The 54,158-nt window shown below is 65.4% G+C and carries 47 protein-coding genes and 1 pseudogene; 14 read left to right on the forward strand and 34 right to left on the reverse strand.

Annotation, left to right across the window (positions count from 1 at the left end; translation table 11 throughout):
• The first annotated feature begins 132 nt into the window (after window positions 1–132).
• Window positions 133–729: a hypothetical protein gene (locus DKT70_RS13575; RefSeq protein WP_233490586.1), complete on the forward strand. Its 597-nt coding sequence runs from the start codon at window positions 133–135 to the stop codon at window positions 727–729.
• On the opposite strand, the gene folD is transcribed toward DKT70_RS13575, so the two are convergent.
• The 3 genes from folD to DKT70_RS13590 are packed head-to-tail and all read right to left on the reverse strand — an operon-like array spanning window position 726 to window position 2,396.
• Window positions 726–1,601: a bifunctional methylenetetrahydrofolate dehydrogenase/methenyltetrahydrofolate cyclohydrolase FolD gene (gene folD, locus DKT70_RS13580; protein WP_111559654.1), complete on the reverse strand. Its 876-nt coding sequence runs from the start codon at window positions 1,599–1,601 to the stop codon at window positions 726–728. The genes DKT70_RS13575 and folD overlap by 4 nt on opposite strands.
• Window positions 1,598–1,900 (reverse strand): chorismate mutase, encoded by a 303-nt coding sequence (locus DKT70_RS13585; protein ID WP_111559655.1) that lies wholly within the window; start codon window positions 1,898–1,900, stop codon window positions 1,598–1,600. The genes folD and DKT70_RS13585 overlap by 4 nt, the downstream gene beginning before the upstream one ends.
• A gap of 49 nt (window positions 1,901–1,949) precedes the next feature.
• On the reverse strand, window positions 1,950–2,396 hold the full coding sequence (locus DKT70_RS13590) for a MarR family winged helix-turn-helix transcriptional regulator (protein ID WP_111559656.1): 447 nt from the start codon (window positions 2,394–2,396) through the stop codon (window positions 1,950–1,952).
• 98 nt (window positions 2,397–2,494) lie between these two features.
• Between DKT70_RS13590 and DKT70_RS13595 the strand changes: the two genes are divergently transcribed.
• The gene (locus DKT70_RS13595) at window positions 2,495–2,923 is read left to right on the forward strand and encodes an organic hydroperoxide resistance protein (protein WP_111559657.1); all 429 of its coding nucleotides are present in this window, start codon (window positions 2,495–2,497) and stop codon (window positions 2,921–2,923) included.
• Window positions 2,924–2,989: 66 nt separating this feature from the next.
• Here DKT70_RS13595 and ftsH read toward each other — a convergent pair whose 3' ends face one another.
• From ftsH to dnaE, 15 genes are all read right to left on the reverse strand, one after another.
• Entirely contained in the window at window positions 2,990–4,879 is a 1,890-nt protein-coding gene (gene ftsH / locus DKT70_RS13600; protein WP_111559658.1) for an ATP-dependent zinc metalloprotease FtsH, read from the reverse strand.
• A 57-nt stretch (window positions 4,880–4,936) separates the two neighbouring features.
• The gene (tilS, locus tag DKT70_RS13605) at window positions 4,937–6,175 is read right to left on the reverse strand and encodes a tRNA lysidine(34) synthetase TilS (protein WP_111559659.1); all 1,239 of its coding nucleotides are present in this window, start codon (window positions 6,173–6,175) and stop codon (window positions 4,937–4,939) included.
• 7 nt (window positions 6,176–6,182) lie between these two features.
• Window positions 6,183–7,091 carry a tol-pal system YbgF family protein gene (locus DKT70_RS13610; protein ID WP_233490587.1) on the reverse strand — a complete coding sequence of 303 codons (909 nt, stop codon included), beginning with the start codon at window positions 7,089–7,091 and terminating at the stop codon, window positions 6,183–6,185.
• Window positions 7,088–7,624: a peptidoglycan-associated lipoprotein Pal gene (pal, locus tag DKT70_RS13615; protein ID WP_111559692.1), complete on the reverse strand. Its 537-nt coding sequence runs from the start codon at window positions 7,622–7,624 to the stop codon at window positions 7,088–7,090. Before pal ends, DKT70_RS13610 begins: the two co-directional genes overlap by 4 nt.
• A 10-nt stretch (window positions 7,625–7,634) precedes the next feature.
• The gene (gene tolB, locus DKT70_RS13620; RefSeq protein ID WP_111559660.1) at window positions 7,635–8,963 is read right to left on the reverse strand and encodes a Tol-Pal system beta propeller repeat protein TolB; all 1,329 of its coding nucleotides are present in this window, start codon (window positions 8,961–8,963) and stop codon (window positions 7,635–7,637) included.
• A gap of 60 nt (window positions 8,964–9,023) precedes the next feature.
• On the reverse strand, window positions 9,024–10,952 hold the full coding sequence (locus tag DKT70_RS13625) for a hypothetical protein (protein WP_111559661.1): 1,929 nt from the start codon (window positions 10,950–10,952) through the stop codon (window positions 9,024–9,026).
• A gap of 3 nt (window positions 10,953–10,955) precedes the next feature.
• A complete protein-coding gene (gene tolR, locus DKT70_RS13630; RefSeq protein WP_072298434.1) occupies window positions 10,956–11,405 on the reverse strand; it encodes a protein TolR in 450 nt (149 codons plus the stop codon).
• A gap of 3 nt (window positions 11,406–11,408) precedes the next feature.
• Window positions 11,409–12,101, reverse strand: a complete 693-nt coding sequence (gene tolQ / locus DKT70_RS13635; protein WP_111559662.1) for a protein TolQ — start codon at window positions 12,099–12,101, stop codon at window positions 11,409–11,411.
• A 116-nt stretch (window positions 12,102–12,217) separates the two neighbouring features.
• Window positions 12,218–12,940: a sulfotransferase-like domain-containing protein gene (locus DKT70_RS13640; protein ID WP_111559663.1), complete on the reverse strand. Its 723-nt coding sequence runs from the start codon at window positions 12,938–12,940 to the stop codon at window positions 12,218–12,220.
• Complete coding sequence (gene ybgC / locus DKT70_RS13645) at window positions 12,937–13,329, reverse strand: tol-pal system-associated acyl-CoA thioesterase (RefSeq protein ID WP_111559664.1); 393 nt, start codon at window positions 13,327–13,329, stop codon at window positions 12,937–12,939. Before ybgC ends, DKT70_RS13640 begins: the two co-directional genes overlap by 4 nt.
• Window positions 13,330–13,371: 42 nt before the next feature.
• The gene (ruvB, locus tag DKT70_RS13650; RefSeq protein ID WP_111559665.1) at window positions 13,372–14,403 is read right to left on the reverse strand and encodes a Holliday junction branch migration DNA helicase RuvB; all 1,032 of its coding nucleotides are present in this window, start codon (window positions 14,401–14,403) and stop codon (window positions 13,372–13,374) included.
• Window positions 14,403–15,320, reverse strand: a complete 918-nt coding sequence (gene htpX / locus DKT70_RS13655) for a zinc metalloprotease HtpX (protein WP_111559666.1) — start codon at window positions 15,318–15,320, stop codon at window positions 14,403–14,405. Before htpX ends, ruvB begins: the two co-directional genes overlap by 1 nt.
• A gap of 17 nt (window positions 15,321–15,337) precedes the next feature.
• Entirely contained in the window at window positions 15,338–16,057 is a 720-nt protein-coding gene (ruvA, locus tag DKT70_RS13660) for a Holliday junction branch migration protein RuvA (protein WP_111559667.1), read from the reverse strand.
• A complete protein-coding gene (gene ruvC / locus DKT70_RS13665; protein WP_111559668.1) occupies window positions 16,054–16,563 on the reverse strand; it encodes a crossover junction endodeoxyribonuclease RuvC in 510 nt (169 codons plus the stop codon). Before ruvC ends, ruvA begins: the two co-directional genes overlap by 4 nt.
• A 54-nt stretch (window positions 16,564–16,617) precedes the next feature.
• Window positions 16,618–20,091, reverse strand: coding sequence for a DNA polymerase III subunit alpha (dnaE, locus tag DKT70_RS13670; RefSeq protein WP_111559669.1), 3,474 nt, complete (start codon window positions 20,089–20,091; stop codon window positions 16,618–16,620).
• A gap of 95 nt (window positions 20,092–20,186) precedes the next feature.
• Between dnaE and DKT70_RS13675 the strand changes: the two genes are divergently transcribed.
• From DKT70_RS13675 to DKT70_RS13695, 5 genes are all read left to right on the forward strand, one after another.
• Window positions 20,187–21,707 carry an ABC transporter ATP-binding protein gene (locus DKT70_RS13675; protein WP_233490588.1) on the forward strand — a complete coding sequence of 507 codons (1,521 nt, stop codon included), beginning with the start codon at window positions 20,187–20,189 and terminating at the stop codon, window positions 21,705–21,707.
• The gene (locus DKT70_RS13680; protein WP_111559670.1) at window positions 21,704–22,780 is read left to right on the forward strand and encodes an ABC transporter permease; all 1,077 of its coding nucleotides are present in this window, start codon (window positions 21,704–21,706) and stop codon (window positions 22,778–22,780) included. Before DKT70_RS13675 ends, DKT70_RS13680 begins: the two co-directional genes overlap by 4 nt.
• On the forward strand, window positions 22,777–23,664 hold the full coding sequence (locus DKT70_RS13685; RefSeq protein WP_111559671.1) for an ABC transporter permease: 888 nt from the start codon (window positions 22,777–22,779) through the stop codon (window positions 23,662–23,664). Before DKT70_RS13680 ends, DKT70_RS13685 begins: the two co-directional genes overlap by 4 nt.
• A gap of 37 nt (window positions 23,665–23,701) precedes the next feature.
• Window positions 23,702–24,778, forward strand: a complete 1,077-nt coding sequence (locus tag DKT70_RS13690) for a BMP family ABC transporter substrate-binding protein (protein ID WP_111559672.1) — start codon at window positions 23,702–23,704, stop codon at window positions 24,776–24,778.
• 170 nt (window positions 24,779–24,948) lie between these two features.
• The gene (locus tag DKT70_RS13695; RefSeq protein WP_111559673.1) at window positions 24,949–26,052 is read left to right on the forward strand and encodes a glycosyltransferase family 8 protein; all 1,104 of its coding nucleotides are present in this window, start codon (window positions 24,949–24,951) and stop codon (window positions 26,050–26,052) included.
• A gap of 6 nt (window positions 26,053–26,058) precedes the next feature.
• Here the strand turns inward: DKT70_RS13695 and purU are convergent, their stop codons facing one another.
• The 3 genes from purU to DKT70_RS13710 all read right to left on the reverse strand — a co-directional run bounded on the left by purU (window position 26,059) and on the right by DKT70_RS13710 (window position 30,135).
• Window positions 26,059–26,943: a formyltetrahydrofolate deformylase gene (gene purU / locus DKT70_RS13700; protein ID WP_111559674.1), complete on the reverse strand. Its 885-nt coding sequence runs from the start codon at window positions 26,941–26,943 to the stop codon at window positions 26,059–26,061.
• 137 nt (window positions 26,944–27,080) lie between these two features.
• Complete coding sequence (locus tag DKT70_RS13705) at window positions 27,081–28,247, reverse strand: M20 aminoacylase family protein (protein WP_111559694.1); 1,167 nt, start codon at window positions 28,245–28,247, stop codon at window positions 27,081–27,083.
• 55 nt (window positions 28,248–28,302) lie between these two features.
• On the reverse strand, window positions 28,303–30,135 hold the full coding sequence (locus tag DKT70_RS13710) for an ABC transporter ATP-binding protein (protein ID WP_111559675.1): 1,833 nt from the start codon (window positions 30,133–30,135) through the stop codon (window positions 28,303–28,305).
• 256 nt (window positions 30,136–30,391) lie between these two features.
• On the opposite strand from DKT70_RS13710, the gene DKT70_RS13715 reads away from it, so the two are divergent.
• The 3 genes from DKT70_RS13715 to DKT70_RS13725 all read left to right on the forward strand — a co-directional run bounded on the left by DKT70_RS13715 (window position 30,392) and on the right by DKT70_RS13725 (window position 34,146).
• On the forward strand, window positions 30,392–32,095 hold the full coding sequence (locus DKT70_RS13715; RefSeq protein ID WP_111559676.1) for a peptide ABC transporter substrate-binding protein: 1,704 nt from the start codon (window positions 30,392–30,394) through the stop codon (window positions 32,093–32,095).
• An 85-nt stretch (window positions 32,096–32,180) separates the two neighbouring features.
• Window positions 32,181–33,188, forward strand: a complete 1,008-nt coding sequence (locus tag DKT70_RS13720) for an ABC transporter permease (protein ID WP_111559677.1) — start codon at window positions 32,181–32,183, stop codon at window positions 33,186–33,188.
• Window positions 33,181–34,146 carry an ABC transporter permease gene (locus tag DKT70_RS13725; protein ID WP_083554495.1) on the forward strand — a complete coding sequence of 322 codons (966 nt, stop codon included), beginning with the start codon at window positions 33,181–33,183 and terminating at the stop codon, window positions 34,144–34,146. Before DKT70_RS13720 ends, DKT70_RS13725 begins: the two co-directional genes overlap by 8 nt.
• A gap of 35 nt (window positions 34,147–34,181) precedes the next feature.
• On the opposite strand, the gene DKT70_RS13730 is transcribed toward DKT70_RS13725, so the two are convergent.
• The 4 genes from DKT70_RS13730 to DKT70_RS13745 are packed head-to-tail and all read right to left on the reverse strand — an operon-like array spanning window position 34,182 to window position 38,396.
• Entirely contained in the window at window positions 34,182–36,518 is a 2,337-nt protein-coding gene (locus DKT70_RS13730) for an aldehyde dehydrogenase family protein (RefSeq protein ID WP_111559678.1), read from the reverse strand.
• A gap of 9 nt (window positions 36,519–36,527) precedes the next feature.
• Window positions 36,528–37,469, reverse strand: a complete 942-nt coding sequence (gene deoC / locus DKT70_RS13735) for a deoxyribose-phosphate aldolase (protein WP_199559603.1) — start codon at window positions 37,467–37,469, stop codon at window positions 36,528–36,530.
• Window positions 37,469–38,050 (reverse strand): DUF1523 family protein, encoded by a 582-nt coding sequence (locus DKT70_RS13740; protein ID WP_111559680.1) that lies wholly within the window; start codon window positions 38,048–38,050, stop codon window positions 37,469–37,471. Before DKT70_RS13740 ends, deoC begins: the two co-directional genes overlap by 1 nt.
• 13 nt (window positions 38,051–38,063) lie before the next feature.
• The gene (locus DKT70_RS13745) at window positions 38,064–38,396 is read right to left on the reverse strand and encodes a hypothetical protein (protein WP_233490589.1); all 333 of its coding nucleotides are present in this window, start codon (window positions 38,394–38,396) and stop codon (window positions 38,064–38,066) included.
• Between the two features lie 90 nt (window positions 38,397–38,486).
• Here DKT70_RS13745 and DKT70_RS13750 point away from each other — a divergent pair, with 90 nt between their 5' ends.
• Window positions 38,487–39,266 carry an EcsC family protein gene (locus DKT70_RS13750; RefSeq protein ID WP_233490590.1) on the forward strand — a complete coding sequence of 260 codons (780 nt, stop codon included), beginning with the start codon at window positions 38,487–38,489 and terminating at the stop codon, window positions 39,264–39,266.
• Here DKT70_RS13750 and DKT70_RS13755 read toward each other — a convergent pair.
• From DKT70_RS13755 to DKT70_RS13785, 7 genes are all read right to left on the reverse strand, one after another.
• Window positions 39,263–41,629, reverse strand: a complete 2,367-nt coding sequence (locus DKT70_RS13755) for an ATP-dependent helicase (protein ID WP_111559683.1) — start codon at window positions 41,627–41,629, stop codon at window positions 39,263–39,265. The two genes, DKT70_RS13750 and DKT70_RS13755, sit on opposite strands and share 4 nt — an antisense overlap.
• Window positions 41,630–41,695: 66 nt before the next feature.
• A complete protein-coding gene (gene folE2 / locus DKT70_RS13760) occupies window positions 41,696–42,739 on the reverse strand; it encodes a GTP cyclohydrolase FolE2 (RefSeq protein ID WP_407672215.1) in 1,044 nt (347 codons plus the stop codon).
• A 36-nt stretch (window positions 42,740–42,775) separates the two neighbouring features.
• The gene (gene metZ, locus DKT70_RS13765; RefSeq protein WP_111559684.1) at window positions 42,776–43,960 is read right to left on the reverse strand and encodes an O-succinylhomoserine sulfhydrylase; all 1,185 of its coding nucleotides are present in this window, start codon (window positions 43,958–43,960) and stop codon (window positions 42,776–42,778) included.
• Between the two features lie 31 nt (window positions 43,961–43,991).
• On the reverse strand, window positions 43,992–45,317 hold the full coding sequence (locus tag DKT70_RS13770) for a sigma-54-dependent transcriptional regulator (protein WP_111559685.1): 1,326 nt from the start codon (window positions 45,315–45,317) through the stop codon (window positions 43,992–43,994).
• A gap of 22 nt (window positions 45,318–45,339) precedes the next feature.
• Window positions 45,340–47,115, reverse strand: a complete 1,776-nt coding sequence (locus DKT70_RS13775) for a sensor histidine kinase (RefSeq protein ID WP_111559695.1) — start codon at window positions 47,113–47,115, stop codon at window positions 45,340–45,342.
• An 80-nt stretch (window positions 47,116–47,195) separates the two neighbouring features.
• Complete coding sequence (gene purQ, locus DKT70_RS13780) at window positions 47,196–47,864, reverse strand: phosphoribosylformylglycinamidine synthase subunit PurQ (RefSeq protein ID WP_111559686.1); 669 nt, start codon at window positions 47,862–47,864, stop codon at window positions 47,196–47,198.
• A 126-nt stretch (window positions 47,865–47,990) separates the two neighbouring features.
• Complete coding sequence (locus tag DKT70_RS13785) at window positions 47,991–49,202, reverse strand: NADP-dependent isocitrate dehydrogenase (protein WP_111559687.1); 1,212 nt, start codon at window positions 49,200–49,202, stop codon at window positions 47,991–47,993.
• A gap of 204 nt (window positions 49,203–49,406) precedes the next feature.
• Here DKT70_RS13785 and DKT70_RS13790 point away from each other — a divergent pair, with 204 nt between their 5' ends.
• Complete coding sequence (locus tag DKT70_RS13790; protein WP_233490591.1) at window positions 49,407–50,546, forward strand: Hint domain-containing protein; 1,140 nt, start codon at window positions 49,407–49,409, stop codon at window positions 50,544–50,546.
• 34 nt (window positions 50,547–50,580) lie between these two features.
• Here DKT70_RS13790 and DKT70_RS13795 read toward each other — a convergent pair whose 3' ends face one another.
• Together DKT70_RS13795 and DKT70_RS13800 are read right to left on the reverse strand one after the other, a co-directional pair.
• Window positions 50,581–51,714: an HD domain-containing protein gene (locus DKT70_RS13795; protein ID WP_111559688.1), complete on the reverse strand. Its 1,134-nt coding sequence runs from the start codon at window positions 51,712–51,714 to the stop codon at window positions 50,581–50,583.
• Between the two features lie 13 nt (window positions 51,715–51,727).
• On the reverse strand, window positions 51,728–52,390 hold the full coding sequence (locus tag DKT70_RS13800; RefSeq protein ID WP_111559689.1) for an alpha/beta hydrolase: 663 nt from the start codon (window positions 52,388–52,390) through the stop codon (window positions 51,728–51,730).
• A gap of 178 nt (window positions 52,391–52,568) precedes the next feature.
• On the opposite strand from DKT70_RS13800, the gene iscR reads away from it, so the two are divergent.
• Together iscR and DKT70_RS13810 are read left to right on the forward strand one after the other, a co-directional pair.
• Window positions 52,569–53,027: a Fe-S cluster assembly transcriptional regulator IscR gene (gene iscR / locus DKT70_RS13805; protein ID WP_072298463.1), complete on the forward strand. Its 459-nt coding sequence runs from the start codon at window positions 52,569–52,571 to the stop codon at window positions 53,025–53,027.
• 123 nt (window positions 53,028–53,150) lie between these two features.
• Window positions 53,151–54,158, forward strand: a pseudogene (locus DKT70_RS13810) (hypothetical protein); the annotation flags it as partial.

Consider the following 54,158-nt stretch of genomic DNA (forward strand, 5'->3'; position numbering starts at 1 on the left):
TGGCCGACGGCGTCACCGAGGAGGAGATCCGGGCCGCAACGCAGGCGAACATCGTCGAATGACAGGATGTCTGCACCGGGTCCTTCCGGTGCACACATACAGCCGGAAAAGCAACAAGAGGGAACAGCCCCCATGCATCAGGACGCACCGATGACCGCCAACCGGATCGAGGCCTTGTTCACCCAATCCGATCAGCGCTTTCTTTGCGCCCGTTGGGGACGGCCCGTGGCACCGGTCATTTTCGGCCTGGCCGATGAATCACTGGACATCTTTCGGGCCGCCATCAAGGCCGGCTTCGCCCATGCTGGCCACCCGGTGATCGAGACCGATCCCGAGATGGGCGCCAATCTGATGGTCTTCTTCCTGCGCAGCTGGGACGAGCTGAAGGATATCCCCGACCTTGCCCATCTGACCGGCGTCGCGGACCTGCCACAGCGGTTGGCCGGGGGCACGGCCGATCAGTACCGACTGTTCCGCTATGACGACCATGGCGGCATCCGGGCCTGCCTGACCTTCCTGAACATGTCAGGTCCGCTGGCCGAGGCGCATCCCGGCCTTTTGGCCGAACGCGTGATGATGCAATCGGCCCTGACCTTCGCCAAGGATTTCACGGCTGACGGGCAGATGGCCGCGCTGATCCGCGCGGCCTATGATCCGGTCCTGCCCGTGGCCTCCGATCAGCCGACCCACGCATTGCGCCTTGCAGCGCGCGTGGCCGCGCAGGCCTAGGGGGTCAGACCTTCGGGGTCGGGCAGTCCATTGGCGCGCGCCGTGGCCGTCAGGGTATTGGCCAGCAGGCAGGCGATGGTCATGGGGCCGACGCCCCCCGGCACGGGTGTCAGGGCGCCCGCCACCTGTTCGACCGATGCCTGATCGACATCGCCCACCAGCCCGTTTTCGGTCCGGTTGATGCCCACATCGATGACCGTTGCACCGGGTTTGATCCAATCGCCCTTGACGAAACCGGCGCGACCGACCGCCGCCACCACGATATCCGCCTGACGGCACAGCCCCGGCAGGTCGGCGGTGCGCGAATGGGCCACGGTCACCGTCGCACTGTCGCGCAGCAGCAACTGGGCCATCGGCTTGCCGACGATATTGCTGCGCCCGATCACCACCGCGTTCTTGCCCGACAGCGAACCCAACCGGTCGCGCAGCAGCATCAGGCAGCCCAAGGGCGTGCAGGGCACCATGGCCTTCTGCCCGGTGGCCAGACGCCCGACATTCAGGATATGGAACCCGTCCACGTCTTTTTCGGGGGCGATGGCATTGATGACCGCGGCCTCGTCCATGTGATCCGGCAGCGGCAGCTGCACCAGGATGCCATTCACCGCCGGATCGGCATTCAGGCGCGCGACCAGCGCCAGCAGGTCGTCCTGCACGGTGTCGACGGGCAGCCGGTGTTCGAACGACTCCATGCCCACTTCGCGCGTCATCCGCCCCTTGGAGCGGACATAGACCTGGCTTGCCGGATCCTCGCCCACCAGAACCACCGCCAGACCGGGCGTGATGCCGCGTTCGGCCATGTTGGCCACCTCGGCTGCGATGCGCTTGCGAAGACGGGCGGCAAATGCCTTGCCGTCGATGATCTGAGCGGTCATGGGCGATCCTTGTTCAAGTGGCGTTCTTCCTGCGCGATGGCGGCCTCGATCAAGGCGCGCCACAACCGATCATAGAGATCGGGGTCAAGCCCGTGTCGCAGGGCATGAGCGCGGATGTTGGCCACGACCTCCTCTACCCTTTCGGGAATGCGGGCGGGCCAGCCATTTCCCGCCTTGATGCGGGCCGCACGATCAATCAGCGCGTGGCGACGGGCCAGAAGCGCCATCAATTCGCTATCCAGCGCATCGATTTCCAGGCGCAGGGCGGGCATATCCGGAATGTCATCGGTCGGTGTCATGATGGCGACCCATTGCACTTTCGGACGCCGAATCGCAAGGGCCTCGGCCCTAGTCCCGGTCCTGCGCGACGATGGATTTGCGCAGTTTCCGGATCATCGCCTGCAGCTGCTGCAATTCCTCCAGCGACATCCCCAATCCGGACACCACGCAGGACCGGATGTGGCTGGAATGGGCCTGCAGCGCCCTTCCCTGATCCGTCAGCGACACGATGACCCGCCGTTCGTCCAAGGGATCACGATTGCGCACGACAAGACCTGCAGCTTCGATGCGCTTGATCAGCGGAGTCAGGGTGCTGCTGTCCAGCCCAAGACTACCCCCGATCTGGCCGACCGTCTGGTCATCCTGCGTCCACAGCGACATCAACACCAGATATTGCGAATAGGTCAGGCCAAGAGGGTCCAGCAGCGGCTTGTAGATCCGCCCGAAGGCCAGATTGACGGCATAGACGTCAAAGCAAAGCATGTCGTCGAACGGGGATTCTTTGATCTGGTTCATTCGCGCATTTTAGGTGGCGCACGATTGGATCGCAACGATTGCTTTTATTCGCAAAGCCATTATATGTCGCGCAATAAATTATCGCGAAAGGTTAATTCATGGTTACCAAGGTCCTGTATCGCACCGCTGCTGTCGCCTCTGGCGGGGGTCGCGACGGCCACACCGCCACCCTTGATGGCAGCGCCGGGTTCGATCTGACCGTCCCCAAGGAACTGGGCGGCATGTCGGATGCAGGGATGAATCCCGAAAAGCTGTTTGCCCTAGGGTATTCGGCCTGCTTCATGGGGGCATTGCGCCATTACGCGGCCTCGCAGAAGGTGCAGGTTCCGGCGGAGACATCGGTCAAGGTTTCGGTGGGAATCGGCCCGCGCGACGATAACGGCTTTGGCCTGGACGTGCAGATCATCGTGGACCTGCCGGGCATGGACCGTGATCAGGCGCAGGACCTGATCCAGGGGGCGCATCACGTATGCCCTTATTCGCATGCCGCCGCCAGCACGTTGGCGATCGCACCGGTCCTGGCCTGAGGCTATGAAAAAGCCCCCGATCCTGTCCGGATCGGGGGCCTATTGCTGTCAAAGCTTTTTCGGGCGTCACGCGGGCGCCGGATCGCCCCCGGGGTTCGGACCGGTTTTTGGCACCGCCGTCACCGATGGGATCTTGGTCTTGGGTGTATCATCGTCATTACTGTCCAGGGAATCGCCGCGGACGATCTTGCCGATCTCTTCGCCGGTCAGGGTTTCGTATTCCAGCAGGCCCTTGGCCAGACGCTCGAACTCGACCTCTTTCTCGATCAGAATGCGGCGGGCTTCCTGGTAGCCGCTCTCGATCAGTTCGCGCACTTCCTGCTCGATCAGCTCCTTGGTCGCTGCCGAAACAGAAAAGCCGCCGGTGCTGCCGTTATAGCCCTCATGGGCTTCGGCGTAATCAACGGCACCGACCTTGTCGGACATGCCCCACCGCATCACCATCGCGCGGGCCAAGGCGCTGGCCTGCTGGATGTCGCCGGCAGGACCGTTGGACACGCCTTCCTCGCCATATTTGATGATCTCGGCAGCCTTGCCGGCCATCGTCATAATGATCTTCTGCTTGGCCTCGTCCTTGTGGAAATTCAGCCGGTCCATTTCAGGCAGGCTGACAACCATCCCCAAGGCACCACCGCGCGGAATGATCGTGGCCTTGTAGACCGGATCGCATTTGGGCAGCGACAGGCCGACGATCGCGTGCCCAGCCTCGTGATAAGCGGTCTTTTCCTTCTGCTCGGGCGTCAGGACCATGCTGCGGCGCTCGACACCCAGCATCACCTTGTCCTTGGCGCTTTCGAAATCTGCCATGCTGACGAAACGGCGGCCGATCCGGGCGGCGGTCAGGGCGGCTTCGTTCACCAGGTTCATCAGATCCGCACCCGAAAATCCGGGCGTGCCGCGGGCGATCAGGCGCAGATCGACGTCGGGGCCCACGGGGACCTTGCGTGCATGGACCGACAGGATTTTTTCGCGGCCCTTGATGTCGGGGTTCGGCACGTGGATTTGACGGTCGAAGCGGCCAGGACGCAGCAGCGCGGGGTCCAAGACGTCCTTGCGGTTGGTGGCCGCGATAATGATGATGCCTTCGTTGGCCTCGAACCCGTCCATCTCGACCAGCAGCTGGTTCAGCGTCTGTTCGCGTTCATCATTGCCGCCGCCGATGCCCACGCCGCGCGCACGGCCCACGGCGTCGATTTCGTCGATGAACAGGATGCAGGGCGAGGATTTCTTGGCCTGCTCGAACATGTCGCGCACGCGGCTGGCGCCGACACCCACGAACATCTCGACGAAATCCGACCCCGAGATGGTGAAGAACGGCACGCCAGCTTCGCCCGCGATGGCGCGCGCCAGCAGCGTCTTACCGGTGCCCGGAGGGCCGACCAGCAGCGCACCCTTCGGGATCTTGCCCCCAAGGCGGCTGAATTTCTGCGGATTGCGCAGGAATTCGACAATCTCTTCCAGCTCTTCCTTGGCCTCGTCGATGCCCGCGACGTCGTCGAAGGTCACGCGGCCATGCTTTTCGGTCAAAAGCTTGGCCTTGGACTTGCCAAAGCCCATCGCGCCGCCCTTACCACCGCCCTGCATGCGGTTCATGAAGAAGATCCACACCCCGATCAGCAGGATGAACGGCAGCCAGACGCCGATCAGCGACATCAACCCCGAGCTTTGCTGCTTGACCACGCGGACATTGATGCCCTGTGCGATCAGCTTGTCGGTGATCTCCTCGCCCATCGGGCGCACGGTGGTGTATTCCTGACCATCCGCGCCGGTCATGGCGACATCCTCACCATCGATGGTGACCGAGCTGACCTGTTCGTTCTGAACGCGCTGGATGAAGTCGGAATAGCTGATCTGGCGGCCATTCATGGCGGTCGAGCCGTCGCTGAACAGATTGAACAGGGCCAGAACCATCAGGAACAGAACCACCCAGAAGGCGAAATTTCGTGCGTTGCCCAAAACGGGTCCTCCGGCGGAATGCGGTTTGAATTGAAAATAGGGATTATCGCGACAGGTTCAATGCGCCTTCACCAGACTGCGGAAATCTGCCGCGCCCCTGAGGGCCGAAACCGTGATCCCCGGCACCTGTCGCAACAGCGGCGCGCCGATCAGGCGGTCCCTCTGCCATATCGCGGGGCTTGCGGCGGCCTCGTCCCGCAACAGACCCGAATCACGCCAGCCAAGCTGCGGCAGCAGATCCGTCCCCAACATGGCCACATGCTGTCCGGGCTGCAAACCCGTGATCCGCCAACGGCGGTCCCAGGTCTGCGTGACCGAACCCATCTGATGCACAGCATCCGCCCGCGCGGCCGCGGCGGCTTCGCGGGTCAGGCGCAGGCGTCCCCCGGCAGGTGACAGCATCACCCCGTCCAGCGTCACTCGCCCCTGCGCCATCATCGCTTCCAGCGCATGCAGCAGCGTCGCGCGGCGTGGTGGATAATCGGCGCCCGTCACCCACCGACAGCCCGCAACCAGAATGCGGCGGCGGATCTCGGGCGGTGCCTCGCGCAACTCCGGCAGGGGCAGCGACAGGCTGCCGCGGTCGAACTGGACGTCACGCGCGACCATCAGCGCGAAATCGCACAGGGCGTCGCGGGCATCCGCAATATGCTGCGCCGACCGCGCCAGCCCTGCGACATCCAGCCCCAGGATGCCGATGGTCTGGCGCACGCGCACCCGGTCGAACTCGGCATTGTCATTGCTGGGGTCGTCGATCCAGGAATGGCCTTTCCGGTGCAGCCATTGCCGCAAATCATCACGCCCGACCCCCAGCATTGGCCGCAGCCAGCGCATGTCGAAAGCATCGCGCCAAGTCGCCATCGCCGCCAGCCCGTCGATGCCCGATCCACGTTCCAGCCGCATGATCAGCGTTTCGGCCACGTCATCGGCCGTGTGCCCCAAGGCCACGGCGGGCAGGTTGTTGCGATGCGCCCAACCCGACAGCAGCCGCAGCCGCGCATCGCGGGCTTGAGCCATCAGGTTGCCGACATCGGTCTGGCGCTGCCACAGCAGGACAGCGTGGGGCAAGGACAGGGCGCGGGCGGCCCGGGCGACGGCCTGCGCCTCGGCGGCGCTTTCAGGGCGCAACCCGTGATCGACGGTGGCGACCATCAGTTTGCGCCCCCTGGCCCAATCGGCGGCGACATGCATCATCGCGATGGAATCCCCACCCCCCGACACCGCCAGCCCAAGCGCGGGCAGATCCCCCGCCAGCTTGTCCAGCGCGGCTTGGATCGTGGCGACGGGATCGGTCATCGCGGGGTCACTGGTATTCGGCCATGTCCGCAGCAGCCTCGGCGTTCAGCGAGGAGTCTAGAAGCGGGTCCAGCGCCCCCAGGTCATCGACGCCGCAGCCCAGTTCCGACACGCGCTGTTGCGCTGTGGCGGCCTGGGGCGTACCGGGAAAGCGTGCGGGTACTTCGGCCAAATACAGACAGGCGGCGGTGGCATCGCCCTGCCCCTCGATCACCGTGGCAATGCCCAGCAGGCTTTCGCCTGCGCGCGGGCCATCAGGATCGGCCGAGAAGCCTTCCAGCCATGCGGCAGCGGCCTCACGCGGCTGACCAGCCAGCTGCAAGGCCTGCCCCCGCAGGAACAGAGCCTCGGCGGTCAGAGGACCACCAGCATGTGTCTGTGCGACATCGGCAAACATCTGCGCTGCACGGGCGTGATCACCCTGATCCAGAACGGCACGGGCAGCGTCGAAATCTTCCTGTTCGCTGCGGGTCGTCGCGGGATCATCGCCAGATGACGGTGCAGGCGCGGCGGGGGCCACCTCCGGATTGCCGCCCGCATGCGGGACGGTCGTCGTCAGGCTGGACAGATCGCAGGTCTCGTCAATCTCGCACAGGCGAAATTCCAGATCGGCCAGCTGACGGTCGGTGTCGCGGGACATGCTGTTGATGCGGTTCTGCAGACGCTCGGCCTGGTTGGTCAGCTGCATCAGGTGGCTTTCCATCGCGTTCATGCGATCGATGGCCGATGCCCCGCCCGCCGCCTGAAAGCCCGCCGTCCCCGAGGCCCGCAATTCCGACCGCAGGGATTGCAACTGGCCGCGCAGATCCGACAGCTGGCCACGCAGATCGGCCAGCGTGGCCGCATCGGGCGCAGCCCAGGCCCCCCCGGCCAGCGACACCGCCAGCATCACCGAAAGCGCGGCCCGTCGGATCATGCGCCGACCCCGCTGTCGTTGACGACGGTCACGGCGCGGCGGTTCTTGGCATAGCAGGCTTCGTCCGAACAGGTCTCGGCGGGGCGTTCCTTGCCGAAGGACAGCGTGCGGATGCGGCCGGGATCAACCCCTTGGGCCACCAAATATTCTTGCACCGCGCTGGCTCGACGGGCACCCAAGGCCAGGTTGTATTCGCGCGTACCGGTTTCCTCGGCATGGCCCTGGATGATGGCCGTGAAATTGCCGTTCTGCGACAGCCAGGCCGCCTGGCGCGCCAGAACCGCGCGGGCATCGGATGTCAGGGTCGTCTGATCGACAGGGAACAGCACGGTATCGCCGACGGTCCCCTGGAAATACTGCGCCGTCGCCTGCGACCCAAGCGTTCCACCATTCAGATCGCCCTGGAACACCGCGCCCCCGCCGACCGCGGCATAGGGGTCGACCACGGGCGGTGCCGCCGGCGGCGCTGGCTGGGCGCAGGCGGCCAAGGCCAGCAGGCACCCCGTCAATGCGGTCTTCGTCGCGATGTTCATCATGTCATCCTCATGGCATCAGGGGGCCCCAGGACGGATCCGAGGCGGCAAAATCGAGGTTCATCGGTCGCATGTTCCGCCCGGTGATGTCCACGGAATGCAACCTCGGCTGACCATTTCCCCCGGGGGTGACGCGCGTGAACATCACCACGCGGCCATTGGGCGCCCAGGTCGGGCCCTCGTCCAGGAAGGATTGGGTCAGCATTTTCTCCGACGACCCGTCCGTGCGCATCACGCCGATATGGAAGGTGCTGCCCATCTGCTTGGTAAAGGCGATCATGTCGCCCTTGGGGGACCAGACGGGTGCACCGTATCGCCCGTCGGCAAAGCTGATGCGGGTCGGCTCTCCACCCTCGATGGGCATGATGTAAAGCTGCGGCGTGCCCGAACGGTCGCTTTCGAAGACGATGCGCTTGCCATCCGGGCTGAAGCTGGGCGATGTCTCGATCGAGGGCGACGTCGTCAGCGGCCGCTCCGCGCCGGTCGCCACATCCATCAGCCAGATGTCGGTATTGCCGCCGTCTTCATGCGAATAGGCCACCCACCGCCCGTCGGGGCTGAAGGACGGCGAAAACGCCATCGTGCCCTGGTCGATCGTCAACGGTCGCGACGTCACCGTGGCCACATCCATCAACTGGATCTGCGGAAACCCGCTGTCATAGCTGGTATAGAGCAGCTTGCGCCCGTCAGCCGAAAACTTGGGCGCCAGCACAAGGGACGAACTGTCCGTCATCCACAGGATGTTTGCGCCGTCGTAATCCATGACGCCGATGCGCTTGATGCGGGCGTTCTTGGGCCCGGTCTCCTGCACGAAGGCCACGCGGCTGTCGAAATAGGGCTTTTCCCCCGTCAGCCGGGCATAGACCTGATCGGCAATCTTGTGGGCGGCGCGGCGCCAATCGGCGGCGCGGGCGTCAAACTGCATCCCGTCGCCCTGCGGCTGGCCCGACACGACGTCGTAAAGCCGGAACCGCACGCTGATGTTGTCACCGTTCTGCGTCACTTCGGCCGAGACCATGGCCTGTGCATCCACCGCGCGCCAATCCTCATAGCTGACGGCTTCGGCAAAGCTGGCGGGCTTGGCGACATGGCTTTCGGCGGGGATCTCGCGGAACAGGCCCGTGCCGGTCAGATCGTCGGCGACGACTCCGCGCACCTTGGCCGCCAGTTCGGTCGAACCGTGGAACTGCGGGATTGCGATGGTCATCGGCTCGATGACGCCATCGGTGATCTCGATGCGAAGGGGGGCGTCCTGTGCATGGGCCGCGCTGCCGATCACGCCGGTCGAAACCGACAGGGCCATCAGCAAGGCGGGTGCGAGGATAAGCTTGCGGAACATGACGTCCTCATTACCTTGGGTCGGGCGAAAGCGAAAGGCCGCCCTCGTCCCTTGTTATACTTAAAATTCAACGCCGTCGGGGCGGAAATCCACCACGACATCACGCCAGCGCCCGTATTTGGACGCAGGCAGGTCGAAACCCGCGCGCCCGCACATCAAAATGGCACGGCGGGCAACCTCGAAGGCCTGCTGGGCTCCCGTTTCCGAACCACCCCGATAATCCACGATGCGCAAGCTGTTCTGGTCGGGCACCCCCTGCGGGGTCAGGCTGAAGCCCACCGACACGGTCATCCGCGACGCTTCGACCGACAGCGCCCCGACATTCCAGCAGTTCTGGATGGCAAAGCGCAGGCCTTCGCGTTCCGCAAATGACATCGGCTGGCCCATCGGCGCGGCGTTGGCATCATCCTGCCCGTCGCGGGTCTCGGGGGTGACGGGCACCAGCTGCATCAGGTCGCGCGGCGGACCCGAGACGTCATTCTCCGTCCCCTCGCCGCCATTGCCGGCCATGGCGCCGGCCAGCGCCGCCGCCAGCGGGTCCTGCCCCGCCGAAGCGCCGCTGCCGCCTTCAATCGACTGGCGATCCCCGCCAAAGGCATCCCCGGACGAGGCGCTGTCCTGCCCCTCGTTGCCCGCGCCGCCTTCCTGCGCCTCGCGCAGCGCATCCTCCAGCGCGCGCTGGTTCGCCTCCGCCTGCCGCGCGGCCTCGCGGGCGGCTTCCGCCTCGGCCTGGCGTTCTGCCTCAGCTTGGCGTTCTGCCTCGGCCTGGCGCTCCGCTTCCGCCTCTCGGGCAGCCTCGGCCTCTCGCTCGGCTTGGGCCTGACGCTCGGCTTCGGCGCGGCGCTCCTCCTCGGCCTGACGGTCGGCCTCGGCCTGACGCTCGGCTTCTGCTTGGCGTTCGGCTTCGGCCTGACGCTCTTCCTCGGCAAGGCGTTCGGCTTCTTCCCGTGCAGCTGCCGCGCGACGCTCTTCGGCCTCCCGCTCGGCGTCCGCCTCGGCCTCGGCCTCGGTTTCTGCCTGGCGGGCCGCTTCGGCTTCTCGCTCGGCCTGAGCCTGACGCTCCGCTTCTGCGCGGCGCTCCGCCTCTGCTTCCTGCTCTGCCGCGGCGCGACGCTCGGCTTCCGCAGCCGCAGTTTCGCGTGCCTCTTCGGCGCGACGCTCTTCGGCGGCCTGCTCGGCGGCCTCAGCAGCGCGGCGTTCGGCCGCCTGTTCCTCGGCTGCCGCCGCAGCCGCCCGTTCTGCCGCCTGCTCTGCCGCCTCTTGGGCCGCAAGGCGGGCTGCTTCCTCGCGGGCGGCCTCCTGCGCAGCTTGCCTTTCGGCCTCCGCCTCGGCGGCGCGTTCGGTGGCGGCGCGCTGTTCAGCCGCGCGGGCCGCCTCTGCAGCGGCCTGACGTCGGTTGAATTCCTCGACCAGACCAGCCGGGCGATCCTGCGGTCGCGGCGAGGCATCCAGTGCCAGCGCCGAACGCGGCGCAACCGGGGCCGCTGCCGCATCAGGGGCCGCCGCGACCGGCTGGCTGGGCTGGGCCGCGGGTGCGGGCGCCGACGGCGCGGCGGGAATGCGCGGCGCATCCTCGGGCTGCTGATCGGCAGCCGTTGCAGGCAGATCGGTCGCGACCTCGACCGGATCGGCAGCATCGAAATCGCTCAGATCCGGCACGGGCTCGGATCCGTCCGGCTCGGCCAGTTGCGCCGCATCGGCGGGCTGCGGGGGCTGGGCATCCACGGGCCGCGCAGTGCCGTTGACATCGACCTGCTGTTCGGACTGGTCGGCCACGGCCGAGGCATCGGCACCCACCGGCCCTGCCCCCCGCGACGCCGCCGCCAGCCTTTCGAAATCGGACCCGCTGATCGTCGAAACCTGGGTCGAGCGCACCGGCGTGCTGGGCTGGGGACGGAACAGTGCCCCGCCCACGATCGCCCAGAGGATCAGCGCCGCATGCGCGACCCCGGAAACCCAATAACCGGTGCGGCTCTCACGCTCATCCATGGGTTAGCCATCCATCCGGGGGCCGCCGGCCTCGGTGACAAGGACGATGTCGGTGATGCCGGCGGCGTTCAGCGCGCCCATGATCTGGACCACCCGCGCATAGGGGATCGCCCCGTCGGCGCGCAGGAAGACACGGCCCGACTGGCGATCGGCCAGCGCGGTGCGCAGCGCGGCCACGACCTGCGTGTCCTCGACCGGCTGATCCATGACCAGCATCTGCCCCTCGGCGGGGATCGAGATGACCAGCGGTTCCTCCTGCTCGGTCGGAACGGCATTGGCGGCGGTCTGCGGCAGGTTCAGCGGCACCCCCGCCGTCATCAGGGGTGCGGCGACCATGAAGATGACCAGCAGCACCAGCATCACGTCCACGAAGGGCGTGACGTTGATCTCGGACATCGGCTGGTTGCGCCGGCGCCCCTTGCGGCTGACCCGTTTGACGACCGAGGATCCCATGACCTAGGCCTCGTCCATCTGGCGCGACAGCAGGGTCGAGAATTCGTCCGAGAACGCCTCCCACCCGCCAGTGATGCGTTCCGCGTCGCCCGACAGCTTGTTGTAGAAGACGACCGCCGGGATGGCCGCGACCAGGCCCAATGCGGTGGCCAGCAGCGCCTCGGCGATGCCCGGCGCCACGACGGCCAGGCTGGTATCCTGGGACAGCGCGATCCCCTCGAAGGCGGTCTTGATGCCCCAGACGGTGCCGAAAAGACCGATGAAGGGCGCGGTGGACCCGACCGTCGCCAGGAAGGACAGGCCGCGGAACAGGCGCTGTTCCTCGCGCTGGATGGCGACGTTCATCGCCCGGTCGATGCGGCTGATGCCACCGGCGATCAGGCGGCCGTCGTCGCGATGGCTGCGGCGCCATTCGGTCATGCCGGCAGCAAAGATCCGTTCAGAGGCCCCCTTGGGACGATCCCCCAGACGGTCATAGAGGTCGTCCAGCGGTTCACCCGACCAGAAGGCGCGGTCGAAACGGGCGGCCTCGGCGCGGGCGCGGGCGAAGACCATGAATTTCTGCACGATGATCGCCCAGGCCCAGAAAGAGGCCGCGATCAGGATGATCATGACGACCTGAACCGTCAGGGATGCGCGGAAGAACAACGCCATTGCCGAGAAATCGAGGGCCTCAGCGGCCTGAATGGGTTCCATAATCACTGCCTTATCATCAAGGATCGTCGGCCGCTTGCCGCAGCCTGCTGTTGCGCGTCTTTTACCGCGTTCCTAGCAACTGTTTCAGCCCCCGGCGCAACACAATGGCGTCACTTTTACGCAATGCGCAGCCGATATGCCGCAATCGCGCGATAGGAGGGGCGCAGCGCATCGGCCATTTCGGCCAATGCGCCCTGCAACACGGGCAGCGGACCTTCGGGTCCGCCAAAGCCGGTCGAACGGTTCACGGCCTCGTACCAGACCGCGCCCCAGACCCCATCCTCGGGGTGGGGACCGGGGGTCCAGGTCAGCATCGCGGGCGTGAATTCGATCCCGATGGCGGCGCAGAGGGCGCGCAGCGCGCGGTCCGGGTCGCGGCGGATATCGGCACTGTCGATCACCACCGGGGCGGGGCCGCGTTCGGACATCTCGCGGAACATCTGCCACTGGCGGTCAAAGCCCAGTTCGGCCGGATCGGGCAGACCGCGTTTCTGCGCGAAGGACGCAACCACCCGTTCGGGTTCGCGAATCAAAAAGACATTGGTCAGGCCATCGGTCCAATCCAGATTCATGTCGGGCAGCATGTGCTGGACCATGTGCTTCTGGTATTGCAGGGGCGCCGTGGCCTGCGTGGTCAGGTCTGGCAGCACGTCCCGCCAATTCGTCGGCTGACTGGCGATGATGTCGTCGCGCATCGGGTGCGGCAGACCCGTGCGCATCAGGTAATGCGCATAGAAGGGCTCGTCCACGCAGGCGCAATCGCCACGCGCGCCGAAACTGCGCATCATCGCCGTGGACAGGTTGCGCGGCCCCGACCACATGGCGATGCGCCGGGTCATGACAGCAGCGCCCCTGCCAGACCCGCAGGCAGGCGCACGGGGCGGCCCTTGCCGTCCAGGCAGGCGATGGTGACGCGGGCGGTGAACAGGGTTTCGTCACCGCGCAGAACCCTCTGATCGACGACGACACGGGCCGCACTGCCCTGCGCCAGGTCTGTCGTGACCGTCAGCAGGTCGTCGAACCGGGCGGGGCGCAGGTAGTCGGCCTCGACCCGCCGGACGGCAAAGACATGGCCCGTGGTCCGCTGCATCGCCAGCTGGTCAACTCCCAGTGTCCGCAGCCATTCGCTGCGCCCGCGTTCGATGAATTTCAGATAGTTGGCGTAATAGACGATACCGGCAAGGTCGGTATCCTCGTAATAGACGCGAAGAGTGATGTCATGGCTCATGGCGCGCAGGCTAAGGGGCCGAAGGCGCCGGTGCAATCGGCCTTACTCGGGGAACAGCGTCGCCTGACCGGGCGGGGTCGGCACGTCCAGCCCCAGATGCCGCCATGCGCGGGTCGCCAGCTGACGCCCGCGCGGCGTTCGGGCGACCAGGCCCTGCTGCAGCAGATAGGGCTCGATCACCTCCTCGATGGCGTCGCGGCTTTCCGACAGCGCCGCCGACAGCGTCTCGACCCCGACCGGCCCGCCGGCATAGTGCTGGGCCATCAGCGTCAGATAGCGGCGGTCCGCCCCGTCCAGGCCCAGATCATCCACTCCAAGCCGGTTCAGTGCGATATCCGCGATCTCGCGCGTCAGGCGGCCGTTGCCTTCCACCAGCGCAAAGTCCACCACGCGGCGCAGCAGGCGGCCCGCGATGCGGGGCGTGCCACGGGCGCGGCGGGCGATCTCCATCGTGCCTTCGGGGTCGGCGCTGATCCCCATCAGGCGCGCGCCGCGCTGTACGATCAGGTCCAGTTCAGCGATTTCATAAAATTGCAGGCGCGTGGGAATGCCGAAGCGGTCGCGCAGCGGCGTCGTCAGCAGGCCAAGCCGAGTTGTAGCCCCGACCAGCGTGAAGGGCTGCAATTCGATGCGGACCGTACGGGCGGCGGGGCCCTCACCGATCACCAGGTCCAGCTCGAAATCCTCCATCGCGGGGTACAGGACCTCCTCGACCGCCGGGTTCATGCGGTGGATCTCGTCGATGAACAGGACGTCGCGTGCCTCGAGATTCGTCAGGATCGCCGCCAGGTCGCCCGCCCGCGCGATGACCGGCCCCGAGGTCATGCGGAAATTCACGCCCAGTTCGCGTGCCATGATCTGCGCCAAGGTCGTCTTGCCCAGACCCGGAGGGCCAAAGAACAGCGTGTGGTCCATGGCCTTGCCGCGCATCTTGGCGCTTTCGATGAACACCTTCAGGTTGGCGCGGGCCTCTGCTTGACCGACGAATTCGGACAGGTTCTGCGGGCGAAGGGCGCGGTCCTCGGCATCACCCTCCAGCTTTTCGGGGCGCAGATCGGGGTCGGGATGGGTCATCAATCGCTCCAGGGACCCTCGCGGCGGCTGGTGCCGCTGCGGGGAATGCGGGTGCCGGCCGAAGGTGCGGAGGGGCCAGGCGTCTTCGTGTCCCGCATCGCCATCAGCCGGGCAATGCGCTCCTCGGTCGGGGGATGTGTTGTGAACAGCTTGTCCATCCGCAGGCCGGACAGAGGGTTGATGATGAACATCGCCGCCGCGGCAGGATTGCGTTCGGCAGGCATGTTGACCGTGCGCCCCGCCGCGGTCGCGATGCGCTGCAAGGCAGACGCCAAGGCCCGCGGCTGGCCGCAGATCTGGGCGCCGGTGGCGTCGGCCTCGTATTCGCGGGCGCGCGAAATGGCCATCTGCACCATGGTCGCGGCCAAAGGCGCCAGGATCATCGCGGCGATCGAACCCAGCATCCCGCCCCGGTCGTCCCGCCGGGTGAAGATCATCATGTTCCCCATCATCGCGATGGCACCGGCCATCGTGGCCGTGATCGTCATGGTCAGCGTATCACGATGCTTGATATGGGCCAGCTCATGCGCGATCACGCCAGCCAGTTCGTCGGCCGTCAGCGTATTCACCAGCCCCTGCGTCACGGCGACGGCGGCATTTTCGGGATTTCGTCCCGTGGCAAAAGCATTGGGCTGTTCGGTCGGCAGCAAATAAAGCCTGGGCATGGGCAGGCCCGCCCGATCGGCAAGGTCGGCCGTCATCCGGTGCAGGGCGGCGCCCTGCGTCGGCGACAGTTCGACGGCACCCTGCTGACGCAGCACCATCTTGTCGCTGTTCCAATAGCTGAAGAAGTTCATGCCCCCTGCGATCAGGAAGGCGATGATCACCCCTCCCTGCCCGCCCATCATCCAGCCCAATGCCATGACCAGGGCGGTCATGGCGGCCATCAGCAAGAAGACCTTCGCGTTACCTGCCATCTGTGCTTCCCCTTGGATCAATCCTTGGGCGCCAAGGCCCTCAGCGCCGCGCGGATCAACGCCTGCATGGATGCCGCGGGTTCCCGTGCCTGCGCCTCGGCCACGGCGCCAGCCGCTTCGGACGGACCATAGCCCAGGTTCGTCAGCGCCGACAGCGCATCCGCCATGGCCTGCCCCGCATGCGCATCGTCGGCGGCCGGGCGCGCCTTGGTGCCGGGGATCGACCCCGGCGCCAAGGCGGCGGGCGCGCCGGGCTCGATGCCCGGCTCGTCCGCACCCCCGCCTGCCATCTGTGCGCCGGCATCGACCGTGAAGCTGCCGCCCAAGGCCATCACCGAAGGCGCCTTGTCCTTCAGTTCCAGCACGATGCGTTGCGCCAGTTTGGGCCCCACTCCGTTTGCCTTGCGCACGGATGCCCAATCGCCCAACGCGATGGCCCGGCCCAAACCCTCGGGACCAAGTGTCCCAAGGATCGCCAGCGACACTTTGGCGCCCACGCCCTGCACGCTGGTCAGCAACCGGTGCCATTCCTTTTCCAGCATGGTGGTAAAGCCGAACAGCTGCAGCAGATCCTCGCGGACAACCAACTCGGTATAGAGGGCCACCGCCTGCCCGACGGGTGGCAGCCCCGCCCCCGTCCGTTCGCTGACATGCACGATGTAACCCACGCCCCGCACATCAATCAGCACGTTATCCTGGGCGCGGTGGATGATGATCCCGGCGATCCGACCGATCATGCCGCACCGGCCTTGGGTTGCGCCACGCGCAGGCTGCGGCCCTGCAGATGCCGGGCATGACAGATGGCAATGGCCAGCGCATCGGCGGCATCCGCGCTTTCGAACTGCACCCCTGCCAGCTGGACGCGCACCATATGCTGCACCTGCTCCTTGCCGGCATGCCCCACGCCCACGACCGTCTTCTTGACCGCGTTCGGGGCATATTCACCGACCGTGATCCCCGCCTCGGCCGGGGCCAGCAATGCGACGCCGCGGGCCTGTCCCAGTTTCAGCGTTCCGGTCGCATCCTTGTTGACAAAGGTCTGTTCCACGGCGGCCTCGTCGGGCTGATGCGTGGCGATCACCGCGCAAAGCCCGCGGAACAGGACCGACAGACGCGCGCCCAGAGTTTGATCGCCGTCCGAGTGGATGACGCCATTGGCGACATGGCGGATGCGGGACCCGTCCACCTGGATGATCCCCCATCCCATGTTGCGCAGACCGGGATCGATGCCCAAGACCTTCATGCTGCCCCCTTTTTTTCTCATGACTAGCACGAAGCGCGAACATCCGCCAAGGCGCTATTCTTCCAGCACGTCCAGCACGCCGGGAACGGCCCGCAGCGCCTGACGCGCCGGGGTGCTCAGGGGGGCGTCGTTCGCGATTTCGATCTCGATGACCTCGTCGCCTTCGCGCAGGCGCAGACGCACCGGGCCGCGCGACCGCGAGGGCACGATGATGTCGCTACGGATGCGGCCCAAGACCTCGGCCAGGCGCGGAATGGTGTCGGCGCCCTGCATCTCGACGGCCAGGCACCCGGCACCCGCATCCGCCACCGCGTCTTCCAGCGCCGTCACGGAATTGGCCAGCATCTTGACCTGATCGCCCGATGGTTCGACCTTGACCTGCAAGACCACGTTCTGCCCCGGTTCCAGCCGGTCACGCGAGGCGTTCAGCAGGTCGGAAAACACCGTGACCTCATAGAGCCCGGTCGGGTCGGACAGGCTGACAAAAGCGTATTGCGTGCCCTTGGCAGATTTGCGTTCCATGCGCGCGGCGACGGTGCCCGCGATCTGGGCCACCAAGGGACCGCCCAAGGCCTCCTGGCTGATCTCGGCCAGCGTCTGGACCTTCTTGCGGCGCAGGGCCGGGATGTAATCGTCCAATGGATGGCCGGACAGATAGAAACCGACGGCCTTGTGTTCTTCGGCCAGTTTTTCGGCCGGCAGCCAGATGCCCGCGATTGGCGCGCGCGGCGGCGGCAGATCCTCTCCGCCTCCGAACAGCGATGTCTGGTTGGAACTGGCCTGTTCCTGCACCGCCGCCGACCAGGCGACCAGCCCGTCCAGCGACTTCATCACCCGCGCCCGGTTATCGTCCAGCTGGTCGAAGGCGCCCGCCCGGGCCAGCATCTCCAGCGGGCGCTTGCCGACGCGTTTCATGTCCACCCGGCGGGCGAAATCGAACAGGTCGCGGAACGGCTCGTCGCCCCGCGCGGTCTCGATCAGCTTCATAGCGTCCAGACCGACGCCCTTCAGCGCGCCAAGCGCATAGTGGATGCGGCCTTCCTTGACGGTAAAGGTGGGCGCAGACCGGCTGACGCAGGGGGGCACGATCTCGATCCCCATCCGGTCGCATTCGCGTTTGTAGATCGCCAGCTTGTCGGTCAGGTGGATGTCGCAGTTCATTACCGCGGCCATGAATTCCACCGGGTGGTTCGCCTTCAGCCAGGCCGTCTGATAGCTGACCACGGCATAGGCCGCCGCGTGCGATTTGTTGAAGCCATAATTGGCGAATTTTTCCAGCAGGTCGAAGACCTCTCCGGCCTTCTTTTCAGGGACCTTGTTCTCGATCGAACCCTTGATGAATTTCGGGCGTTCCTTGGCCATCTCCGCGGCGATCTTCTTGCCCATGGCGCGGCGCAGCAGGTCGGCACCGCCCAGGGAATATCCCGCCATGACCTGGGCGATCTGCATCACCTGCTCCTGATAGACAATGATGCCCTGCGTTTCGGCCAGGATGAAATCGATGCTGGGATGGACCGATTCCAGATCGCGCAGCCCGTTCTTGACCTCGCAATAGGTCGGGATGTTCTCCATCGGGCCAGGACGGTACAGCGCCACCAGCGCCACGATATCCTCGATGCAGGTGGGCTTCATGCGGCGCAGCGCGTCCATCATGCCGCTGGATTCCACCTGGAAGACCGCAACCGTGCGGGCGCTGGCGAACAGGTCATAGCTGGCCTTGTCGTCCAGCGGGATCAGGTTGATCTGATTTTCCGTCCCCGGCGCGGGGTCGTAAAGCTGCCGCCCGTCGGCCGCGATGTGCAGAGGACGCCCGCCCCCGTTGATCAGATCGACCGCGTTCTGGATGACGGTCAGGGTCTTCAGACCCAGAAAGTCGAACTTGACTAGCCCGGCCTGTTCCACCCATTTCATGTTGAACTGCGTCGCCGGCATGTCGGACGCCGGATCGCGATAGAGCGGCACCAGCCGGTCCAGCGGACGGTCCCCGATCACCACCCCCGCCGCGTGGGTGGATGCGTTGCGGTAAAGCCCCTCCAGCTGTTCGGCGTAATCCAGCAGGCGCTTGACGACCTCCTCGCGGGCTGCCTCGCGCAGGCGGGGTTCATCGGCACGGGCCTTGGTGATGCTGACGGGCTTAACGCCCTCGACGGGGATCATCTTGGACAGGCGGTCCACCTGACCGAAGGGCAATTGCAGCACCCGGCCCACGTCGCGCACGGCGGCCTTGGACAGAAGCGCACCGAAGGTGATGATCTGGCCGACCTTGTCGGCACCATACTTGCCTTGAACATAGCGGATCACTTCTTCGCGGCGGTCCATGCAGAAGTCGATGTCGAAATCCGGCATGCTGACCCGTTCTGGGTTCAAAAAGCGTTCGAACAGCAGGGAATATCGCAGCGGGTCAAGGTCGGTGATGGTCAGCGCATAGGCGACCAGCGATCCCGCGCCCGAACCCCGTCCCGGCCCCACAGGGATGCCCTGATCCTTGGCCCAGCCGATGAAATCGGCCACGATCAGAAAATATCCGGGGAAGCCCATCTGCTCGATGATGCCCAGCTCGAAATCCAGGCGGGCGTGGTAATCCTCGACGCTGACGGCATGGGGGATGACCCTCAGCCGCGCCTCAAGGCCTTCACGCGCCTGCCTGCGCAGCTCGGCGACCTCGTCATCGGCGAATTTCGGCAGGATCGGCGCGTGCTTGGCCACGGCAAAGGCGCAGCGGCGGGCGATCTCGACGGTGTTCTCGATCGCCTCAGGCAGGTCGGCGAAGAGGACCACCATTTCCTGCGGCGTCTTGAAATAATGCTGCGGCGTCAGGCGGCGGCGGGGCTGGGACTGGTCGACATAGGCCTTTTCCGCAATGCAGATCAGCGCGTCATGCGCCTCGTACATGGTCGATTTCGGGAAATAGACGTCGTTCGTCGCGACCAGCGGCAGGTCGCGCGCATAGGCCAGCTCGATCAGCCCGGCCTCGGATGCGGCTTCGGCCAGCATCAACTGGCCGTTTTCGCCCGGATGGCGTTGCAATTCGACATAGAGCCGCGTGGGGAAGGCCTTGGCCAGCCTGTCGGCCAGCGCGGCGGCCTTGTCGGCCTGCCCCTGCGCGATCAGCAACCCCAAGGGACCCATCGCGCCGCCGGTCAGACAGATCAACCCTTCGGAGCGTTCGCACAATTCCTCGACCGTCACATGCGGCAAGGCCCCCCCCCCGTCCCGCAGGTAAAGACACGAGGACAGCGACATCAGGTTCAGCCAGCCTGCCTGGTTCTGCGCCAACAGGACGACCGGCCCGGTGGTCTCGGCCTGCAGCGTCACCTGACAGCCGACGATGGGCTGCACGCCCTTGTCGCGGGCCTTCACGCTGAATTCCAGCGCCGCGAACATGTTGTTGCTGTCGGTCAGCGCGACCGCCGGCATGCCGGCATCTGCCGCCAAACTGGGCAGCTTGCCTACGGGAATGGCACCTTCCAGCAAGGAATGCTCGGAATGTGTGCGAAGGTGGATGAATCGAGGGGATTTTTCGGCCATGATCGGGACAGTATCTCAGCCTGACCAAACAGCGCAATTGCCCTGACGGGGATTTGCAGTCTAAGCAGGTCAGGTTTTGACCAAGGGGACGAAATTTGAACAGCACCGCCGTCTTTCGCGCCGAGGGGATCGGCAAGTCCTATCCCGGCGTCCGCGCCAATGACGACGTGTCCTTCCAGGTCGATGCGGGGCAGATCCATGCGCTGCTGGGCGAAAACGGCGCGGGCAAATCGACGCTGGTCAAGATGATCTATGGCCTCGTGCGCCCGGACCAGGGGCGGATGTCGCTGATGGGCGCGCCCCATACGCCCGCCGATCCGCGTGCCGCGCGTGCGGCGGGCGTAGCGATGGTGTTCCAGCATTTCAGCCTGTTCGACGCCCTGACCGTCGCCGAAAACATCGCCCTGGGGATGGAGAACCCGCCCCCGCGCCGTGAACTCTCGGCGCGCATCACCAAGGTCAGCCATGATTTCGGCCTGCCGCTGAACCCAGCACGGCGCATCGTCACCCTGTCGGCGGGCGAACGCCAGCGGGTCGAGATTATCCGCTGTCTGCTGCAGAACCCGCGCCTGCTGATCATGGACGAACCCACCAGCGTCCTGACCCCGCAAGAGGCCGAGTTGCTGTTCGCCACCCTGCGCAAGCTGGCGGGCCAAGGCACCGCCATCCTTTATATCAGCCACAAGCTGGACGAGATCCGCACCCATTGCGACTGCGCCACCATCCTGCGTCATGGCCGCGTCGTTGACAGTTGTGATCCCCGCGCCCATTCGGCCCGCGAACTGGCCGCGATGATGGTCGGAGGCGAGATGCGCGACATCGACCGCTCGGGTCGTCAGGCGGGCGACGTGCTGCTGACCGTCCGCGACCTGTCGCTGCCCGCCCCCAGTGCCGAAGGGACGGCGCTGAAATCGGTGTCGCTGGACCTGCGCGCCGGTCAGATCCTGGGGATCGGCGGCGTGGCGGGCAACGGCCAGGAGGAATTGCTGGCCGCCCTGACGGGCGAGGTCCGCGCCCGCCCTGGCACCATCACGCTGGAGGGGGCCGACCTGTCGCACCTGCCCCCCGAACAACGCCGCAAGGCCGGGCTGCTGACCGCCCCCGAGGATCGCCTGGGCCATGCCGCCGTCCCCGATTTCAGCCTGACGGAAAACACGCTGCTGACCGCAGGGGCCCGCAAGGGTCTGGTCAGGAACGGAATGGTCGACCACCGCGCCGCGCGCAGCTTTGCCGAAAGCGTCATCTCCGCTTTCGACGTCCGCACCCCCGGCCCCCATGTCGCGGCGCGCGCCCTGTCGGGCGGCAACCTGCAGAAATTCGTGATCGGGCGCGAGGTGCTGCAGGATCCCCGCGTGCTGGTCGTCAACCAGCCCACCTGGGGCGTCGATGCCAGCGCCGCCGCCTTCGTGCGGCAATCGCTGCTGGATCTGGCGCGGCAGGGGGCGGGTGTCATCGTCATTTCTCAGGACCTGGACGAGCTTTTGGAACTTTCCGACCAATTCTGCGCCCTGAACGAAGGCCGCCTTTCCGAACCCCAGCCTACCGAGGGGCTGACGCTGGACCAGATCGGCCTGATGCTGGGCGGCGCGCATGGCATGCAGGAAGCGGCGCTATGATCCGGCTTGTTCCGCGCAGCACCGCATCGACCTTCTGGCAGATCGCGACGCCGGTCATGGCGGTCCTGGCCACGATGATCGCGGGCGGCATCCTGTTCGCCATCATGGGCCATGATCCCGTCACGGCCATCCGCACCATCTTCTGGGACCCGCTGTTCGGGCCGGCGGCCTCCTATTCCCGCCCGCAGCTGCTGGTCAAGGCGGCGCCGCTGATCCTGATCGCCAGCGGTCTGGCGATCGGTTTCCGCGCCGGCATCTGGAACATTGGCGCCGAGGGTCAATACATCATCGGCGGGCTGACCGGGGGCGCCGTCGCCTTGGCGGCCTATCCCGCCGAAGGGGCGTGGATCTTTCCGGCCATGGTCATCGCGGGCGCTGCCGGGGGCTGGGCTTGGGGCATGATCCCCGCCCTGCTGCGCAACTGGTTCGGTGCGTCGGAAATCCTGGTGTCGCTGATGCTGGTCTATGTCGCCCAACGCGTGGCGGCCTGGATGGCCTTCGGGCCGATGAAGAACCCCGAGGGCTTCGGCTTTCCCGGATCGCGCAACCTGCAGCAATATCCCGCCGCCTCGAACCCCGAACTGATCGCGGGCACCGGCGCGCATTGGGGCGTCGTGGCCGCCGCCGTCGCCGTGCTGGTCACCTGGGTGCTGGTCAGCCGTCATATCCGCGGGTTTCACATCCGCGCGGCCGGTTCCGCCCCCCGCGCGGCGCGTTTCGCGGGCGTGAACCCCGCCACGCTGGTCGCCTTCTGCCTGGGCCTGTCGGGCGCATTGGCAGGTATGGCGGGCCTGTTCGAGGTCGCGGGCCCGGCCGGTCAGATCACCGACAAGCTGGGCACCGGATACGGCTTCACCGCTATCATCGTGGCCTTCCTTGGCCGCCTGCACCCCCTGGGCATCCTGCTGGCGGGGCTGCTGCTGGCGCTGACCTATATCGGCGGCGAACTGGCGCAGCTGACCATGCAGCTGCCCGCCGCCACCGTGCAGGTGTTCCAGGGGATGCTGCTGTTCTTCCTGCTGGGCTTCGACGTGCTGACCCGGTTCCGCATCCAGCGAAAGGGTCAATCATGATCGATCCACTTTCGATCTTTCTCCTGCTGCTGTCGGCATCGACGCCGATCCTGTTCGCGGCCCTGGGCGAACTGGTCGCGGAACGCGCGGGCATCCTGAACCTGGGCGTCGAGGGGATGATGATCGCAGGCGCGCTGGCGGGTTTCGCCGCCGCCTATGCGACCGGCAATCCTTTCCTGGGCTTTGCCGTCGCGGCGCTGGCGGGGGCCGCCATATCGTTGCTCTATACCCTGCTGACGCAAGTGTTTTTGGCCAACCAGGTCGCATCGGGCCTGGCGCTGACCCTGTTCGGGCTGGGTCTTGCCGCCATGTTCGGCAAACCCTTCGAGGGCGTGAAGGCACCGCCCATGCCGGACGGCCCCTTCGGCATCAACTGGATCGTCTGGCTGGGCCTGCTGATGGTGCCGGTCATCTGGTGGTTCCTGAACCGCACCCGCCGCGGGCTGATCCTGCGCGCGGTCGGCGAAAACCACGAGGCCGCCCATGCCCTTGGCTATGACGTCCACCTGACGCGCACCGCGGCCATCGCTTTCGGGGGCGCCATGGCGGGCGTCGGCGGCGCCTTCATCAGCATCGCCACCGTCCTGCAATGGACCGAGGGCATGACCGCGGGCGCGGGCTGGATCGCGCTGGCCATCGTGGTCTTTTCCAGCTGGACGGCCTTCGGCGTCCTTGCGGGGGCCTGGCTTTTCGGCGGCGTCACCGTTTTGCAGCTGCGCCTGCAGGCGGCCGAGGTCGATGTACCGGTGCAGCTGTTGTCGATGGCCCCCTATCTTGCCACGATCATCGTTCTTGTGCTGATCTCGGCCCGGCAGACCTACAGCCGCAAGGCTGGCGGCGCGGCCCCCGGATCACTGGGCAACAACTTTCACGCGCTGCGCTGAACGCGGCCGGATACCCTTCCAACAGAGGATACATTCCATGCAACGCAGAACCCTTCTTGCCTCGGCCTCCGCGATCCTGATGGCGCTGGCCGTCCCCGCCATGGCGCAGGACGAACCGCTGAAGGTCGGCTTCATCTATGTCGGTCCCGTGGGCGATGGCGGCTGGACTTATCAGCACGACTTGGCCCGTCAGGCCGTCGAGGCCGAATATGGCGACAAGGTCGAAACCACCTTCATCGAAAGCGTCCCGGAAGGTGCGGATGCCGAACGCGCGCTGACCCAGCTGGCGCTGGCCGGCAACAAGCTGATCTTCGCGACCAGCTTCGGCTTCATGGACCCGGTGATGAACGTCGCCGCCAAGTTCCCGGACGTCAAATTCGAACATGCGACCGGCTACAAGACCGCGCCCAACGTCGCCACCTATGACGCGCGCTTCTATGAAGGCCGCGCCGTCATCGGCACCATCGCGGGCCACATGACCGAGTCGAACAAGATCGGCTATATCGGGTCCTTCCCGATCCCCGAGGTGATCCAGGGCATCAACTCCAGCTTCATCCATGCCAAGAAGGTGAACCCGGATGTCGAGATGAAGGTGGTCTGGGCCTATAGCTGGTTCGACCCGGCGAAAGAGGCCGACGCCGCCGCCGCCCTGCTGGCCGAAGGCGTGGACGTGATCCTGCAGCACACCGATTCGACCGCCCCCCTGGCCAAGGCGCAGGAGGCAGGCGCCATCGGCTTTGGCCAGGCCAGCGACATGGCGGCCTTCAAGCCCAGCCCGCGCGTGGCCTCGATCATCGACGAATGGTCGCCCTATTACATCAAGCGCGTCGGCGCGATGCTGGACGGCACCTGGGAAACCGGCTCCAGCTGGGCCGGGATCGGTGACGGCGAGGTCGTGATCGGCGAGATCACCGACGCCGTCCCCGCCGAAGTCAAGGCCGAGGCCGAGGCCCTGCGCGACAAGATCGGCGCCGGCGAATACCACCCCTTCACCGGCCCGCTGAACAAGGCCGATGGCAGCGAATGGCTGGCCGAGGGCGAAACCGCCCCCGACAGCGACCTGCAGGGCATGAACTTCTTTGTCGAAGGCATCACCGCGCAGATCCCGCAGTGATCCCCAAGCCGTGACGTCACGCCCCGCCCCGTCCGAAAGGGCGGGGCGTTCAAAATTCCGACGGTCTCGGCCGCCGCGATCTTGCAGATCGAGCAAGCCCCTGCGCATGATGCCGGGACCGTGACCGCCGCAGCCCCCTTTATTGTCTGCGCCCCAAGATACAGGCCCAGATGCTATCCCCGAAGCGCCGCGCGCAAGCCAAAGACATCTATCGCCGCCTGCCCGCCGTTGGACCCATCGCAATCGATGCGCTTCAACGCCGCCGCCATCCCGCCCGGCGCGAACCTGCGCATCTGAACGTCATGACCTCGCTTGGCGGGGATGATGCGGATGTGCTGCAGGTGATGCTGCTGTCGCTGTCGCAAAGCCATTCCGGCGACCAGATCGACTTCTGGCTGTTCCACCTGACCCTGTCGCAGGACAAGCTTCGCGACCTTGCCGCCTTCTGCGACCGCTTGCCGAACCTGACGCTGCACGTGATCGCCGTGCAGGAACGCAAGGATTTCGCCCAGCTGAGCCAATTGGGCAGCCGGCCCTTCGGCGCGCGATTCCTGTGGTATATCGCCCATCAATACCTGCCCGAGACGATGAACAGGGTCCTGTATCTGGATCCCCTTGACACGCTGGTGACGGATGACCTGCTGCCCTTCGCGACCCAGCCTCTACTGGGAAATTACGTCGCCGCCTGCCGCGAGGTGCCCATCACCCCGCCGGTCCTGTCAGGCCCCGTCCCCGAGGCCCATGCCAAGGGCATGCCGAATTACCGGCTGCGCCGCATCTGTGCAGGCATCTTCAACAGCGGAACGATGGTCATCGACCTGCAGCGCCTGCGCAAGGACGGCGTCGGACTTCAGCCCTATCTTCGGACGGCGGCCTGGGCGCAGGAAAAGGGTCTCGAATTCGGGGATCAGGGGCTGTACTCGATGACGCATGGCAGCAATTATCTGCGCGCCCATGACCGATACAACTATCGCTTCCACGATTTTCCGCGGGATTTCACCCCCGCGGTGGTCCATTTCGCAGGAAGGATCGCCAAGCCCTTCCACCTGCGCCTGACCGCCGAACAGGAAGGGCAGATCCGCGACCATCTGACCGCCACGGGCGACCGGGCGCTGCGGATCAACCCGTTCCAGACCATCAAGGCCGAAGACATGGTCTATTACCGCCAGTGGTGGGAGGTCTGCGCCCAGACACCGGTCTTCGACCGCATCGCCCCCATCGCCGCCGAATACACGGATCATGTCCTGAAAGGGCCGCGCCTGCCCCTGTTCTGACGCGTCTCAGCCCATGCGTTCGCTGGCATAGCTGCCCGGAGAGGCCGGGAAGACCACCGTCTTTGCAGCGTTCAGGAACACGCGACCGTGGATATGGGCGTGGACCGCGCGGGCCAGCACCTGCGCCTCGACGTCGCGGCCCAGCGACACGTAATCGCCAGCCGATTGGGCATGGGTCACGCGCACCGTATCCTGTTCGATGATCGGGCCTTCATCCAGATCGGCGGTGACGTAATGGCTGGTCGCGCCGATCAGCTTGACGCCCCGTTCATAGGCCTGCTTGTAAGGGTTCGCGCCCTTGAAGCTGGGCAGGAACGAATGGTGGATGTTGATGATCCGCCCCGACATCTGCTGGCACATCCGGTCCGACAGCACCTGCATGTAGCGTGCCAGAACCACCAGCTCGGTTCCAGTCTGGTCGATGATCTCCATCTGCCGGGCCTCGGCCTCGGCCTTGTTTTCGGGCGTCACGCGGATCATGTGGAAGGGGATGTCGTGGTTCACGACGACCTTCTGGTATTCGTGGTGGTTCGAGATGACGCCCACGATGTCGATCGGCAGCGCGCCGATGCGCCAGCGATACAGCAGGTCGTTCAGGCAATGCCCGAAGCGGCTGACCATGATCAGCACCTTCTTCTTGACGGCGTCGTCACTGATGGCGACCTCCATCTTCAGGCGTTCGGCCACGGGGGCGATATCGGCGCGCAGGCTCTCCAGCGTGGCCTCGCCTTCGGACCGGAAACTGACGCGCATGAAGAAGCGTCCCGTCTCGACATCGTCGAATTGCGCGCTGTCGGTGATGTTGCATTGCGCATCCGCCAGAAAGCCCGAAATCGCCGCGACGATTCCGCGGGTCGAGGCGCAGGTCACGCGCAAGGTATAGCTTTTCATCTGACGTTCGTCCCCTTGATTGCCGTGGCGCGGAATGTCACATCCCGCGCCCCTGCATTTCGAACGATTGCCGGGGAATGACAATCATGTTTGCGACCGCTGACATGCAGGCCGCGACATCGCCATCGGTGGGGGCATCACGCGGCGGGCAGACGGGCCTCGACCATGCCGGCATACCAGCTGGAACCGGCGGGGATCGCCTCGTCATTGAAGTTGTAGGCGGGGTGGTGGACCATCGCCGTGTCGCCGTTGCCGACCCAGATATAGGCGCCGGGACGTTCGTTCAGCATATAGCTGAAATCCTCGCCGCCCATCATCGGCTGCATGTCCATGTCGACGTCGCCACTGATCTGGCGGGCGATGTCGGCGGCCCATTCGGTCGCCTGTTCGTTGTTCATGGTGACGGGATAGCCGCGCTGGTAATCGACCTCGGCCACGGCGCCCATGGCTGCGGCCATGTTGGTGGCGACGCGCTTGATGCCTTCCTCCAGCTGGTCGCGGACCTCGGGGGCCAGGCTGCGGGCGGTGCCCTTCAGCCGGACGACCTGCGGGATGACGTTGTAGGCGGTCGAATCCGTGCTGACCACGCAGACCGAGATGACGGCGTTCTTCAGCGGATCGACATTCCGCGCCACGACCGATTGCAGCGCCACGACGATCTGGGCGGCGGTTAGGGTGGTGTCGATGCATTCGTGGGGCTTGGCGGCATGTCCGCCCTTGCCCGTGACGGTGATGTCGAACTGATCGGCCGCCGCCATCATCGCGCCGGGCCGGATCGAGAACTGGCCCACCGGCATGCCGGGCATGTTGTGCATGCCATAGAATTCGTCGATGCCCCAGCGATCGACCAGACCGTCCTGGATCATCGCCTCGGCCCCTGCCCCGCCTTCCTCGGCGGGCTGGAAGATGACCACGGCGGTGCCGTCGAAATTGCGGGTCTCGGCCAGATATTTCGCCGCGCCCAGCAGCATGGCGGTATGCCCGTCATGGCCGCAGGCATGCATCTTGCCGGGGGTCTTGCTGGCATATTCGACGCCGGTCTGTTCGTTGATCGGCAGCGCGTCCATGTCGGCGCGCAGACCCACGGTGCGGCCTTTGGTGTCGGTGCGACCCTTGATGACCCCCACGACGCCGGTGCGGCCGATGCCCTCGGTCACCTCGTCGCAGCCGAACTCGCGCAGCAGTTCGGCGACCTTGCCGGCGGTGCGATGCACTTCGTACAGCAGTTCGGGGTTTTCGTGGAAATCGCGGCGCCAGGCGGTGATCTCGGGCAGCAGTTCGGCAAAGCGGTTCTTGACGGGCATGTTGTTCTCCTTCGGCGTCAGGTTGGCGCGTTCCTGCAGGTCGTGCAAGTCCGGTTCAGCCATGCGTGACGGGATCGACCAGCACCCGGTGCCCCGGCGCAACCTCGCGATAGACCGACGGCTGGGGCGTGTAATCGACCGGGTGGATCGGCGAGGGGATCGGGCGGAAGTTCAGATCCTCGGAGATCTTCTTCTGCCGCGGATCGGCCACCGGCACGGCCGACATCAGCTGGCGGGTATAGCTGTGCTGGGGGTTTTCAAACACCTGCGCGCGGGTGCCCATTTCGACGATCCGGCCCAGATACATCACGCCGACATGGTGGCTGACGCGTTCCACGACGGCCATGTCATGGCTGATGAACAGCATGGAAATGCCCATGTCCTGCTGCAACTCCATCAGCAGGTTCAGCACCTGCGCCTGGACCGACACGTCCAGCGCCGACACGGCCTCATCGGCGATGATCAGCTTGGGGTTCAGGGCCAAGGCGCGGGCGATGGCGATGCGCTGGCGCTGACCGCCCGACATCTCGTGTGGATAGCGGCGCATGAAATGGCGGGGCAGTTCGACCCGGTCGAACAGGGCCGCGATGCGGTCCTCGCGCTCGCTTCGGCTGCCGATGCCATAGTTCTGCATCGGTTCGGCCACTTGGTCGTACAGCTTCATATGCGGGTCCAGGCTGGCGAAGGGGTCCTGAAAGATCATCTGCATGTCGCGCCGCGCCTTGCGCAGCGCCCGCTGTGACAGCGCCAGGATGTCGGTCCCGTGCAGATCGACCTGCCCCGATTGCGGTTCCACCAGCCGCAGGATCGACCGCCCGCAGGTGGATTTTCCGCAACCCGATTCCCCCACCAGCGACAGCGTCTCGCCGCCGTTGATGGTAAAGCTGACATCCTCGACCGCGTGGACATTGGCCAGCGTTCGCCGCAGCACGCCGCCCTTGACGGCAAAACGCGTGGTCAGGTTCTGAACCGTCAGCAACGGCTTGGGATCGGCGACGATGATCGGCTCGGGGGTGCCATGGGTGCCGTCACGCATCAGGCGCAGGCGTTCGGGGGCGGGCTTGCCGGTCATCTCGCCCAGGCGGGGCACGGCGGCCAGCAGCATCTTGGTGTAATCTTCGCGCGGGTTTTCAAAAATCTGTTCGACCGGCCCTTCCTCGACCTTGTCGCCGCGATACATGACCACGACACGATCTGCCATCTGCGCGACCACGGCCATGTCATGGGTGATGAAAAGAACGGCAATCTGCTTTTCCCGCTTCAGACGGTCGATCAGCGCCAGGATTTCGGCCTGGATGGTGACGTCCAGCGCGGTCGTGGGTTCGTCGCAGATCAGCAGGCGCGGTTCGCAGGCCATGGCGATAGCGATGACGATTCGCTGCCGCATCCCGCCCGAGAGTTCATGCGGATACTGGTCCAGCCGGCGCTCGGGCTCTGGCATGCGGACCTGGCGCAGGATCTCGAGCGCGCGGGCCCGGGCCTGCGTGCGGTTCATGCCGCGATGGGCCATCAGGCCCTCGGCCAGTTGATCTCCCACGGTGAAGACCGGGTTCAGCGCGGTCATCGGTTCCTGGAAGATCATGCCAATGCGGTTGCCGCGGATGTCGCGCATGGCCGGGCTGCCCTGCGTCGCCAGGTCCACCACCTGCCCGTCGCCTTTATCGAACATCAGCCGCCCGCCCGCGATGGTGCCGCCGCCGAATTCCACCAGCCGCATCAGCGACAGCGAGCTGACCGATTTGCCCGACCCGGATTCGCCCACCACGCAGACGCATTCGCCCGGCTTGATGTCAAAGCTGACATCCTTGACGCCCACCACCACGCCGTCATTCGTTTCGAACTCGACACGAAGTTTTTCGATTGAAACGAGCGGTTTGTCGTCAAGCATGCTGTCCCCCGGCAAATGTCCAAGCCCGAAGGCTAGTCGCTGCCCTGCAAAAGTCAAAGCGCAAAGGCGGCGGCCGCGTCTGCGCGATGGGACTTGCTTTCGGATTGGGCTTTGACGGATGATGACCTCATTCCGCAGGGACGGCGACATCACGAACATGCCCAACAAGACCGGGACAACCGAACCAAGAAACGGCCCTCAGAATGGCCGACGATGCGCAGACGCCCCGCGGGTTCATTCCCAACAGGAGAGCCTGATGAAACTGAGAACCGTTCTGATGGGCGCCGTCGCGTCGCTGACGATGGCCCCCGCCGCATTCGCCGAACGCGGCAGCGACGGTCAGCTTGGCCTGATCATGTGGCAGGCGCCCACGACCATGCACCCCTATCTGTCCGGCGGCACCAAGGAGGTCATCGCCAGCAGCCTGACGCTGGAACCGCTGGCCGGCTATGACGCCAAGGGCACCATCTATCCGCGCCTGGCCGCCGAACTGCCCAGTCTGGAGAATGGCGGCATCGCCGAGGACATGACCTCGGTCACCTGGAAGCTGCGCGACGACATCAAGTGGTCGGACGGCACGCCCTTCACCGCCGATGACGTCGTCTTCACCGCCAATTACTGCATGGACCCCGATGGCGGCTGTTCGCAGCTGGCCAAGTTCGAAGGCATCAAGACCATCGAGGCCGTCGATCCCCATACCGTCAAGATCACCTTCAACGCGCCGCGCCCGGACCCGTTCTCGGCCTTCGTGGGGGCGCAGTCGCCGATCCTGCAGAAGGCCCAGTTCGAAAACTGCACCGGCGCCAATGCGCCCACCTGCACGGAACAGAACTTCAACCCCGTCGGCACCGGCCCCTTCCGGGTGACCGAGTTCCTGACGAACGACACCATCTCGCTGGAAGCGAACCCCGAATATCGCGACCCCGACAAACCGGCCTTCGCGACCGTGCTGGTCAAGGGTGGCGGCGATGCGGCGGGTGCCGCGCGTTCGGTCCTGGAAACGGGTGAGTTCGACTATGCCTGGAACACCCAGCTGGCCCCCGACGTCATCGCCGGGATGGAGGCGGCGGGCCGCGGCAAGGTCACGGCCGCCTTCGGCAGCCTTGTCGAACGCCTGCACGTCAACCTGACCGACCCATCGCCGAACCTGCCCGCCGAAACGCGGTCGACGCTGGAACATCCCCACCCCTTCCTGTCGGACCCGGCGGTGCGCAAGGCCCTATCCATGGCCATCGACCGCGAGCTGCTGGTCGAAATCGGCTATGGTCCCGCGGGCAAGGCCACCTGCAACTATGTCCCCGCCCCTGCGGCATGGGCGTCCGAAAACACCGAATGCCTGACCCAGGACATCGAGGGCGCCAATGCCCTGTTGGATGAAGCGGGCTGGGTCAAGGGCGGCGACGGCATCCGTGAAAAGGACGGCGTGCGCCTGTCGATGCTCTACCAGACCTCGGTCAACGCGGTGCGCCAGGACTTCCAGGCGCTGATCAAGCAGTGGTGGTCGGAAATCGGCGTCGAGACCGAGCTGAAGACCATCGATGCCTCGGTCTTCTTCGGATCGGATGCGGGCTCGCCCGACACGCTGCAAAAGTTCTATGCCGATATCGAGATGTATGCCGACAACTTCGACGGCAACAACCCGGCACCCTATCTGTCCAAGCACACCTGCAACAAGGCACCCAGCCCCGCCAACCAGTGGCAGGGTGAGAACACCAGCCGCTTCTGCGATCCCGAATACGATCGCATGGTGTCGGAACTGGAAGGCATCGTCGATGCCGACGAACGCGCCGCCATGGGCCGCAAGATGAACGAGATGCTGACCAAGGATACCAACGCCATCATCCCGCTGGTCTATCGCGGCACCGCCTCGGCCCATTCCAACACGCTGGAGGGCGTTCAGCTGAACGCATGGGACAGCGAGATCTGGAACGTCGCGGACTGGTCGCGCGCGGCCGAGTGACACCAGCGGCCGCCCCTGACCGGGGGCGGCCCCTCTGGCGCAGGGCGGGGCAGGTCCCCGCCCGCAACCCTTCGACCGAGGCACCATGCTCAATTTCACCATACGCCGGCTGCTGCTGGCGATCCCGACATTGCTGTTCATCTCGCTGGTGATCTTCCTGCTGCTGGAAGCATCCCCCGGCGATCCGCTTGGCGATGTCCCCCTGACCGTCCCCCCCGAGGTGCGCGACCGCATGCGCGCCGCCCTGGGCCTGGGCGAACCCTGGCCCATCCGCTATGTCCTGTGGCTGAAGCAGTTCTTCTGGGTCGAGCCGCTTTACTGGTTCGACCAGGCTTTCGGCACCGGCTTCAGCGACGGCATGCAGCGCATCATCAGCTTCCAGTCGCGCAGCCCCGTCTTCGACGTGATCGCGCAGCGCGTGCCGCAGACGCTGACGGTGGTCGGCATGTCCTATGTGGTGGGCATCCTGATCGCGATCCCCATCGGCATCCTGTCGGCCTACAAGCAATACAGCTGGTTCGACCAGATCGGCACCTTCGTGTCGATGATCGGCTTTTCGATGCCGACCTTCTTTACCGGCGTGGTGCTGATCATCATTTTCGGCGTGAACCTGCAATGGTTCCCTTCGGTCTATGACACCACCCTTCAGGTGCGGGACTGGGACAGCTTCATGGCGCAGGTCCGCCAGATGGTCATGCCCGTCACGGTGCTGGCCCTGTACAACGCCGCACAGATCAGCCGCTTCATGCGGTCCTCAATGCTGGACAACCTGGGCCAGGATTACGTCCGCACCGCCCGCGCCAAGGGTCTGTCGGAACGCGTCGTCGTGCTGAAACACGTGTTGCGGAACAGCCTGATCCCCGTCGTCACCGTCATCGCGCTTGGCCTGCCGGCCGTCTTCGGCGGCGCCATCATCACCGAGCAGGTCTTCAAGGTAAACGGGCTGGGCCAGCTGCTGATCACCGCCATCCACGGCAACGACATTCCGATGGTGCTGACCCTGACCTTCATCTTCGCGATCCTGATCGTCGTCTTCACCCTGATCGCAGACATCCTCTATGGGGTGCTGGACCCAAGGATCCGATATGACTGACCCTGCCGACAAGACCACCACCCTGACCGCCGGCAACGCGGCAACCCCCGCCGCCGCATCGCCCCCCGTCGCCCCTTCCCCCAACCGCAGCCAATGGGGCGATGTCTGGCGCCAGTTCCGCAGCCATCGTGGCGCGATGGTGGCGCTGGTGCTGTTCGTGGGGATCATCCTGTTCGTGTCGGTGGGGCCGCTGATCTGGCGGATGGACCCGACCTTTGTGGACATCCGTGCGCGCAACCAAGGCTTTTCGCTGGCCCATCCGCTTGGCACCGACCAGCTGGGCCGCGACATGCTGGCGCGCCTGATGGCCGGGGGACAGGTGTCCATCGCGGTCGGGTTGACCGCCATGGCCATCGCCATCTTCATCGGCAGCCTGATCGGCGTGTCGGCGGGCTATTTCCGCCGGTTGGACGGCCCGCTGATGCGCGTGACCGAGCTGTTCCTGGCGCTGCCCTTGTTGCCGCTGTTGCTGCTGATGGTGACCCTGTTCCGCGAACCGCTGTCCCAGACCTTCGGCGCGGCCTTCGGGATCTTCCTTCTGATCGTCTCGGCCATCGGGGCAACCAGTTGGATGCAGGCCGCCCGCATCGTCCGGGGCGAGGTTCTGGGTTTGAAAGAGCGTGAATTCATCCTGGCCGCCCGCTCGATCGGCACGCCCAGCCATCGGATGATCCTGCGCCACATCCTGCCGAACGTCATGTCGCCGATCATGGTGGCGGCAACCCTGGGGATCGCCACGGCGATCATCACGGAATCGGCCCTCAGCTTTCTGGGACTGGGCTTCCCGCCCGATTTCCCGACCTGGGGCCGGCTGCTCTATGATGCGGTGGACCAGATGGTGCTGTATCCGTCGCGGGTGATCTTTCCCGGTGTCCTGATCTCGCTGACGGTGCTGTGCGTCAACTACATCGGTGACGGCTTGCGCGACGCGATGGACCCGCGCATCCGCGGACGGTGATGCGAAAGGGGGGGCCGCGCGGCCCCCCTTATTCGTCAATAGGCCGCGCTGCCACTGCCCGCAGGCAGCGCGCCATAAGGCAGCCAGATCGTCTTTTGCCGCACGGCATGGTTCAGGAAATCCTGCCCCTGCGCGTCATTGCCCGTCCAGTCGCGATGCGGGACGGGCCAGACGGGTTTCAGGTTGCCGCTGGCGGCCTGATCGACGGCCTCGTGCCCTTCGGGGGTGCCGCAATACCAAAGGGCCGCGACCTCATCATGCAGGGCCAGATGCGTGGCCAGCGCGTCGCGCGCGCCCGTCACGATGTTCACCACCCCGGCTGGCACATCCGAGGTATCCAGCACCTGATACAGATCCGCCACCGCCAGCGGATCGTTCTGCGCGGGGATCGCCACGACGCTGTTGCCCATCGCGATGGCGGGCAGGACCAGCGACAGGAAACCTGCCAGCGGGTTCCGGTTCGGACAGGCGATGCCGATGACGCCCATGGGTTCGGGGATGACATTCACCAGATGGCCCGGCTTGGCCTGCACATTGCGCCCGTCGAACTTGTCGGCCCAGGCGGCATAGTGGAAGGCGCGCGCGATGGCGGCCTCGACCTCGCGCTTGTTGGTGCGGGCGTCGAATTCATCGGCGCGGGCGGCCAGGTTCTCGGCCAGGAAATAAAGAACCTGGGCGCGGGCACGTCCGCCCATCGCAGCCCATTTCCCGGCCTTCGAGGCAGCCTCGACCGCATTGCGGATGTCCTTGCGGCCGCCAAGCGGCGCCAGCCCGCCCGGCACGGCATAGCTTGCCCCGCCATCGGGACGCTTCTGCGCGCCGCCGATATACATCTTGGCGGTGCGGTCGATGCCCTGCGGCTTGGCCGCATCGCCGTCGGTCATGGCATCCAGGGGCTTCAGCTTGCCCTCGCCGCCATTCTTGGGGCCGGGGGCGGTCAGGTAATCCAGCATTCCCGCGTGGCCGCCCTCGCGCCCATATCCGCTTTCGCGATAGCCACCGAAAGGCGCGGCCGCGTCGAACATGTTGGCGCAGTTGATCCAGATGACGCCCGCCTTGATACGCGCGGCCATGTCGGTGGCAACCGTCGCGCTTTCCGACCAGACCGAACCGGCCAGACCATAGCGGGTGTTGTTGGCCAGCTCGATCGCCTCATCGGCGGTGCGGAAGGTCGAGAGCGTGGCGATGGGGCCAAAGATTTCGTCCTGCATGCCGGGATTGGCGGGCGCGATGTTCTTCAGATAGCCCGGCGCGATGAAACAGCCCTCCTGCGGCTGACCGCCGACCAGATCGGCCCCGGCATCGGACGCGGCCTTGCAGATCGACAGGATGCGGTCCTTTTGCACCGGATCGACGATGGCGCCGATATCGGTGGATTTGTCCAAGGGCGCGCCGACGCGCAGGCGGTCCATGCGGGCGCGCATCAGGGTCTCGAACCGTTCGGCCACGGATTCCGCCACCAGAATGCGCGAACCCGCGCAGCAGACCTGGCCCTGGTTGAACCAGATGCTGTCCACGACACCTTCGACGGCGGCGTCCAGATCGGCATCCTCCATCACGATGAAGGGCGACTTGCCGCCCAGTTCCAGCGTCAGCCTGCGCCCGGTTCCCGCCAAGGCCCGCGCGATGCCGCGCCCGACCTCGGTCGATCCGGTGAAGGCAATCTTGTCCACATCCGCCGCGACCAGCGCCGCGCCCGTGTCGCCGTCACCGGTCACGATGTTCACGACACCTGCGGGCAGGCCGACCTCCTGACAGATTTCGGCAAAGGCCAGCGCGGTCAGGGGGGTGTATTCGGCGGGCTTCAGCACCACAGTATTACCGGCGGCCAGCGCGGGCGCGACCTTCCACGCCAGCATCAGCAGCGGGAAGTTCCACGGGATGATCTGGCCGCAGACGCCCAGGGGCCCGTGGTCCGGGAACTCCGTGTCGCGCAGCTCGGCCCAGCCTGCGTGGTGATAGAAGTGGCGTGCGACCAAGGGGATGTCCCCGTCGCGCGCCTCGCGGATGGGCTTGCCGTTGTCCAGCGTCTCCAGCACCGACAGAAAGCGTTCGCGTTTCTGAATATGGCGCGCGATGGCATAGAGAAACCGCGCCCGTTCCGTACCCGAGAGGTTGGCCCAGGACTTCTGCGCCTTGCGGGCCGCCTTGACGGCCGCGGCGATGTCATCGGCGGTCCCTTGGCTCACGCGGGCCAGCACGTCGCCGGTCGAGGGGTCGCGGGTGTCGAAGACCTGACCCGGTGTCGTGAAGCTGCCGTTGATGAAATGGCCGAAGGTCCCGCGCCGGGCCAGCCAGTCGCGGGCGGCCGAGGCATCCTCGGACGAGGGGCCATATTCCATGGATTGCATGATGTCGTTCACAAGGCTCATCCCGTTTCCTTACGCAAGTGCCAGGCGATGGGCGGCGGCATAGCGGCCCGTCACGTGATGACTGATCTGTCGTTCGATATCGCCCAGAAGGCTGCTGGCGCCGATCCGGAACAGATCGGGCGTCAGCCATTCGCGGCCCAGCTCCTCGGCCATCAGGATCTGCCAGCTGATCGCGTCCTTGGCGGTGCGCAGGCCGCCCGCAGGCTTGAAGCCCACCTTGTGGCCGGTGCGCATGCCGTGATCGCGGATGGTGCGGCACATGACCAGGCTGACTGGCAGGGTCGCGTTCACGCCCTCTTTCCCGGTCGAGGTCTTGATCCAGTCCGCTCCCGCCTGCATCGCGACATGGCTGGCACGGGCGACGTTTTCCAGCGATTTCAGATCGCCGGTGGCCAGGATCGCCTTCATGCGGGCCGCGCCGCAGGCCTCGCGCATGGCGCGCAATTCGTCGTAAAGCGCCGCCCAGTTGCCCTGCAGCACATGGGCGCGGGTGATGACGATGTCGATCTCATCCGCGCCTTGGTCCAAGGCATAGCGGATCTCGGCCAGGCGCAGGTCCAGCGGCATCAGGCCGGCGGGAAAGCCCGTCGCGACGCTGGCCACCGGAATGCCGGAATTGCCCAGGGCGCGCTTGGCGGGGCCGACCATGGTCGGATAGACGCAGACCGCGCCGGTGGTCAGGCCGGTGACACCCATGGCGTCCAGCAGTTCGGGCGCGATGGGCTGGCGCGCCTTGGCACACAGGCGCGCCACGCGGTCGGGCGTGTCGTCGCCAGCCAGCGTCGTCAGGTCGATGCAGCGCACCGCGTTCAGCAGCCAGGCCGCCTGGTGATCCTGCTTCAGGCTGCGCCGCGTGGGCAGCGTCGCCGCGCGCCGTTCGACGGCGGGGGTGTTGATGCGCAGGTCCGCGAACCAGTCGGTCCGCAGGTCGATGCCGGGGTTCTGGGTCATCACTTGGCCTTTCGGTTCAGCCGGTCACGCATCGGCGTCAGCCCGCGTTCCTGAAATTGTGCCCACATCCGCCAGATCAGCGCCAGCAGCACCAGCATGACCGCGCAGATCACCATGGCGGGCCAGTTCGTGGGGCGTTCGTCGGGGCCCGCGACGGTGTTGATGGAGATGGCGTTGGGATAGGTCGACATCCACGGGATGCGCCAGCCATAACCCGTCACGCTGACCCAGATCGGATCGCTGGCCGAGGATTTCAGGTTCGTCGCCTCGGCGTGCAGGTTCGAGCTGTCGTATTTGAAATAGGGCGGCCAGACCCAGCCGGTGTCTTCGTTGCGATAGACGAAGACGCTGCCGCCGGCACGCACCGTGTCGATGAAGCGCACGTCGCGCTGACCGGATGCGTTTTCCACCGTGCCGGTGCTGTCCGCGGCCCAGAAGATCGTGGCCGAGGGTGGGATCGATGTCAGCCGGTTATAGGTGTTGCTGATCCTGACCGTGTTCTTGGACGGCAGGGTGTAATCCAGCAGCGCAAAGGCCATGATGCCGAACAGAACGCCGATGGCGACGCGAAGGTAATACATGTGACGGCAGCTCCTAGTGCCAGTTGACTAGATAGACGATGACCAGGATGGCCAGCGTCGGCAGCACGAAGACCAGCAGCGTCAGACGCGCCCTCAGGCTCTTTTCAAAGCCCGTCATCGCCTTGGCAATGAAGGCGCGCCGGGCCGCGCTGTCGCCGGGCCGGTCGGGATGACGCCCGTCCCAACGGTGTTCCAGACGTTCGACCTGCTGGGACCGGACATAGATACGCAGCAGCACATAGAAAAGCAGTTGGACCGCCAAGACGAACAGCCACAGCCGGATCAATGCCACCTTGCCCCTGTCCTTCCCTTGGGTCGCGTCGTCCAGCGTAACACGCGGGCGCAAGCGGGGACCAGATGTCGCGTCACGTCAGGCAACCCATGCGCGGGGGGCCGCGTTGGCACTCCAGCCACAACCACCATGGGAATGTCCAAGATGACCCTGCCCGTCCCAGACGATCTGACCCGACAGCTTGACCGCCTGGCCGCCCGGCACCTGCGCGGCCGCAGCCTGCTGATGCGCGGGGTCGAGGCCGTGGGCCGCCTGACCGAAGGGGCCGCGACGACCGTGCTGGGCATGTCGCCCGTCGCGCTGGAGAAGGTCTTGGAAAGTGCCTTCCAGCAGCTTTACGACCTGTCAGGACGGACCGACCAGATCGGCGTCGTCCGCCACGCACCGCTGATCGCCAATCGCGCGGCGGCGGTGGTGTCGGGTGCGACGGGCGGTTGGTTCGGCTTTGCGGGGCTGGTGCCCGATCTGGTCGCATCGACCACGGTGATCTTCAATTCGATCCAGAAGGTCGCGCGCCAGCATGGGTTCGACACCAGCGATCCGCAGGTGCGGCTGGAATGCCTGGCGGTGTTCCAATACGGCGAACCCGGCAAGGATGGCGACGCGGTCGCGCAATCTTTCTTGGCCAACCGCGTGCTGACGAACGGCCAGACGGTTTCGGCGCTGATCAGCCGCTTTGCAGGGACCTTCGCATCGCGTGTGACGGCCAAGCTGGGCGCGCAGACCGTTCCCGTCCTGGGGGCAGCCACGGGTGCCGCCATCAACTATGCCTTCGTCGAACATTACGAAACGGTGGCCGGCATTCATTTCGGCCTGCTGCGCCTGGCCGCCGATCATCCCGATCAGGATATCGACGCGCTTTACGCCGCGGCGCTGGAACGGGCGAGCCACACGCCCCGGATCGGCCGCCGCCGCAGCGCCTAGAAAGGCACGTCGTCGCCGCCACCCGCGGGTTGGACATAAGCGGCCTTGATGTTCTTGAAGCCCGCGGCGAACTGGATTGTCAGCGTGTCCTCGGCCACGCCCATCACCTGGCCTTCGCCGAACTTGGCATGGCTGACCTTGTCACCCACCGCAAAGCGACTGGCGGGGGCGGCGTCGATGGTGACGGGGGTGCGATGGACCGGCGCGCGACGTTCGGCGGCTTTCGCCTGCATCCGCTTCCAGCCGGGCGAGTTATAGACATCGGCCTTGGCCGCCCGGTCATGCATCTGTGCGCTGCCGGCCGATGCCATCGCCGCACCATAGCCGCCGCCGTAAAGACCCGGAGGGGTCAGAACCTCGACGTGCTCCTCGGGCAGTTCGTCAACAAAGCGAGACGGCAGAGAGCTTTGCCACTGGCCGTAAAGCCGCCGGTTGCCCGCAAAGCTGATCGTGGCCAGCCGTTCGGCGCGGGTGATGCCGACATAGGCCAGACGCCGCTCCTCCTCCAAACCCTTGGTGCCCTGTTCGTCCATGGCGCGCTGGTTGGGGAAAAGCCCGTCTTCCCACCCCGGCAGGAAGACCACCGGGAACTCCAACCCCTTGGCACCGTGCAGCGTCATGATGCTGACCTGTTCGGTCTGCTGGCCGTCATCACGGTCCATGACCAGCGCCACATGTTCCAGGAAACCCTGGAGGTTCTCGAACTCCTCCAAAGCTTTGACCAGTTCCTTGAGGTTTTCCAGACGACCCGGCGCGTCTGGCGACTTGTCGTTCTGCCACATGGCGGTATAGCCGGATTCGTCCAGGATGCGTTCAGCCAGTTCGATATGGTTCGTGCCATTCAGCACCTCCATGTGCGAGCGTCCGATCAGCGCCACGAAGTCGCGCAGGTTGGCCAGCCCCTTGCCGCCGACATGCTTTTCCTCAACCACGATGCGCGCGCCCTCCAGCAGGTTCACGCCGTTCTGCCGCGCGGCCAGCTGGATGGTCTGCAACGCCTTGTCGCCCAGGCCGCGCTTGGGGGTGTTCACCACGCGCTCGAAGGCCAGGTCGTCGTCCGGGCTGGTGACCAGCCGGAAATAGGCCATGGCGTCGCGAATTTCCTGCCTTTCATAGAAACGCGGGCCGCCGATGACGCGATAGGGCAGACCGATGGTCATGAAGCGGTCCTCGAACGCCCGCATCTGGTGGGATGCCCGCACCAGGATCGCGATATCGTCCAGCGACACGCGCCCAAGGGCCGCGCGGTGGCCGCCCTGAAATGCCTCGATCTCCTCGCCGATCCAGCGGGCCTCGGCCTCGCTGTCCCAATGGCCGATCAGGCGCACCGGTTCGCCCGGTTCGGCATCGGTCCACAAGGTCTTGCCCAGACGCCCGCTGTTCGCCGCGATCAGCCCCGAAGCCGCCCCCAGAATCTGCGGGGTCGAGCGATAGTTCTGTTCCAGCCGGATCACCTCGGCGCCCGGAAAATCCTTTTCGAAGCGCAGGATGTTGCCCACTTCGGCCCCGCGCCAGCCATAGATCGACTGGTCGTCATCGCCCACGCAGCAGATGTTGCGATGCGATTGGGCCAGCAGGCGCAGCCACATGTACTGGGCGACGTTGGTATCCTGATATTCGTCCACCAGCACATAGCGGAACCGGTCCTGCCATTGCCGCAGCACGTCGGGATGGGCCTGAAACAGCGTCACGCAATGCATCAGCAGATCGCCGAAATCGACCGCGTTCAGCGTCAGCAGGCGATCTTGGTATTGGGCATAGAGCTTGCCGCCCTTGCCGTCAAAGGCCGCACCCTCGCCCTTGGGCAGGTTAGCGGGGGTCAGGCAGCGGTTCTTCCAGCTGTCGATCAAATGCGCCAGCTGCCTTGCGGGCCAGCGCTTTTCGTCGATGTTCTCGGCGCGGATCAGCTGCTTCAGCAGACGAATCTGGTCGTCGGTGTCCAGAATGGTAAAGCTGGGCTTCAGATGCAGCCCGTCGCGTCCGATCAACTCGGCATGGCGGCGCAGGATCTTGACGCTGATGCTGTGGAAGGTTCCCAGCCAGGGCATCCCCTCGACCGTCTCACCCAGCAGCTTGGCGATGCGTTCCTTCATCTCGCGCGCGGCCTTGTTGGTGAAGGTCACGGCCAGCAGCTGACCGGGCCGCGCCTTGCCCTGCATTAGCAGATGCGCGATGCGCGTCGTCAGGGCGCGCGTCTTGCCGGTCCCTGCCCCGGCCAGCATCAGGACCGGCCCGTCCAGCGCCTCAACCGCGGCGCGCTGCGCGGCATTCAGCCCTTCCAGATAGGGCATCGGGCGCGCGGCCATCGCACGGCGCGACAGCGGCACGGGGGTCTTTCCTTCGGAATCGTCGATCACATCCATACCTTCAGCATAGGCGCAGAGCCGTCGCATGAAAAGCCCGCGTTCTTATTTCGTTCTGGATCGCCCTCAGGCCTTCAGCGCCGCGAACGTCGTCGGATCCAGCGATTCCTGCGCGAATGTCGCCCCGCTTGTCAGCAGGCTGACCGCATCATGGGAATGCAGCGATTCCTGGTGGCTGGCGATGACGCGAAAATCCCCGATGCGCGGATCGGCCAGCAATTGCGCGGCAAAGGCGCGCACCGCATCCTCGACGAAGATCGGGTTGGCGGCGTTCAGTTCCGCAAAGGCCTGTTCATCCTCGCGCTTGACCATGACCTGCGTTTCGGTGGGCACCGCGCGGCGGCAGAGGTCGATGACATCCTCGAACCAGATCTTCTCGGCCCCCTCCATCACCAGCGATATCCGCGCGACCGAGCGCTGCGAATGCGGCGTCGCCAGGCGCCCGCGGGTTTCGCGCGCATGCTCGGACAGTTCCAGCGAACAGGGGCAGGTCGAGGAATAGACGTAATCGACATGCATCACCCGCAGGCGCTGGCCCTTGTGTTCGATCACCTCCAGCGCGATGTCGTAATACTGCCAGCCCGACAGGCCTGAACGCAGCGAATCCACCCGCATCGGATAGGAAAATCGCATCTGGATGCGCGCATCCAGCGCGTCCAGGTGGGATTTGTAATCCTCCAGCGCGGCTTCCAGCACCGACAGGCTGAACAGATGTTCGGAATGGCCATAGAAGGACCGCATGATGCGGCTCATGTTGATGCCCTTGCGGTCGGCCTCCAGGCTGACGGTGCCGGTCACGCTGGTCTCCAGAACGATCTCTCCGCCATTCACCCCGTCGTCGCGGGTCTGATAGCGGATCGGCAGCCGGAAGTTCGAGATCCCGACATGCTGGATGGGCGCGCGGGCCCCGATGATCAGGCTGGCAGGACCGTTCTGCAGGTCGGGCAGATCGGCCTTGTAGGCCTCGTCGACCTTGAAATCGGCATCATAGGTCCGCTTCAGCGCGGGATAGGCGGGGGTCAGGGGGCGGGCTTGGGTCATCATGGCCTCCGGGGGCAGCGTCCGGGCCCATATAAGCAACCCTGCGGGAAATGTCAGTGCAAAGCGCATCCCGGCATCATCATGGCCGGGATGCGCAGCAGGGTGTCAGCTCAAAGCGTTCAGCAGGTCGCGGGTCAGATCGCCCGCATCCTCCAGGCCGATGGACAGGCGGATCAGGCCGGGCGTGATGCCCAGATGCGCCTTGTCGGCATCCGACAGACGCTGGTGGGTCGTCGTCGCGGGATGGACCGCGATGGATTTCGCATCGCCCAGGTTGTTCGAGATCTTGATGATCTCCAGCCGGTCCAGGACCGCAAAGGCCGCCTCCTTGTCGCCTGCGACCTCTAGCGCGATCATCGTTCCGCCTGATCCGATCTGGCGCATGGCCAGGTCATGCTGGGGATGGTCGGCCAGCCCCGGATAGATCACCCGCGACAGCGCCGGATGGCCATGCAGGGCCGCAGCGATCGAGGCCGCCGCATCCGCCTGCGCGCGCACCCGCAGATCCATGGTTTGCAACCCGTTCAGCATGATCCACGCGTGGAAGGGGCTGATCGCGCCGCCGGTATGCTTCAGATAGGGTTCGGCCACTTCGCGCACGAATTGGCGCGTGCCGCAGATGACGCCGGCCAAGGCGCGCCCGCCGCCGTCGATATGCTTGGTCGCGGAATAGACGATGACATCCGCGCCCAGTTCGGCGGCCCGCGAAAAGACCGGCGTGGCAAAGACGTTGTCCACGACGACGGTCGCGCCGACGGCATGGGCCATATCGGCCACGGCCTTCAGGTCAATCACCTCCAGCGTGGGGTTCGACACGCTTTCGAAGAAGACCGCATGGGTGTCGGGGCGGATGGCCGCGCGCCACTGGTCCAGATCGGTGCCGTCGACGAAACTCACCTCGACCCCGAATTTAACCAGCAGGTCCAGCACGTAAAGGCAGGACCCGAACAGCGCGCGGGCGGCCACCACATGATCGCCGGGCTTGCACATGGCAAACATCGCGCCGTTGACGGCCGCCATGCCGCTGGCGGTGGCAAAGGCATCCTCGGTCCCTTCCAGCGACGCGATGCGATCCTCGAACATGCGGCTGGTGGGGTTGCCATAGCGGGCATAGATGAATTCGTCCGGCCCCGTCCCCTGGAAGCGGCATTCTGCCTGGGCGGCGTTGTCATAGACGAAGCCCTGGGTCAGGAAGATCGCCTCGGCCATCTCGCCGTACTGGCTGCGGCGGGTGCCGTGATGGACGGCACGGGTGCGGGGGCTGAGGTCCTTGTCGGACTTGGCGGTCATAAGTTCTGCCTTTCGATGACGGCTGCGGGCTTTACAGGTAATCGCCGCGCTGCAATCCGTATTTTGCCATTTTCTCGTTCAGGGTCCGACGCGGCAGGCACAGTTCGTCCATGACGCTGGCGATGCTGCCCTTGTGGCGGCGCATGGTGTTGTCGATCAGCATCTTCTCGAAGCTTTCGACATATTCCTTCAGCGGCTTGCCCTCGGTCGTGGTGGCCTGCTGGTTATCCTCGCCATCCGCCATCAGCAAGGAGGCGATCGACCCCGATCCGCGACGGTTCTGCAACACGGCGCGTTCGGCCACATTGATCAGCTGGCGGATGTTGCCAGGCCAAGGCGCCTGCAGCAGCTGGGCGGCCTCCTGTGCGCTGACCTGCGGGGGTTCGCAGCCGTATTCTTCGCTGAACTGCTCGGTCATGCGAGTGAACAGCGCCAGGATATCCTCGCCGCGCGCGCGCAACGGCGGCAGGGTGATCTTCAGCGCCGAGAGGCGATAGAACAGGTCGGGACGCAGCGAATCCTCGGCCTTGCGGCCCTCTCCGCGGGCGTTGCTGATGGCGATGATGCGGGTTTCGGCGGGCGTTCCCTGCTCGCTGATGAAGGCCAGCAGACGCGCCTGCAGCGGTTCGGACAGCGCCTCGATATCTTCCAGACACAGGGTGCCGCCACGGGCTTCCTCGACCGCAGGCAGGCCTTCCTCCATGGGGCCGAACAGGCGCGTGGCCAAGGCCTCGTCGTTGAAGGCCGCACAGCTGACCGGCACGAATTTCTTGGACGCGCGCGGACCGACCGCGTGCAGCGCATGGGCCACCAGCGTCTTGCCGGTGCCGGTTTCCCCGTCGATCAGAACGTGACCGTCAGCTTGCCCCAAGTCCAAAATATCCTCGCGTAGGCGTTCCATCACCGGGCTGGCGCCAATCAGCTTGGACATGACCTGCTGGCCCTCGGACAGGTCGCGGCGCAAGGCGCGGTTGTCCAAGGTCATCCGCCGCGCCTGCGTGGCCTTTTTCGCCAGCGCCGTCATGCGGTCGGGGTTGAAGGGCTTTTCCATGAAGTCCATCGCGCCAAGGCGCATCGCCTCGACCGCCATGGGCACGTCGCCATGGCCGGTGATCATGATGACCGGCAGGTTGCTGTCCAGCCCCATCAGCCGCTTCAGAAAGGCCATCCCGTCCATGCCGGGCATGCGGATATCGGTCACGACGACGCCGGGCCAATCGGTCCCGATGACCTTCAGCGCATCTTCGGCGCTGGCGAATGTCTCGGTCTCGAAGCCGGACAGGACCAGCCACTGGCTGATGGATTCCCGCATGTCGGGTTCGTCATCCACGATCGCGATCTTCAACTTCCGGGACATTCTGCAATCCTCTCGTTTGTCGTCATTCGGCCGCAAGGGCCTGACGGGGCTGTCCGGGTCGGTGCAAGGGCAGCTCGACCCGGAAGACGGCGCCGCCTTCGGTTTCGTTATGGGCGGTCAGGCGACCCCCGAAATCCGCCACGATGGTGGAGGAGATGGCCAGCCCCAGTCCAGTGCCCTCGCCGGGCTTCTTGGTCGTCCAGAAGGGTTCAAACAGCTTTTCGAGGTCCGATACACCCGGCCCGTTGTCGCGAATCGACACATAGGCGTGAGCGCCGGCCTCGACCGTGATCTCGATCGCGGCATCGGGGCGGCCCTTGACCGCATCGACCGCGTTGCGCAGCAGGTTGATCAGCACCTGTTCCAGCCGGATGCGGTCGGCCATGACCATCACCCTTTCGCGCGGCACGTTGCGGATGATGCGGATCGGGCGCGTGCGTAGCTGCGGTTCCATCATGGTCAGCGCGCTGCTGACGGCGGCGCGCAGGTCCACGGGCTCGACCGCCTCGCCGCCCTTGCGGGCATAGGATTTCAGCTGGCGGGTGATGGCCCCCATCCGGTCGATCAGGTCGTCGATTCGCTGGAAGCTGGACAGCGCCTCCTCGGGGCGGGACCGCTGCAGCAGCAGGCGCGCGCCCGCCAGATAGGTCTTCATCGCGGCCAGGGGCTGGTTCAGTTCGTGGCTGACGCCCGCGGACATTTCCCCCAGCGCGGCCAGCTTGCTGGATTGCTGCATGGTCTGTTCGGCGACGCGCAATTCCTTCTGCACCCGTTCGCGTTCCGCGATCTCGCGCGTCAGGCGGGCATTCAGGGCGCGCAGATCGGCGGATTCGCGGCGATAGGCGGCCGATTGCAGCCGCGCGCGGCGCGACATCAGCCAGAAGGTCCCCGCCAGCAGGATGGCAAAGCCCATGATCTGCAAGGCCAGGATTGCGTTGACCTTTTCGCGCACCGAACTGTAGGCGGTAAAGCTGATCATCCGCCAGCCGCGGAAGGGCACGCGCGCCTCGGACCGCATGACGGCGCGGCCTTGGACATAGGCATCGGCGGGCGTCGCCGTCCAGTCGGCGGTCACCTGGAAGGCGCGCTGGATGGCCGATGGTGCCGACCGCACCGCCAAGGCCTGCGGCATGGTCAGGCCCCGCCAGCGCGGTTCGGTGGACAGGATGATGTTGCCCTCGCTGTCGGTGACGGCCACCGCGTCCGAAATGCCCGCCCAGGACCGTTCCAGCTGGGACAGATCGGCCCCCACGACGATGACCCCCAGGGTCTTGCCATCCGACACGACAGCGCGGGAATAGGCGAATTCATAGGCCCCCGAGGCCAGTTCGGATACTGTAAAAACGGTATCGCGGGCACGCAGGGCCTCGACGAAATAGGGGGCGGCGACGCTGTTCACCCCGATCTGATAGCGGTCCGTCGATCCGACCACCCGCCCCGAGGCATCCAGCAGCCGGATCGAGGCGGCGCCGATCTCCTCTTGCGCGGTCATCAGGCGCGCCGAAGTGGTCGAGAAATCATTTCCCAGCAGCGCCGCGATCAGCGCCGGGTCCCGCGCCAGCAGCAGCGGCACCACGGAATTGCGCTGCAGTTCCGACATCAGGTTGCCACTGTAGAGCGCGATGCGCAGTTCGGACCTGACGCGGGTGTTTTCAGAAAACCGGTCGGTCAGCCAAGCGTTGGTCGTCCAGATCGTTGCCAGCGCCGTCAGGAAGATCAGGACGACGGTGGAGCGCAGCCACCACGGGTTAGACAGGCGCGACCGTCTGGCCCGCCTGCGTTCGACCCTGTCCTGAATGTCCTCTTCACCGCCCACACACCGGCCCGTCCATTTCGCGTGACTGACGCAATCTAGGACCAACCGGCGCGCGGCTCAAGTCAGGCATGGGCAAGCGCGTCGACCAGCCCCCGGAACAGGGCTGCGCCATCCGTGCCGCCGGTGACCGGATCGACCGCGCGTTCGGGGTGGGGCATCATGCCCAGCACGCGACGGTTTTCCGACAGCACGCCCGCGATATCCTGGACAGATCCGTTGACGGCGGGGGCATAGGTGAAGGCAATGCGGTCCTGATCCTGCAGCTGCGCCAGCCCGTCGGCGGTGATCTGATAGTTGCCGTCATGGTGGGCGACGGGGATGCTGATCTGCTGGCCCTTGTCATAGCCCGCGGTGAAGGCGCTGTCGGCGGTGGCCACCTTCAGGGTCGTGGGCTTGCACAGAAAGGTCAGGCCGGTGTTGCGCATCAGCGCGCCGGGCAGCAGGCCCAGTTCCGTCAGGACCTGGAAGCCGTTGCAGATGCCCAGTACATAGCCGCCACGGGCCGCATGGGCCCGCAGCGCCACCGCGATGGGCGATTGGGCCGCAATGGCTCCGCAACGCAGATAGTCGCCGAATGAAAAGCCGCCGGGGACGCCCACCAGGTCGATGCCTTCGGGCAGGCTGTCATCCTTGTGCCAGACGCGGGTGACGTCGGCCCCCGCCTGTTCCAGCGCGACGGCAAGGTCGCGGTCGCAGTTCGATCCGGGGAAAGTGACGACGGCGGCTTTCATCGCAAGGACTCCTGTCAGCGGGGATGGGCGGGACATAGCGCAGCTTTTCCCACGAAGAAAGGGGCCACCGGCCCCCCTCATGCGAAAGGGGCCGGGCGATGCGCCCGGCCCCTTCGCGGTTCCGACTTAGGCCAGAGCCTTGTTCAGGTATTCGTCCACCTTTTCCAGATAGCCCATGGTGGTCAGCCACTTCTGGTCGGGGCCGACCAGCAGCGCCAGGTCCTTGGTCATGTGACCGTCTTCCACGGCCTGGACGGTCACCCGCTCCAGCGTCTGCGCAAAATTCAGCAGCTCGGCGTTGTCGTCCAGTTTCGCGCGGTGCTTCAGGCCGCCCGTCCAGGCAAAGATCGACGCGATCGAGTTGGTCGAGGTCGCATTGCCCTTCTGGTGCTCGCGGTAGTGGCGCGTGACCGTGCCGTGGGCCGCTTCGGATTCCACAACCTGTCCGTCGGGCGTCATCAGCACCGAGGTCATCAGGCCCAGGCTGCCGAAGCCCTGCGCGACGGTGTCGGACTGAACATCGCCGTCATAGTTCTTGCAGGCCCAGACATAGCCGCCCGACCATTTCATCGCCGATGCGACCATGTCGTCGATCAGGCGGTGTTCGTAATGGATACCGGCCTTTTTGAACTGGTCCTCGAACTCGGCCTCGTAGACTTCCTGGAACAGGTCCTTGAAGCGACCGTCATAGGCCTTGAGGATGGTGTTCTTGGTCGACAGATAGACCGGATAGCCGCGCGACAGACCATAGTTCATCGAAGCACGCGCAAAGTCGCGGATCGAATCGTCCAGGTTGTACATGGCCATCGTCACGCCCGAGGACGGGGCGTCGAAGACTTCATGCTCGATCGTCTCGCCGTCTTCGCCGACGAACTTGATCGTCAGCTTGCCCTTGCCGGGAAAGCGGAAGTCGGTGGCGCGATACTGGTCACCAAAGGCGTGACGACCGACGATGATCGGCTGCGTCCAGCCCGGCACCAGGCGGGGCACGTTCTGGCAGATGATGGGTTCGCGGAAGATGACGCCGCCGAGGATGTTGCGGATGGTGCCGTTGGGGCTGCGCCACATCTTCTTCAGGCCGAATTCCTCGACCCGGCCCTCATCGGGGGTGATGGTCGCGCATTTGACGCCAACGCCGTATTTCTTGATGGCCTCGGCCGCATCGATCGTGATCTGGTCGTCGGTGCGGTCACGCTCCTCGATGCCCAGGTCATAGTATTTCAGGTCGATGTCCAGATAGGGCAGGATCAGCTTCTGCTTGATGAAGTCCCAGATGATCCGCGTCATCTCATCGCCGTCAAGCTCGACGACGGGATTTGCGACCTTGATCTTCGACATGGGGTCCCCCTTGGCGTTTGAATTGGATGCCCCGCCTATAGCCCGAATGGGGCTGCTTGGGAAGACGGTATGCAATTGTATGCGAACCATGCCAACGCTGCCGACAATTGGACACGAATTTGTGTAAACATATAAAGGTGTACAAATAGAACAAATGCCGCGGAACTGCTAGGAGACAACTTTACCAGCACCGAAGGTTTCATGATGACCTCTTACAGCAGCGCGACGTGGATGTACTTCGGCAACAAGCCGCAGATCAATGCGGATTGGAACACCACCATGACCGATGCTCAGGCTGACAGCCTGAACGGATACAAAGCGGTCGGCCCCAATCAAATCAGCGCCGTGACCGTCACGGCCCAAGATCGTTTCGTCGGCATCGACAACCAGAGCACCAAGGTCTGGGCGACCACCTATAACCATCACCCTGACGGTTACAGCGTGATGAATTATACATCACCCACCTCGGGAACGGCTGTCAAAAGCGCGATCACCGGGTTTGCAAAGGTCAATTACCGCATCACCCTGCCTGATGGCACGACGCAGGATCAGTCCGGCGTGATGATGCAGATGTATAACGGCGACATGTTCTTCCGCCCGGCACTGCAAACTGTCGATTCTTGGAAAGACATCACGCAACTGCATTCGGTCGAGGTTCTGGAAGCGGATCCGCAGCCAAGTTCGACCTATGTCGCGCAGGTTTCCTTCAAGCCCAGCATCTTTGATCTGGACATCGTCTGCTTTGCTGCCGGCACCCTGATCCGCACCGACAAGGGCGACATCGCCGTCGAGGCCCTGCGGGTCGGCGACATGGTCTGGACCCGCGACAATGGCTTCCAGCCGCTGCGTTGGGCCGGTGTCAGCCATCTGGATGCCATCGACCTGGCCGCCAAGCCCAAGCTGCTGCCGATCCGCATCAAGGCGGGCGCACTGGGTGCGAACATGCCCGCAGCCGACCTGGTCGTGTCGCCCCAGCATCGCATCCTGGTCCGTTCGGCCATCGCTCAGCGGATGTTCGGCGCGCTCGAGGTTTTGGTTCCGGCCAAGCATCTGACCGAATTGCCGGGCATTGACGTCGATGCCGCGGTGACCTCGATCACCTATCATCACCTGATGTTCGACGCACACGAGGTCGTGGTGTCGAACGGTGCCGACAGCGAATCGCTCTATCCCGGCCCGCAGGCCCTGCGCGCGCTTGGCGCCAAGGCGGTAGCCGAGATCGAGGCGATCTTCCCCGGCGTTCTGATGGCATCGCCCCAGACCGCGCGGCCCTTTGCACGCGGCGCCAAGGTGCGGCAGATGGTGTCGCGCCACGTGGCCAACAAGCAACCGCTGGCATCCTGATTCTGACGCAGCCCGACCACGGTCGGGCTGCGGTTCAGGCGGCGGCGAAGTGACGCGCCAGCCGGTCGTGAAGCCAACCCCACAAATCCGATGACGCGCGTCCGACAGGTTGTCCGACGCGCGTTTCCATTTGTGCCAGCGACACGTCATATTCGATCCAACCCAAACCGCCCGCATGCAGATGCTGGATAGCGGGCTGGGCGCGATCCAGCCCCTTGGCAAAGATCGCGTCCGGGGTCTGCTGTTCTTCGAATTCCTGCCACAGGGCCAGGAACTCGGCCCCCTGTCCCGCGGGCAGCAGGCCGAAGATGCGGCGGGCGGCGGCGGCTTCGTCGGCTTGGATCTGCGCCGAACCATGCGCCTGCCCCCCCGCCGAATGCAGCGGCACGTCACCCACGTCGATCTCGACCAGATCATGGATCAGCAGCATGCGGATGACGCGACCGATATCCACGCCGGGACCCGCCAGATCCGCAAAGGCCAGCGCGTAAAGCGCCAGATGCCAGCTGTGTTCGGCGCTGTTTTCATGGCGCGACAGGTCGATCAGCGTATTGGCCCGATGAACCGATTTCAGCTGATCGGCCTCGGCCAAAAAGGCCAAGCGGCGGGACAGATCATCATCCGGCAAGGGTTGGCCCGCCAGCAGCAGCCGCGCCGCCTGAATGATCTGCGGCCATTCGTGGTTCAGACGCGCGGCGCGCCCCCGATCCAGGTTGTCGCGCACGATATCCACATGCTCGGCCACAGGCCGGGGCGCCTGCATCACCTGGAACAGGGGATGCACATGGTCCATCCGCTTGGCCATCACCGCGTCATCAGACCCGTGGGATTCGAATTCGGACCACAGCGTCAGAAGACGGTCGGCATCGGGCGACAGGCCGAAGATTCGGCGGGCGGCGGCAAGCTCGGCCCGGTTCAGGGCGGCGACGTCATGGTCCAAGTGGATGGGCTGATCGCCCACGTCGATCTCGACCAGGTCGTGGATCAGCAGCATGGCAATGGCGCGGTCGCTGGCACCGAAGACCATCGCGTAAAGCGCGACGTGCCAGCTGTGTTCGGCGCTGTTTTCGTCCCGCGACAGGTCCATCAGGACATTGGCGCGGGTGACGGATTTCAACCGGTCGGCCTCGCACAGGAAAATGACATGCTGGCCGATCCGGTTGGTCATTGGCAAGGCGTCCTCAGCGCGTGGTTTCGGTCAGACGCTTGCGGACATAGGTCTGCATCAGGTCGATCATCGGCTTCATGTGGGCCTCGTCGTCGCGGAAGAAGTGATCGGCGCCTTCGATCTCTTCATGCGTGATGGTGATGCCCTTTTGTTCACGCAGCTTGCCCACCAGCGTGTGGGTGTCCTTGGGGGGCGCCACGCGATCGGCGGTGCCATTCACGATCAACCCTGAAGACGGGCACGGTGCCAAGAAGCTGAAATCATACATGTTCGCGGGCGGCGACACGCTGATGAAGCCGGTGATCTCGGGACGGCGCATCAGCAGCTGCATCCCGATCCAGGCGCCGAAGCTGAAACCCGCGACCCAGCAATGCTTGCTGTTGGGGTTCATCGACTGCAGGTGATCCAGCGCCGATGCGGCATCGGACAATTCGCCGACCCCTTGGTCGAATTCGCCCTGGCTGCGGCCCACGCCGCGGAAGTTGAAGCGCATGACGGTAAAGCCCATGCGATGGAACGCATAGTGCAGGTTATAGACCACGCGGTTGTTCATCGTGCCGCCGAACTGGGGGTGCGGATGCAGAACGATGGCGATGGGCGCGTCGGGCTTGCCGGGCTGGGGGTGGTAGCGCGCTTCGAGACGGCCTTCGGGGCCGGGGAAAATCAGCTCGGGCATGGTCTTCCTTCACAGGGCTTTCGGGTTTCTTGACGCTTGCGCGCATGGCTTCTAGACGGGATATCTGGGAAGCCCGCGCGGACTTGGCAAGAAACATGCTGGGCTGGGCATAGCGCGCGATGACGGCGCCCGTCAATGCAAGGCACATGTTTCGGTGCCGCTTAAAAGAGGCTGTGCCATGAAACTGTCGACCAAGGGGCGTTACGCCATCATCGCGCTGGTGGATCTGGCCATCGCCAAGAACGACGAACTGACCTCGCTGGCCGAAATATCGAACCGGCAGGACATCTCGCTGCCCTATCTGGAACAACTGTTCGTGCGCCTGCGCCGCGCGGGGCTGGTGTCATCGGTGCGGGGTCCGGGCGGCGGCTATCGCCTTGCGCGCGCACCCGAAACGATCCGCGTGGCCGAAATCCTCGAGGCGGTCGATGAGACCGTCAGCGCCATGCATATCGGGGCCGGCGCTTCGGGGGGCATCTCGGGGTCGCGGGCGCAGACGCTGTCGAACCGGCTTTGGGAAAGCCTCTCGGCGCATGTCTATGTGTTCCTGCACAATCACAGCCTGGCGGACGTGGCCAAGAACCAGCTGCTGCCCTGCCCCGCGCTGCCCAAGATCCTGAACGTCGTGGACGAATGATCCACCCGTTCACGGGGTGATGAAGTTTTTTTGATCCGGCGTGCATCCGGTCACCTCCGGCCCGAGTCATCGGTGCCAGAGGCCACGAACGGGCCTTGGTGCACATCGGATGAGGAGAACGTCATGTCAGCCACCCCGAAACACTCCATGAAGATCGCGACGCTTTACGGCAGCGTCGCGTTTGTCGCGCTGATCGGCGGCGCAGGGCTCGCGCGGGCCGATACCACGGCGGATTGCAACACGGGCGCGGGCACCAATTCGGTGGAATGCGGCGTGAATTCGACTGCGGATGGTGAATTCTCGGTCGCCATCGGCGATGGTGCGATGACCGATGAAACGGCGGTCGACGGCGTGGCCATTGGCGGCGTCGCCATGGCGTCGGGTCCCTCGACCACCGCCGTGGGCGGCGAGAGCGTCGCGACCGGACCGGGTGCATCCGCCATCGGCTGGCAATCCATGGCATCCGCCGAACGCGCCCAGGCCTTTGGACATCTGGCCACCGCGCAGGGCGTGCGCTCGCTGGCCATTGGTGAGAACGCCGATGCCCAAAGCGACCTCTCGACCGCCATCGGCAATGAGACCATCGCCAATGGCACCGACGCGCTGGCCATCGGTGATACCGCTGCGGCCAACGGCCCTTCGACCACAGCTGTCGGCGGCGAATCCGTCGCGACCGGCCCCGGTGCCTCGGCGATCGGCTGGCAGTCCATGGCGACCGCTGAGCGCGCCCAGGCCTTTGGTCCCCTTGCCACCGCGCAGGGCGTGCGCTCGCTGGCCATCGGTGATACCGCTGCGGCCAACGGCCCTTCGACCACCGCTGTCGGCGGCGAATCCGTCGCGACCGGCCCCGGTGCCTCGGCGATCGGCTGGCAGTCCATGGCGACCGCTGAACGCGCCCAGGCCTTTGGTCACCTTGCCACCGCGCAGGGCGTCCGTTCGCTGGCCATTGGCGAGAACGCCGATGCGCAGACTGATCTGTCGACCGCCATCGGCAATGAAAGCATCGCAAACGGCACCGACGCGCTGGCCATCGGCGACACCGCTGCGGCCAACGGACCCTCGACCACCGCAGTCGGTGGTGAGTCCGTCGCGACCGGCCCCGGTGCCTCGGCCATCGGCTGGCAGTCCATG

Origin of the sequence: Paracoccus sediminilitoris (genome assembly GCF_003259195.1) — a bacterium.
Lineage (GTDB): Bacteria > Pseudomonadota > Alphaproteobacteria > Rhodobacterales > Rhodobacteraceae > Paracoccus > Paracoccus sediminilitoris.

What these genes read in the sequence shown, in the direction of transcription:
- DKT70_RS13575 (WP_233490586.1), top strand. Translation starts at nt 133, where the DNA reads ATGCATCAGGACGCACCGATGACCGCCAACCGGATCGAGGCCTTGTTC.
- folD (WP_111559654.1), bottom strand. Translation starts at nt 1,601, where the DNA reads ATGACCGCTCAGATCATCGACGGCAAGGCATTTGCCGCCCGTCTTCGC.
- DKT70_RS13585 (WP_111559655.1), bottom strand. Translation starts at nt 1,900, where the DNA reads ATGACACCGACCGATGACATTCCGGATATGCCCGCCCTGCGCCTGGAA.
- DKT70_RS13590 (WP_111559656.1), bottom strand. Translation starts at nt 2,396, where the DNA reads ATGAACCAGATCAAAGAATCCCCGTTCGACGACATGCTTTGCTTTGAC.
- DKT70_RS13595 (WP_111559657.1), top strand. Translation starts at nt 2,495, where the DNA reads ATGGTTACCAAGGTCCTGTATCGCACCGCTGCTGTCGCCTCTGGCGGG.
- tilS (WP_111559659.1), bottom strand. Translation starts at nt 6,175, where the DNA reads ATGACCGATCCCGTCGCCACGATCCAAGCCGCGCTGGACAAGCTGGCG.
- DKT70_RS13610 (WP_233490587.1), bottom strand. Translation starts at nt 7,091, where the DNA reads ATGATCCGACGGGCCGCGCTTTCGGTGATGCTGGCGGTGTCGCTGGCC.
- pal (WP_111559692.1), bottom strand. Translation starts at nt 7,624, where the DNA reads ATGAACATCGCGACGAAGACCGCATTGACGGGGTGCCTGCTGGCCTTG.
- tolB (WP_111559660.1), bottom strand. Translation starts at nt 8,963, where the DNA reads ATGTTCCGCAAGCTTATCCTCGCACCCGCCTTGCTGATGGCCCTGTCG.
- DKT70_RS13625 (WP_111559661.1), bottom strand. Translation starts at nt 10,952, where the DNA reads ATGGATGAGCGTGAGAGCCGCACCGGTTATTGGGTTTCCGGGGTCGCG.
- tolR (WP_072298434.1), bottom strand. Translation starts at nt 11,405, where the DNA reads ATGGGATCCTCGGTCGTCAAACGGGTCAGCCGCAAGGGGCGCCGGCGC.
- tolQ (WP_111559662.1), bottom strand. Translation starts at nt 12,101, where the DNA reads ATGGAACCCATTCAGGCCGCTGAGGCCCTCGATTTCTCGGCAATGGCG.
- DKT70_RS13640 (WP_111559663.1), bottom strand. Translation starts at nt 12,940, where the DNA reads ATGACCCGGCGCATCGCCATGTGGTCGGGGCCGCGCAACCTGTCCACG.
- ybgC (WP_111559664.1), bottom strand. Translation starts at nt 13,329, where the DNA reads ATGAGCCATGACATCACTCTTCGCGTCTATTACGAGGATACCGACCTT.
- ruvB (WP_111559665.1), bottom strand. Translation starts at nt 14,403, where the DNA reads ATGACCCATCCCGACCCCGATCTGCGCCCCGAAAAGCTGGAGGGTGAT.
- htpX (WP_111559666.1), bottom strand. Translation starts at nt 15,320, where the DNA reads ATGGCAGGTAACGCGAAGGTCTTCTTGCTGATGGCCGCCATGACCGCC.
- ruvA (WP_111559667.1), bottom strand. Translation starts at nt 16,057, where the DNA reads ATGATCGGTCGGATCGCCGGGATCATCATCCACCGCGCCCAGGATAAC.
- ruvC (WP_111559668.1), bottom strand. Translation starts at nt 16,563, where the DNA reads ATGAAGGTCTTGGGCATCGATCCCGGTCTGCGCAACATGGGATGGGGG.
- dnaE (WP_111559669.1), bottom strand. Translation starts at nt 20,091, where the DNA reads ATGGCCGAAAAATCCCCTCGATTCATCCACCTTCGCACACATTCCGAG.
- DKT70_RS13680 (WP_111559670.1), top strand. Translation starts at nt 21,704, where the DNA reads ATGATCCGGCTTGTTCCGCGCAGCACCGCATCGACCTTCTGGCAGATC.
- DKT70_RS13685 (WP_111559671.1), top strand. Translation starts at nt 22,777, where the DNA reads ATGATCGATCCACTTTCGATCTTTCTCCTGCTGCTGTCGGCATCGACG.
- DKT70_RS13690 (WP_111559672.1), top strand. Translation starts at nt 23,702, where the DNA reads ATGCAACGCAGAACCCTTCTTGCCTCGGCCTCCGCGATCCTGATGGCG.
- DKT70_RS13695 (WP_111559673.1), top strand. Translation starts at nt 24,949, where the DNA reads ATGCTATCCCCGAAGCGCCGCGCGCAAGCCAAAGACATCTATCGCCGC.
- purU (WP_111559674.1), bottom strand. Translation starts at nt 26,943, where the DNA reads ATGAAAAGCTATACCTTGCGCGTGACCTGCGCCTCGACCCGCGGAATC.
- DKT70_RS13705 (WP_111559694.1), bottom strand. Translation starts at nt 28,247, where the DNA reads ATGCCCGTCAAGAACCGCTTTGCCGAACTGCTGCCCGAGATCACCGCC.
- DKT70_RS13710 (WP_111559675.1), bottom strand. Translation starts at nt 30,135, where the DNA reads ATGCTTGACGACAAACCGCTCGTTTCAATCGAAAAACTTCGTGTCGAG.
- DKT70_RS13715 (WP_111559676.1), top strand. Translation starts at nt 30,392, where the DNA reads ATGAAACTGAGAACCGTTCTGATGGGCGCCGTCGCGTCGCTGACGATG.
- DKT70_RS13720 (WP_111559677.1), top strand. Translation starts at nt 32,181, where the DNA reads ATGCTCAATTTCACCATACGCCGGCTGCTGCTGGCGATCCCGACATTG.
- DKT70_RS13725 (WP_083554495.1), top strand. Translation starts at nt 33,181, where the DNA reads ATGACTGACCCTGCCGACAAGACCACCACCCTGACCGCCGGCAACGCG.
- DKT70_RS13730 (WP_111559678.1), bottom strand. Translation starts at nt 36,518, where the DNA reads ATGAGCCTTGTGAACGACATCATGCAATCCATGGAATATGGCCCCTCG.
- deoC (WP_199559603.1), bottom strand. Translation starts at nt 37,469, where the DNA reads ATGACCCAGAACCCCGGCATCGACCTGCGGACCGACTGGTTCGCGGAC.
- DKT70_RS13740 (WP_111559680.1), bottom strand. Translation starts at nt 38,050, where the DNA reads ATGTATTACCTTCGCGTCGCCATCGGCGTTCTGTTCGGCATCATGGCC.
- DKT70_RS13750 (WP_233490590.1), top strand. Translation starts at nt 38,487, where the DNA reads ATGACCCTGCCCGTCCCAGACGATCTGACCCGACAGCTTGACCGCCTG.
- DKT70_RS13755 (WP_111559683.1), bottom strand. Translation starts at nt 41,629, where the DNA reads ATGGATGTGATCGACGATTCCGAAGGAAAGACCCCCGTGCCGCTGTCG.
- folE2 (WP_407672215.1), bottom strand. Translation starts at nt 42,739, where the DNA reads ATGCGCTTTGCACTGACATTTCCCGCAGGGTTGCTTATATGGGCCCGG.
- metZ (WP_111559684.1), bottom strand. Translation starts at nt 43,960, where the DNA reads ATGACCGCCAAGTCCGACAAGGACCTCAGCCCCCGCACCCGTGCCGTC.
- DKT70_RS13770 (WP_111559685.1), bottom strand. Translation starts at nt 45,317, where the DNA reads ATGTCCCGGAAGTTGAAGATCGCGATCGTGGATGACGAACCCGACATG.
- purQ (WP_111559686.1), bottom strand. Translation starts at nt 47,864, where the DNA reads ATGAAAGCCGCCGTCGTCACTTTCCCCGGATCGAACTGCGACCGCGAC.
- DKT70_RS13785 (WP_111559687.1), bottom strand. Translation starts at nt 49,202, where the DNA reads ATGTCGAAGATCAAGGTCGCAAATCCCGTCGTCGAGCTTGACGGCGAT.
- DKT70_RS13790 (WP_233490591.1), top strand. Translation starts at nt 49,407, where the DNA reads ATGACCTCTTACAGCAGCGCGACGTGGATGTACTTCGGCAACAAGCCG.
- DKT70_RS13795 (WP_111559688.1), bottom strand. Translation starts at nt 51,714, where the DNA reads ATGACCAACCGGATCGGCCAGCATGTCATTTTCCTGTGCGAGGCCGAC.
- DKT70_RS13800 (WP_111559689.1), bottom strand. Translation starts at nt 52,390, where the DNA reads ATGCCCGAGCTGATTTTCCCCGGCCCCGAAGGCCGTCTCGAAGCGCGC.
- iscR (WP_072298463.1), top strand. Translation starts at nt 52,569, where the DNA reads ATGAAACTGTCGACCAAGGGGCGTTACGCCATCATCGCGCTGGTGGAT.